Annotated in this window: 49 protein-coding genes, 1 tRNA gene and 1 riboswitch (1 of these 51 cut by a window edge); of the genes, 21 read left to right on the top strand and 29 right to left on the bottom strand. The window is 72.3% G+C overall.

Going from position 1 to position 55783, the window contains the following annotated elements; translation table 11 throughout:
• Nucleotides 1-56 precede the first annotated feature (56 nt).
• The 10 genes from WBG79_RS22050 to WBG79_RS22005 form a co-directional block, all read right to left on the bottom strand.
• Nucleotides 57-1454 (bottom strand): NAD(P)(+) transhydrogenase (Re/Si-specific) subunit beta, encoded by a 1398-nt coding sequence (locus WBG79_RS22050; protein ID WP_337359376.1) that lies wholly within the window; start codon nt 1452-1454, stop codon nt 57-59.
• Nucleotides 1455-1458: 4 nt separating this feature from the next.
• Nucleotides 1459-1929: a proton-translocating transhydrogenase family protein gene (locus WBG79_RS22045; protein WP_337359375.1), complete on the bottom strand. Its 471-nt coding sequence runs from the start codon at nt 1927-1929 to the stop codon at nt 1459-1461.
• A 10-nt stretch (nt 1930-1939) separates the two neighbouring features.
• Nucleotides 1940-3070: a Re/Si-specific NAD(P)(+) transhydrogenase subunit alpha gene (locus WBG79_RS22040; RefSeq protein WP_337359374.1), complete on the bottom strand. Its 1131-nt coding sequence runs from the start codon at nt 3068-3070 to the stop codon at nt 1940-1942.
• Nucleotides 3071-3264: 194 nt separating this feature from the next.
• The gene (locus WBG79_RS22035; RefSeq protein WP_337359373.1) at nt 3265-3393 is read right to left on the bottom strand and encodes an aa3-type cytochrome c oxidase subunit IV; all 129 of its coding nucleotides are present in this window, start codon (nt 3391-3393) and stop codon (nt 3265-3267) included.
• A 212-nt stretch (nt 3394-3605) separates the two neighbouring features.
• Nucleotides 3606-4982, bottom strand: coding sequence for an ABC1 kinase family protein (locus tag WBG79_RS22030; protein ID WP_337359372.1), 1377 nt, complete (start codon nt 4980-4982; stop codon nt 3606-3608).
• A 97-nt stretch (nt 4983-5079) separates the two neighbouring features.
• On the bottom strand, nt 5080-5490 hold the full coding sequence (locus tag WBG79_RS22025; protein WP_337359371.1) for a type II toxin-antitoxin system death-on-curing family toxin: 411 nt from the start codon (nt 5488-5490) through the stop codon (nt 5080-5082).
• Nucleotides 5487-5711, bottom strand: coding sequence for an AbrB/MazE/SpoVT family DNA-binding domain-containing protein (locus WBG79_RS22020; RefSeq protein WP_337359370.1), 225 nt, complete (start codon nt 5709-5711; stop codon nt 5487-5489). Before WBG79_RS22020 ends, WBG79_RS22025 begins: the two co-directional genes overlap by 4 nt.
• Nucleotides 5712-5820: 109 nt before the next feature.
• Nucleotides 5821-6714 (bottom strand): heme-dependent oxidative N-demethylase family protein, encoded by an 894-nt coding sequence (locus WBG79_RS22015; RefSeq protein ID WP_337359369.1) that lies wholly within the window; start codon nt 6712-6714, stop codon nt 5821-5823.
• A 70-nt stretch (nt 6715-6784) separates the two neighbouring features.
• Nucleotides 6785-7267: a hypothetical protein gene (locus WBG79_RS22010; protein ID WP_337359368.1), complete on the bottom strand. Its 483-nt coding sequence runs from the start codon at nt 7265-7267 to the stop codon at nt 6785-6787.
• A 101-nt stretch (nt 7268-7368) separates the two neighbouring features.
• Nucleotides 7369-9213, bottom strand: coding sequence for a M3 family oligoendopeptidase (locus WBG79_RS22005; protein ID WP_337359367.1), 1845 nt, complete (start codon nt 9211-9213; stop codon nt 7369-7371).
• A 236-nt stretch (nt 9214-9449) separates the two neighbouring features.
• Between WBG79_RS22005 and WBG79_RS22000 the strand changes: the two genes are divergently transcribed.
• The 3 genes from WBG79_RS22000 to WBG79_RS21990 all read left to right on the top strand — a co-directional run bounded on the left by WBG79_RS22000 (nt 9450) and on the right by WBG79_RS21990 (nt 15219).
• A complete protein-coding gene (locus WBG79_RS22000) occupies nt 9450-11036 on the top strand; it encodes a sigma-54-dependent transcriptional regulator (protein WP_337359366.1) in 1587 nt (528 codons plus the stop codon).
• A gap of 98 nt (nt 11037-11134) precedes the next feature.
• Nucleotides 11135-13264 (top strand): L,D-transpeptidase family protein, encoded by a 2130-nt coding sequence (locus WBG79_RS21995; protein WP_337359365.1) that lies wholly within the window; start codon nt 11135-11137, stop codon nt 13262-13264.
• Nucleotides 13265-13473: 209 nt separating this feature from the next.
• Nucleotides 13474-15219, top strand: a complete 1746-nt coding sequence (locus WBG79_RS21990; RefSeq protein ID WP_337359364.1) for a DUF882 domain-containing protein — start codon at nt 13474-13476, stop codon at nt 15217-15219.
• Between the two features lie 28 nt (nt 15220-15247).
• Here WBG79_RS21990 and WBG79_RS21985 read toward each other — a convergent pair whose 3' ends face one another.
• From WBG79_RS21985 to purE, 6 genes are all read right to left on the bottom strand, one after another.
• Nucleotides 15248-16222: an NAD-dependent epimerase/dehydratase family protein gene (locus tag WBG79_RS21985; protein WP_337359363.1), complete on the bottom strand. Its 975-nt coding sequence runs from the start codon at nt 16220-16222 to the stop codon at nt 15248-15250.
• Between the two features lie 118 nt (nt 16223-16340).
• Nucleotides 16341-17570 carry a class I SAM-dependent methyltransferase gene (locus tag WBG79_RS21980; RefSeq protein WP_337359362.1) on the bottom strand — a complete coding sequence of 410 codons (1230 nt, stop codon included), beginning with the start codon at nt 17568-17570 and terminating at the stop codon, nt 16341-16343.
• A gap of 241 nt (nt 17571-17811) precedes the next feature.
• Nucleotides 17812-18690, bottom strand: coding sequence for a tetratricopeptide repeat protein (locus tag WBG79_RS21975; protein ID WP_337359361.1), 879 nt, complete (start codon nt 18688-18690; stop codon nt 17812-17814).
• 310 nt (nt 18691-19000) lie between these two features.
• On the bottom strand, nt 19001-19243 hold the full coding sequence (gene rpsU / locus WBG79_RS21970; protein ID WP_337359360.1) for a 30S ribosomal protein S21: 243 nt from the start codon (nt 19241-19243) through the stop codon (nt 19001-19003).
• A 137-nt stretch (nt 19244-19380) separates the two neighbouring features.
• A complete protein-coding gene (locus tag WBG79_RS21965; protein WP_337359359.1) occupies nt 19381-20460 on the bottom strand; it encodes a 5-(carboxyamino)imidazole ribonucleotide synthase in 1080 nt (359 codons plus the stop codon).
• 7 nt (nt 20461-20467) lie between these two features.
• On the bottom strand, nt 20468-20968 hold the full coding sequence (purE, locus tag WBG79_RS21960; RefSeq protein WP_337359358.1) for a 5-(carboxyamino)imidazole ribonucleotide mutase: 501 nt from the start codon (nt 20966-20968) through the stop codon (nt 20468-20470).
• Nucleotides 20969-21133: 165 nt separating this feature from the next.
• Here purE and WBG79_RS21955 point away from each other — a divergent pair, with 165 nt between their 5' ends.
• Entirely contained in the window at nt 21134-21805 is a 672-nt protein-coding gene (locus WBG79_RS21955) for a GGDEF domain-containing protein (protein ID WP_337359357.1), read from the top strand.
• On the opposite strand, the gene WBG79_RS21950 is transcribed toward WBG79_RS21955, so the two are convergent.
• The gene (locus tag WBG79_RS21950; protein WP_337359356.1) at nt 21795-22001 is read right to left on the bottom strand and encodes a YdcH family protein; all 207 of its coding nucleotides are present in this window, start codon (nt 21999-22001) and stop codon (nt 21795-21797) included. The genes WBG79_RS21955 and WBG79_RS21950 overlap by 11 nt on opposite strands.
• Before the next feature lie 265 nt (nt 22002-22266).
• On the opposite strand from WBG79_RS21950, the gene WBG79_RS21945 reads away from it, so the two are divergent.
• From WBG79_RS21945 to WBG79_RS21935, 3 genes are all read left to right on the top strand, one after another.
• Nucleotides 22267-22446, top strand: coding sequence for a YdcH family protein (locus tag WBG79_RS21945; RefSeq protein WP_337359355.1), 180 nt, complete (start codon nt 22267-22269; stop codon nt 22444-22446).
• Nucleotides 22447-22779: 333 nt separating this feature from the next.
• A riboswitch (TPP riboswitch) is annotated at nt 22780-22887 on the top strand.
• A 72-nt stretch (nt 22888-22959) separates the two neighbouring features.
• Complete coding sequence (locus tag WBG79_RS21940) at nt 22960-23835, top strand: ABC transporter permease (RefSeq protein WP_337359354.1); 876 nt, start codon at nt 22960-22962, stop codon at nt 23833-23835.
• Nucleotides 23836-23862: 27 nt separating this feature from the next.
• On the top strand, nt 23863-24798 hold the full coding sequence (locus WBG79_RS21935) for an ABC transporter substrate-binding protein (RefSeq protein ID WP_337359353.1): 936 nt from the start codon (nt 23863-23865) through the stop codon (nt 24796-24798).
• A 16-nt stretch (nt 24799-24814) separates the two neighbouring features.
• Here the strand turns inward: WBG79_RS21935 and lysA are convergent, their stop codons facing one another.
• Complete coding sequence (gene lysA, locus WBG79_RS21930; protein WP_337359352.1) at nt 24815-26134, bottom strand: diaminopimelate decarboxylase; 1320 nt, start codon at nt 26132-26134, stop codon at nt 24815-24817.
• A gap of 196 nt (nt 26135-26330) precedes the next feature.
• Here lysA and WBG79_RS21925 point away from each other — a divergent pair, with 196 nt between their 5' ends.
• The 3 genes from WBG79_RS21925 (at nt 26331) to WBG79_RS21915 (ending at nt 28779) form a co-directional block, all read left to right on the top strand.
• Nucleotides 26331-27494, top strand: coding sequence for a sialidase family protein (locus WBG79_RS21925; RefSeq protein WP_337359351.1), 1164 nt, complete (start codon nt 26331-26333; stop codon nt 27492-27494).
• Entirely contained in the window at nt 27491-28090 is a 600-nt protein-coding gene (locus tag WBG79_RS21920; protein WP_337359350.1) for a hypothetical protein, read from the top strand. Before WBG79_RS21925 ends, WBG79_RS21920 begins: the two co-directional genes overlap by 4 nt.
• Nucleotides 28091-28173: 83 nt before the next feature.
• A complete protein-coding gene (locus WBG79_RS21915) occupies nt 28174-28779 on the top strand; it encodes an EF-hand domain-containing protein (RefSeq protein WP_337359349.1) in 606 nt (201 codons plus the stop codon).
• A gap of 103 nt (nt 28780-28882) precedes the next feature.
• Here the strand turns inward: WBG79_RS21915 and WBG79_RS21910 are convergent, their stop codons facing one another.
• Together WBG79_RS21910 and rpoH are read right to left on the bottom strand one after the other, a co-directional pair.
• On the bottom strand, nt 28883-29332 hold the full coding sequence (locus WBG79_RS21910) for a hypothetical protein (protein WP_337359348.1): 450 nt from the start codon (nt 29330-29332) through the stop codon (nt 28883-28885).
• A 218-nt stretch (nt 29333-29550) separates the two neighbouring features.
• A complete protein-coding gene (rpoH, locus tag WBG79_RS21905) occupies nt 29551-30435 on the bottom strand; it encodes an RNA polymerase sigma factor RpoH (RefSeq protein WP_337359347.1) in 885 nt (294 codons plus the stop codon).
• Between the two features lie 369 nt (nt 30436-30804).
• On the opposite strand from rpoH, the gene WBG79_RS21900 reads away from it, so the two are divergent.
• Complete coding sequence (locus WBG79_RS21900) at nt 30805-31653, top strand: trypsin-like serine peptidase (protein ID WP_337359346.1); 849 nt, start codon at nt 30805-30807, stop codon at nt 31651-31653.
• Here the strand turns inward: WBG79_RS21900 and WBG79_RS21895 are convergent.
• Nucleotides 31631-32758, bottom strand: a complete 1128-nt coding sequence (locus tag WBG79_RS21895) for an RluA family pseudouridine synthase (RefSeq protein ID WP_337359345.1) — start codon at nt 32756-32758, stop codon at nt 31631-31633. The two genes, WBG79_RS21900 and WBG79_RS21895, sit on opposite strands and share 23 nt — an antisense overlap.
• 24 nt (nt 32759-32782) lie before the next feature.
• On the opposite strand from WBG79_RS21895, the gene WBG79_RS21890 reads away from it, so the two are divergent.
• Nucleotides 32783-33151: a hypothetical protein gene (locus WBG79_RS21890; RefSeq protein WP_337359344.1), complete on the top strand. Its 369-nt coding sequence runs from the start codon at nt 32783-32785 to the stop codon at nt 33149-33151.
• Nucleotides 33152-33168: 17 nt separating this feature from the next.
• Here the strand turns inward: WBG79_RS21890 and WBG79_RS21885 are convergent, their stop codons facing one another.
• From WBG79_RS21885 to WBG79_RS21865, 5 genes are all read right to left on the bottom strand, one after another.
• Nucleotides 33169-34899, bottom strand: coding sequence for a hypothetical protein (locus WBG79_RS21885; protein WP_337359343.1), 1731 nt, complete (start codon nt 34897-34899; stop codon nt 33169-33171).
• The gene (locus WBG79_RS21880; protein ID WP_337359342.1) at nt 34896-35456 is read right to left on the bottom strand and encodes a protein-tyrosine phosphatase family protein; all 561 of its coding nucleotides are present in this window, start codon (nt 35454-35456) and stop codon (nt 34896-34898) included. Before WBG79_RS21880 ends, WBG79_RS21885 begins: the two co-directional genes overlap by 4 nt.
• A gap of 14 nt (nt 35457-35470) precedes the next feature.
• On the bottom strand, nt 35471-36499 hold the full coding sequence (locus tag WBG79_RS21875) for a UDP-glucuronic acid decarboxylase family protein (protein WP_337359341.1): 1029 nt from the start codon (nt 36497-36499) through the stop codon (nt 35471-35473).
• 445 nt (nt 36500-36944) lie between these two features.
• Nucleotides 36945-37020: transfer RNA gene (locus WBG79_RS21870), tRNA-Glu, on the bottom strand.
• Between the two features lie 220 nt (nt 37021-37240).
• On the bottom strand, nt 37241-38569 hold the full coding sequence (locus WBG79_RS21865; RefSeq protein ID WP_337359340.1) for an amidase family protein: 1329 nt from the start codon (nt 38567-38569) through the stop codon (nt 37241-37243).
• Between the two features lie 193 nt (nt 38570-38762).
• Here WBG79_RS21865 and pcaD point away from each other — a divergent pair, with 193 nt between their 5' ends.
• Nucleotides 38763-39554 carry a 3-oxoadipate enol-lactonase gene (gene pcaD / locus WBG79_RS21860; RefSeq protein WP_337359339.1) on the top strand — a complete coding sequence of 264 codons (792 nt, stop codon included), beginning with the start codon at nt 38763-38765 and terminating at the stop codon, nt 39552-39554.
• A 16-nt stretch (nt 39555-39570) separates the two neighbouring features.
• On the opposite strand, the gene WBG79_RS21855 is transcribed toward pcaD, so the two are convergent.
• On the bottom strand, nt 39571-43128 hold the full coding sequence (locus tag WBG79_RS21855) for an EAL domain-containing protein (RefSeq protein ID WP_337359338.1): 3558 nt from the start codon (nt 43126-43128) through the stop codon (nt 39571-39573).
• 118 nt (nt 43129-43246) lie between these two features.
• Here WBG79_RS21855 and WBG79_RS21850 point away from each other — a divergent pair, with 118 nt between their 5' ends.
• Entirely contained in the window at nt 43247-44476 is a 1230-nt protein-coding gene (locus WBG79_RS21850) for a hybrid sensor histidine kinase/response regulator (RefSeq protein ID WP_337359337.1), read from the top strand.
• The gene (locus WBG79_RS21845) at nt 44473-45729 is read left to right on the top strand and encodes a TadE/TadG family type IV pilus assembly protein (protein ID WP_337359336.1); all 1257 of its coding nucleotides are present in this window, start codon (nt 44473-44475) and stop codon (nt 45727-45729) included. The genes WBG79_RS21850 and WBG79_RS21845 overlap by 4 nt, the downstream gene beginning before the upstream one ends.
• Nucleotides 45730-46016: 287 nt before the next feature.
• On the opposite strand, the gene WBG79_RS21840 is transcribed toward WBG79_RS21845, so the two are convergent.
• On the bottom strand, nt 46017-46241 hold the full coding sequence (locus WBG79_RS21840; protein ID WP_337359335.1) for a hypothetical protein: 225 nt from the start codon (nt 46239-46241) through the stop codon (nt 46017-46019).
• A gap of 143 nt (nt 46242-46384) precedes the next feature.
• Between WBG79_RS21840 and WBG79_RS21835 the strand changes: the two genes are divergently transcribed.
• Both WBG79_RS21835 and WBG79_RS21830 read left to right on the top strand, forming a co-directional pair.
• Nucleotides 46385-46606 carry a DUF2934 domain-containing protein gene (locus tag WBG79_RS21835; RefSeq protein ID WP_337359334.1) on the top strand — a complete coding sequence of 74 codons (222 nt, stop codon included), beginning with the start codon at nt 46385-46387 and terminating at the stop codon, nt 46604-46606.
• A gap of 115 nt (nt 46607-46721) precedes the next feature.
• Nucleotides 46722-46877, top strand: coding sequence for a hypothetical protein (locus WBG79_RS21830; RefSeq protein ID WP_337359333.1), 156 nt, complete (start codon nt 46722-46724; stop codon nt 46875-46877).
• A gap of 57 nt (nt 46878-46934) precedes the next feature.
• Here WBG79_RS21830 and WBG79_RS21825 read toward each other — a convergent pair whose 3' ends face one another.
• Nucleotides 46935-50219, bottom strand: a complete 3285-nt coding sequence (locus WBG79_RS21825; protein WP_337359332.1) for a TRCF domain-containing protein — start codon at nt 50217-50219, stop codon at nt 46935-46937.
• Nucleotides 50220-50420: 201 nt separating this feature from the next.
• Here WBG79_RS21825 and WBG79_RS21820 point away from each other — a divergent pair, with 201 nt between their 5' ends.
• From WBG79_RS21820 to kduI, 4 genes are all read left to right on the top strand, one after another.
• Nucleotides 50421-51611 (top strand): CaiB/BaiF CoA transferase family protein, encoded by a 1191-nt coding sequence (locus WBG79_RS21820; RefSeq protein ID WP_337359331.1) that lies wholly within the window; start codon nt 50421-50423, stop codon nt 51609-51611.
• 106 nt (nt 51612-51717) lie between these two features.
• On the top strand, nt 51718-54417 hold the full coding sequence (locus WBG79_RS21815; RefSeq protein ID WP_337359330.1) for a cation-translocating P-type ATPase: 2700 nt from the start codon (nt 51718-51720) through the stop codon (nt 54415-54417).
• Nucleotides 54418-54486: 69 nt separating this feature from the next.
• Entirely contained in the window at nt 54487-54933 is a 447-nt protein-coding gene (gene aroQ / locus WBG79_RS21810; RefSeq protein WP_337359329.1) for a type II 3-dehydroquinate dehydratase, read from the top strand.
• Between the two features lie 147 nt (nt 54934-55080).
• A protein-coding gene (gene kduI / locus WBG79_RS21805) for a 5-dehydro-4-deoxy-D-glucuronate isomerase (protein WP_337359328.1) crosses the window boundary here: on the top strand, nt 55081-55783 show its 5' portion. Its footprint extends 128 nt past the window's final position; 703 of the gene's 831 nt are visible here — the first part of the coding sequence; it begins with the start codon at nt 55081-55083; its stop codon lies off the right edge, out of view.

Below are 55783 nucleotides of genomic sequence, written 5' to 3'. Positions count from 1 at the left end.
AAAGGGGCCGTTCCTCGCGGAGCGGCCCCTCGACGTCCGACCGAAGCGGCGGACCGTCAATCGAGGTTCTTGATGATCTCTTCGGTCATCTTCTTGGCGTCGCCGAAGAGCATCATGGTGTTGTCGCGGAAGAACAGCTCGTTCTCGACGCCGGCATAGCCGGAGCCCATGCCGCGCTTGATGAACAGCACCGTCTTGGCCTTCTCGACGTCCAGGATCGGCATGCCGAAGATCGGCGAGGCCGGGTCCGTCTTGGCGGCCGGGTTGGTCACGTCGTTGGCGCCGATCACGTAGGCGACGTCGGCCTGGGCGAAGTCGTTGTTGATGTCCTCGAGCTCGAAGACTTCGTCGTAGGGGACGTTGGCCTCGGCCAGGAGCACGTTCATGTGCCCGGGCATGCGGCCGGCCACCGGGTGGATCGCGTATTTCACCTCGACGCCGGCGTGCTTCAGCTTGTCGGCCATCTCGCGCACCGCATGCTGGGCCTGGGCGACCGCCATGCCGTAGCCCGGCACGACGATGACCTTCTCGGCGTTCTTCATGATGAAGGCGGCGTCGTCGGCGGAGCCCTGCTTGACCGGACGGGCCTCGGCCGGACCGCCGGCGGGGCCCGCGGTCTCGCCGCCGAAGCCGCCGAGGATGACCGAGATGAAGCTCCGGTTCATGCCCTTGCACATGATGTAGGACAGGATCGCGCCCGACGAGCCGACGAGCGCGCCGGTGATGATCAGCGCCGAGTTGCCGAGCGTGAAGCCGATGCCGGCCGCCGCCCAGCCCGAGTAGCTGTTCAGCATCGACACGACGACGGGCATGTCGGCGCCGCCGATCGGGACGATGATGAGGACGCCGAGGATCAGGCTCAGGATCGTGATGACCCAGAAGGCCAGATGGCTCTCGGTGCGCACGAAGACGATCGACAGGATCAGCAGCAGCACCGCCAGTCCGATGTTCACGGCATGGCGCATGGGCAGCATGATCGGCTTGCCCGACATGTTGCCGTTCAGCTTGGCGAAGGCGATGATCGAGCCCGAGAAGGTGATGGCGCCGATGGCGACGCCGAGCACCATCTCCACCAGGCTGCCGCCGTGGATGTGGCCGACCGTGCCGATGCCCATCGCCTGGGGGGCGTAGAGGGCGCCGGCCGCCACGAAGACGGCGGCCATGCCGACGAGGCTGTGGAAGGCCGCGACCAGCTGCGGCATCGCGGTCATTTCGATCTTCTTCGCCGTGTAGGCGCCGATGCCGCCGCCGACGGCGAGACCGAGGAGGATCAGGAAGCCGGAGCCGAAGGAGGGCCGGGCGGCGATGAGCGTCACCACGATGGCGATGCCCATGCCGATCATGCCGTAGAGGTTGCCCTGGCGGGACGTGGCCGGGCTCGAGAGCCCCCGCAGGGACAGGACGAACAGGACGGCGGCGACGAGGTAGAGGGTGGCGGTGATGTTCGCGCTCATGAGCTCACCGCTCCTTCTTCTTGTACATCGCCAGCATGCGCTGGGTGACCAGGAAGCCGCCGAAGATGTTGACGCTGGCCATGACGAGGGCGAGGAAGCCGAAGACCCGGGCGAAGACCGGGCCGGAGTCGTCGGCTACGACCGGGACCGCGACGGCGAGGAGCGCGCCGACCACGATGACGGACGAGATCGCGTTCGTCACCGACATGAGCGGGGTGTGGAGCGCCGGGGTGACCGACCAGACCACGTAGTAGCCGACGAAGATCGCCAGCACGAAGATGGAGAGGCGGAACACGAAGGGGTCGATGGCGCCCCCAGTCGCGGCGTGGGCGGCGGCGCCGGCGGCGGCGGCGAACTGGTCGACCGCGTTCTGGGCCTGGTTGGCATAGGCGGCGGCCTGGTCGGCGGCGCCGCGCGCGGCCCGGGCGGCCGCCTGCGCCTGTTCGAGCGCCTGTTCGGTGGTGAGATTGGCCATGGGTCTCGCCTCAGCTCTTGAGCGCGGAATGGACGATCTGGCCGTCCTTCGTGATGAGGGTCGCCTTGACGAGCTCGTCGTCCCAGTTGACGGCGAGCTTCTTCTCCTTCTTGTCGATCAGCGTCTCGACGAAGGCGTAGAGGTTCTTGGCGTAGAGCAGCGAGGCGCTGGCGGCGACGCGGCCGGCCATGTTGAGGTGGCCGAGGATCTTGACGCCGTCGACGGTGGCGACCTCGCCGGCGACCGAACCCTCGACGTTGCCGCCACGCTCGACCGCGAGGTCCACGATCACCGAGCCGGGCCGCATGGAGCGCACCATCTCGGCCGTGATCAGGCGCGGGGCCGGCCGGCCCGGGATGAGCGCCGTGGTGATGACGATGTCCTGCTTCTTGATGTGCTCGGCGACGAGGGCGGCCTGCTTGGCCTGGTACTCGGCGGACATCGGCTTGGCGTAGCCGGCCGCGGTCTCGGCCTGCTTGAACTCCTCGTCCTCGACGGCGACGAACTTGGCGCCGAGCGAGGCGACCTGCTCCTTGGCGGCAGGGCGCACGTCGGTGGCGGTCACCACGGCGCCGAGGCGGCGGGCGGTGGCGATCGCCTGCAGGCCGGCGACGCCGGCGCCCATGACGAAGACCTTCGCGGCCGAGACGGTGCCGGCGGCGGTCATCATCATCGGGAAGGCGCGGTCGTACTCGGCGGAGGCGTCGATCACGGCGCGGTAGCCGGCCAGGTTCGCCTGCGAGGAGAGAATGTCCATGACCTGCGCGCGGGTGATGCGGGGCATGAACTCCATCGCGAAGGCGGCGTAGCCGGCGTCCGCGAGACCCTGCATGGCCTCCTTCTGGCCATAGGGGTCGAGCGCCCCGATGAGCAGGGCGCCCGGCTTGGCGCCGCGGACGTCGCCCGGGTTCGGCCGCCGCACCGTCAGCACGATGTCGGCATCGGCCAGGACGGCGGCGGGATCGGACGCCAGCGTGGCGCCGGCGGCCTCGTAGTCGGCATCGGGGATGCGGGACTTGAGCCCCGCACCCGCCTCGACCACCACCTCGGCGCCGAGACCCTTGAATTTCTTCACGGTGTCCGGCGTGGCGGCGACGCGGCCCTCCTGCGGGTCGCGTTCCTTCGGAACGGCTATCTTCATGAGAACCCCCTGCACGGCGTCCCCTTCAGCCGAGGAGCGCCGGGAAATCGTGGTAGGCGAGCGGGCGGGCGCCCGCGTGCCGGTCCGGCGCGGCCGGACAGTCCGTGACGTTCAGGAGAGCCCCGGAAGGCGCTCGACCGCTCGGGCCCGCGACGAAGACGCCGCCCGCCGGTCGACCCGGGGGCGGCGCGCGATCATACGAGGAAAATCGCCATCAGGATGAGGAGGACGATGATGGAGATCGTGCCCCACTTCGTCAGCGCCAGGAACATCCTGTAGGTCTTCTCGTGTTCCGCGTAGTCCATGGCGGGATGTTCGGCCATCTCTCGAGCCCCTCGTTCGTCCTTCGAATGTTCCGTCCCGGCAGGCAGCCCCGGGCCCGCGTCTTTATAGGAGAAGCCCGGGGCGCGGGCAACGCACGGATTGCCTCAGCGCGGCCCGTTCCGGCACTTTCCGGCGGACCCGGGGCACCGCCGCGACCTGCGGTGCCGCTCCAGCCTTCGACCAAAACTGGTATACCAGATGCCAGGACGGGTCAAGCCGCCGCTTCGCCGAGCGTGAGCCCGGACCGCGCGAAGGCATCGGCCTGCCGGCGGGCCAGGAGGTCGACGTCGAAGCCGGCGATCTGGTCGTTGAAGAGCCGGTAGAAGTTCAGCTCCGCATCGAGATGCAGGAACACCCCGCCGAGGCCTATGGCGGCGCGGTCCATGAAGACGAACTCGCGCGGCACCGTGACCGGGCCCCTCTCCTTCAGGGCTTGGGCGACCCGCATCGCCTCGCGGCGGCCGTACTCGGTCGGGGAGACGCCGTCGGCGATGCGCCGGACCCGGTCGGTCAGCAGCGGGCCGTAGATGAAGCGCGCCCAGATGTTCAGGATGTCGACCAGCTCGGTGTCGAGACCGCGGAAGCCCCAGCTCTCGTAGGCCGCGACGATGCGGTCCTGGTCGTCCTCCATGAGGCCGCGGTAGAGGTCGATGACGCCCTTCACGAAGCGGGGCGGGAAGAGCCGGATGCAGCCGTAGTCGAGGAGGTTGATGCCGGCCGGCGCGCCGTCCGCCTCGAAGACCGTGTAGTTGCCGAGATGCGGGTCGCCGTGGATCACGCCGTAGTGGCTGAAAGGATACCACCAGGCCTTGAACATGGCCGCGGCGAGCCGGTTGCGATCCTCCTGCGTACCCTCCTTGTGGGCCAGGATGGGCTTGCCCTGCAGCCAGTTCATGGTGAGGAGCCGGCGGGTGGAGAGGGCCGGCACGGGGGTCGGAACCCGGATGTCCGGATCGTCCGCGAAGATGTCCGCGTAGAGCGCCATGTGGCGGGCCTCGCGGGCGTAGTCGAGCTCCTCCCGGATGCGGGCGGCGATCTCCTGGCGGATCTCGGTCGTGTCGATGGCCGGCCGCATGCGCTTGTGGAGCGAGAAGATGATGCCGAGCTGCCTCAGGTCGGCCTCCACGGCCGATTCCATGTCGGGATACTGCAGCTTCACGGCGAGGGGCGCACCCTCGAGCGAGACCGCCCGGTGGACCTGGCCGAGCGAGGCGGCGTGGGCGGGCTGATGCTCGAAGGAGGCGAAGCGCTTTTCCCAGCCGGGCCCCAGCTCCGCGATCATGCGGCGCTTGACGAAGGCCCAGCCCATGGCGGGCGCGTCGGCCTGCAGGCGCATCAGCTCGGCCGCCCATTCGGCGGGGATCGCGTCCGGAATGGTCGCCATCAGCTGGGCGACCTTCATGAGCGGGCCCTTGAGCTGGCCGAGCGCGGCGGCGAGCAGTTCGCCCTCGCGCCTCAGGTCGGGATCGCCGCCGAACAGGCGGGCGCCCGCAATGCGCGCCGCGGCCGACCCGACCCCGGTGCCCACGCGGGCATAGCGGGAGACGCGGCCGGAGAGGCGGTTCTTCTCGTCGTCATTGGGAGCCATCCGGCATTGCCTCGGTGAGTGCGAAATCGGGACCGGCTTGAGATAGGCCGGCCCCCCCGCCGATACGAGCCCGGCGCGGAGCCGGATGCCACGAGACTCAGTCCTCCGGGGATCCGGCCGGGGCGTCCGCGATCCGGTCGCGGATCCAGCGGGCCAGGCCCTCCTCGTCCATGGTCCCCGCCGCGAGGCTCAGGATCACGACCACCGCCTCCGGTTCCGGGACCCTGAAGTCCACGCCGTTGAGGCCCAGGAAGACCACGATGGACAGGAAGGCGGCGCGCTTGTTTCCGTCCACGAAAGGATGGTTCCGGGCGATCCCGTAGGCATAGGCCGCCGCGAGCGCCGCCGGGTCCTCCTCGCCTTCATAGGCGTACCTGTTCATCGGACGTCCGAGTGCGGACTCGAGCAGCCCGATGTCGCGGATGCCCGGCGGACCTCCGAAACGCGCCAGTTGCTCATCGTGGAACGCGACGACGAGGTCCGCGGCGAGCCAGACGATGTCGGTCATTTGGCGAGTTCGCGGAGGGTGTTCTCGTAGGTCTTCATGGCCTTCCGGGCGATCTCCATGCCCTTCTCGAACGTGTCGTCCCGGCGGGAGAGCACGATCTTGCCGTCCGGCTGCCGGGTCAGGGTCAGGACGTCTCCCTGGGCGAGGCCGAGTTCGATGAGCAACTCCTTCGGCAGGATGAGCCCGGCCGAATTGCCGATCTTCTTGATCTCGAGTTTCATCACTTGCTCCGGTCTCGTTGTACGAATGGTATAACGCTGCTCCCCGTTATACGCAACGTACAACGCGTCCGTTCACAGCGATGGGAGGGCCGGGCGCGCCCGGCCGGCCTCATGGCCCCGATAACCCCGCGATCCGGGCCAGTTCCGCGGCGACCAGATCGCGGTGATCCTGCAGGTTCTTGTAGCGGAGCTGGTCGGGGTCGAGGGCGAGGAGCTGGGCGCGCAGGCCGGCGGCGAGCCGGCGGCCGTCGGGGTGGGTCTCGAAGGCCCCGAAGGGATCGACCAGGACACGGATCGTGAACAGGATGTCGCCCGAGGCTGGCATGCGGCGGAGCGTCTGGCGCTCCACGCGGATGAAGGCGCTGCGGTCCATGCCGAACCAGTCGCGCGGGCGCTCCTTCGATTCCGGATGATGCAGCTCGGCGTCCGGGTAGATCGACCAGTTCAGCCGCTCCACGATGATGCCGGGCTTGAGGCCCTCGAAGATCCGCTTCATCCGAACCCCCAGGTGCTCGGCATAGCCGGGCACGTTGCCGTGGAGGCCGTCGAGCGAGGCCCCGAACTTCTCCGCGAGCGACCAGGCGGAGGGAAAGCACAGGGCGGCGGCGACGAGGCGATAGCCCGCGGCGCCGCCCGGGCGCATGAGGACGAGGTCGTCCTGGACGAGGCGGGCGGCCGTCGCCAGGGCGGGCTCGGCGGCAGAGAGCGGCACGGACCGGCTGCCGTCGACGAGGATGTGGTCGCGGTCCCAGCGGTAGCGATCGGGGTGGCGGGCGAGGAGATGGGCCAGGATCGCGTCCAGCACCTCGCGCTGGCTCGCCTCCGTGTCCGGCTCGGCACGGAAGACCACGTCGCGCTTCTCGGCGAGGAGCGCGTCCTTTTCGGCGAGCTCGACCAGGAGGCGTTCGTCCGGCTCCAGCCAGCGCTCTTCCGGGATCGGCGAGAGGCCGATCGAGAAGGGCTTCTTCGAGCCGTCGTAGGGGGTATGGGCGAAGGTCGGCATCGGGGCAGGCTAGACCGGCAGGGAACGGCCGCCAATGCGGGATCGCGCGGGGGCGGGCATGCCGGACGGCTCAGGCTCCGCCCAGGCTGACGACCGGGTTCTTGCGGTCGGTGCAGACCGGGCCCTTGAGGCCGGCGATCGGCGGAAGGCCGGTGAAGCGGACCATGGACAGGTTGCCGAGCGGGTCGACGACCGACAGGGCCCCGTCGTCGGGCCCGAGGGCGCCCGGCTCCTTTTCGCCGTTGAAGAACAGCCGGCCGACCTCGCTCGGGATCTCGACGCTCTCGCCGCGCCGGGCCGCCTCGGTCCGCATGAAGAGGATCGGCTGGGTCCCGCCGCCGAACAGGCAGAGCCAGGACCACTCCCCGTCGTTGATGCCGCTGAAGTCGATGCGGTCCTGGGCGGCGCCGAGGGCCTGCGACACGTAGGCGATGTGCTGGTGGGGGACCGGCGTCGCCCAGCCGGCCCGGTAGTAGAGCAGGCCGGCGTTGATCAGGGTGGCGAGCACGAAGCCGACGATCGCGCCGAGAACCACCTGGAAGAGCCTGCGCATGCGACCTGCCGGAAAGAGCCGAGACGGTGCTTCCGGATAGCATCGATGCCGGCCGCGGTGAAGCCCGGGCCGAGCGGCGCGGGCCGCCCGGGCGCCCCGGATCAGCGGGCCGCGTCCATGGCCTCGAGCTCGCCGATCATGCGCTCGACGACGCCGAGGCCGAGGGACCAGAAGCCCGGGTCGCCGGCGTCCAGGCCGAAGGGGGCGAGCAGCTCCTTGTGGTGGCGGGTTCCGCCGGCCTTGAGGAGCTGGAAGTACTTGTCCTGGAAGCCCTCGGCGGCGTTCTCGTAGACGGCATAGAGGGAGTTCACCAGGCAGTCGCCGAATGCGTAGGCGTAGACGTAGAAGGGCGAGTGGATGAAGTGCGGGATATAGGTCCAGTAGGTCTCGTAACCGGGGCCGAGCCGGATCGCCGGGCCGAGGCTCTCTGCCTGCACCTCCATCCAGATCTCGCACAGGCGTTCGGCGGTCAGCTCGCCCTCGCGGCGCTCGACGTGGACCTTGCGCTCGAAGGTGTAGAAGGCGATTTGGCGCACGACCGTGTTCAGCATGTCCTCGACCTTGGAGGCCAGCATGGCCTGCTTCTCGGCCGGGGAGGCCGCCTTGGAGAGGAGCGCCTTGAAGGTCAGCATCTCGCCGAACACCGAGGCGGTCTCGGCCAGCGTCAGCGGGGTCGGGGCCATGAGCGCGCCGTTGGGCGCGGCCAGCACCTGGTGCACGCCGTGGCCGAGCTCGTGCGCCAGGGTCATCACGTCGCGCGTCTTGCCCTGATAGTTGAGCAGCACGTAGGGGTGCACGGACGGCACGGTCGGGTGCGCGAAGGCGCCCGGGGCCTTGCCGGGGCGCACGGGGGCGTCGATCCAGCCCTTGTCGAAGAAACGCCGGGCGATGTCGGCCATGTCGGGCGAGAAGCGGCCGTAGGCGTCGAGAACGGTGTCGCGGGCCTCTCCCCACGGGATGTCGCGCGTCTCGGCCTTGGGCAGGGGCGCGTTGCGGTCCCAGTGGTCCAGCTTGTCCTTGCCCATCCACTTCGCCTTCAGGGCATAGTAGCGGTGCGAGAGCTGCGGGAAGGCGGCGCGCACGGCGGCCACCAGGGCGTCGACCACCTCGCGCTCGACGCGGTTGGCGAGGTGGCGGGAATCCGCCACGTCCGCGAAGGCGCGCCAGCGGTCGGAGATCTCCTTGTCCTTGGCGAGCACGTTGGTGACCAGCGAGAAGACCCGCATGTTCGCCTTGAAGGTCTCGGCGAGCGCGTCCGCGGCGGCCCGGCGGGTCGCCTCGACGGGCGACTGGAGCAGGTTGAGGGTCGGCTCGATGGCGAGTTCCTTGCCCTCGACGTGGAAGCGGAGCGACGAGATGGTCTCGTCGAAGAGGCGGTTCCAGGCGGACCGGCCGGTCGTCGACTTCTCGTGGAAGAGGCGCTCGAGCTGGTCCTCGAGCTGGTGCGGCTTCTCCTTGCGGATGTCCTCGATCCAGGGCCGGTAGTGGTCGAGCCGAGGCTCCTTCGCCATGAGGCCGGCGACGAGGCCGTCGTCGAGGCGGTTCAGCTCCAGCTCGAAGAAGATGAGGTGGGTCGAGGCCTGGGTGATCTTGTCCTGCAGGTCGGAATAGAACTTGGCGCGCTTCGGATCCGAGGTGTCGCCGGAATAGATCAGGCCCGCGAAGGAGATCAGCCGGCCGAGCAACTCCTGCAGGGCCTCGTACTCGGCGACCAGCTCGGCGATGCGGGTCGCCGCGCCGCCCTCGGCGAGGCCGGCGAGCTTGCCCTTGGCGCTCTCCTCGAAGGACCGGGCCCAGCCGAGCGCCTTGTCGGTGTCGGCCTTCACCTCCGGACCATCCATGGAGGGATAGAGGTCCGCGAGGTTCCATTCGGGCAGGCCTTCCGCCTCGGCGGCGCCGGCGATGGCGGCGGGCGAACGGACGGCGGAGGCGGGCGCGAACGGCATGGAAGCGGTATCCTCGTCGTTGACAGGCGGCCCCCCGGGCGGGGAGGCGGGTTAGATATGGACCGCGGACCCGCCGCAATCAACGCCGCATCGGCCGGGCCGCCGATCGCCCCGGGCGCGCCGGACCGCGCCCGTCCCCGCAATTCCCGGCCGGCGGCCAAAGTCTTAGGAGCCGGTTAAGACTTCGCTTCCAGAGTCGGTCCCGATCTGAAACAGCACCGGACCGCGCCCGCTCCATGGCCGAACGCATCCTCATCGTCGACGACGACCCGATCCAGCGCCGGCTCCTGGAGGAGGCGGTCAAGCGCTTCGGACATCCGGCCAGGGCGGTCGACAGCGGGGCCGAGGCGCTCCGCATCCTGACCGCGCCGGAGGGGCAGGACGTCGGGCTCGTGGTGCTCGACCTCGTGATGCCCGACCTGGACGGCATGGCGGTGCTGACGCGCCTGCGCAAGGCCGGCATCGACAAGCCCGTTATCGTGCAGACGAGCCACGGCGGCATCGACGTGGTCGTCTCGGCCATGCGGGCCGGGGCCTTCGACTTCGTGGTCAAGCCGGTCTCGCCGGAGCGCCTGCAGGTCTCGATCCAGAACGCCCTCAAGGTGGCGTCGCTGGAGACCGAGGTCGGCCGCATCAAGCGGGCGGAGTCCGGCACGCTCGGCTTCTCGGACATCGTCACCAAGAGCCCCGCGATGGCGCGGGTGCTGCGGCTCGGGGAGCGCGCCGCGGCCTCGACCATCCCGATCCTGATCGAGGGCGAGTCGGGGGTCGGCAAGGAGCTGATCGCGCGGGCGATCCAGGGCTCGTCCGATCGCAGGTCCAAGCCCTTCGTCACCGTCAATTGCGGGGCGATCCCGGAAAACCTGGTCGAGTCCATCCTGTTCGGCCACGAGAAGGGCTCGTTCACGGGGGCGCTGGAGCGTCATCTCGGCAAGTTCCAGGAGGCGCACGGGGGGACGCTGTTCCTCGACGAGGTCGGCGAGCTGCCGCCCGACATGCAGGTGAAGCTCCTGCGCGCCATCCAGGAGGGCGAGGTGGAGCCCGTGGGCGGGCGGCGGACCGTGAAGGTCGATTTCCGCCTGATCTCGGCCACCAACCGCAGCCTGCTCGACATGACGCGCGAGGGCCGCTTCCGGGAGGACCTCTACTACCGGCTCAACGTCTTCCCGATCTGGATTCCGCCGCTCAGGGACCGCAAGGAGGACATCCCGGACCTCGTCCGCCACTTCATCGCCCGCTTCGCCGCGGAGGAGAAGAAGCGGCGGCTGGTCGGCATCGACGGGGAGGCGACAGAACTCCTCCAGCGCTACGACTGGCCGGGCAACATCCGGCAGCTCGAGAACGCGGTCTTCCGCGCCGTGGTGCTCGCCGACGACGTGCCCTACCTCGGGGCCGACGAGTTCCCGCAGATCGCCGCCCAGCTCGGGCAGCTGCCGCGGTCCGCGCCGGCCACACTTTCGCGCCATCCGGCTCAATTCGACGTGAGCGTCGCCGCGCCGGCCGCCTCCGCCCCGGAGGCCGCCGCACCGCCGCCGGCGCCTGTCGCGAGCCTGTCGCCGATGTCCGGCTGGTCGCCGGACCCGAACGGGTTCGCGTCGGGAAGCGGGCCGGCGCCCTTCGGTTTCCTGAGGAGCCTGGATGCCAACGGGCACGTCCGGACTCTGACCGGGATCGAAGAGGAGATGATCCGGATCGCCATCGAACACTATGGCGGGCGCATGTCGGAAGTGGCGCGGCGGCTCGGGATCGGCCGATCCACCCTCTACCGAAAGCTGAAGGAATATGGTTTGGATGACACACCTGGCGTCGAAGCGGCCGAATAGAGCCGCAGACCGGTGCGATGGCAGTTGAATCCGCACCGGGCCTGCGCTTCAGCTGGCGTAAGGTCATTCGAAGCCGGTTTTTCATTCGGGAGCTCGGCATGATTCGCCGCTCGTGGTCGTCGTTCGTGGGTGGCACAGCCCTGGCGTTGCTCATGGTGAGCGCCGTCGCGGCCGAGGAGGCGGCGCGGGTGACGGCCCCGGCGGCCGAGCCGTCCGCCGGATCGTCCTCGGGTTCCGAGATCGCCGAACGGGCGGTCGAGACCGCGCCGCACGGCGTCAGCCTCGGGCAGGCGGGCGCGCTGGCCGATCCCGCCCCGAACGCGCTCGCCGGCGAACTTCGTCCCGGCATCGACGCCACCGTGGCGGCCGCGCCCGAGCCCGTCCGGGCCGAGGAGGCGCCGGACCTCACGCTTTCCAACCCGATCGTCCTGCCGACCGAGGCGCCGCCCGTGCCGGCGATCGCCGCCGCGCCCGCGCCGGAGCCGCCGACCGCCGCCGAGATCGCCGCACGCCTGCCGCACCCGCTGACCCTGCCGACCGACGCGCCGGCCATGCCGTCGATCGCGGCCGCGCCCGCGCCGGCCGCGCCCGTCCCCGCGGCGACGCCCGTGCCCGCCGCCCAGCCGGTCCGCACCGGCTCGGTGACGGCGGTGGCGCCGCAGGCGGCGGCGGCCCTTGCGGTTCCCGACGATGCGCTCGCGGCGGCGATCCAGGCCGCCGTGGCCGACTTCGGCCGCGACAAGGCGACCGGCGAGGAGCGCAAGACGCGGGCGGCCATCCAGGCCTTCTACGAGGGACGGGCCTACCAACCGGTGTGGACCGGCGGCAGCGGCCTGACCGAGCGCGCCCGGTCCGCGGCCGACCGGTTCGGTCGCGCCGGGGAGGACGGGCTCGACGCGTCGGACTACGCGGTGCGTCTGCCGGCGCCGGGCGCGAGCGCGGCCGACCTCGCCCAGGTGGAACTCGCCTTCGCCCAGTCGGCGCTGCGCTACGCCTCCCACGCCATGTCGGGGCGGTTCGACCCGACCCGGCTCTCGGCGCTGGTGACGGCCAAGCCGCCGCAGATCGACCCGGCGGCCGTCCTGGCGGAGACCGCTGCGGCGACGGACGTCTCGGCCGCCCTGCAGGCCTACAATCCGCCCCACGAGGGCTACCGCCGGCTGCGCGCCCGGCTCGCCCAGATGGAGAGGCCCGTCTCGGCCGGCGTGGCGACGCCCCTCCAGGCGCGGGTGCCCGACGGGCCGAGCCTCAAGCCCGGCCAGCGGGACGAGCGGGTCGCGGTGCTGCGAGAGCGGCTCGGCGTCGGCACCTCGGTGTCGGACGCGGACAGCTACGATCCGGCGCTCGTGGAGGCCGTGCGCGCCTTCCAGCGCGAGAACGGCATCAAGGCGACCGGCGTGGTCGGGCCGGCGACCCTGGCGGCGCTGAACGGGCCGGCCTCGGCCGGGGCCGCGCCGGCCGGAGCCGGTGAGCCCAAGGTCGCTGACATCATCGCCAACATGGAGCGCTGGCGCTGGCTGCCGCGCGACCTCGGCTCGCTGCACGTCTTCGTCAACATCCCGGACTTCCACCTCGACGTGGTCGCCGGCGGGCGGGCCATCCACCGCACGCGCGTCATCGTCGGCAAGGTGCAGAACCAGACGCCTGTCTTCTCCGAGACGATGACCCACATCATCGTCAACCCCTACTGGAACGTGCCGGTCTCCATCCTCAAGAAGGAGATGCTGGACAAGATCCAGGCGACGTCGGGGGCCTACCTGGACCGCGGCAACTACGAGGTCGTGGTCGGGTCGAAGGTGGTCAGTGCCTCGGCGGTCGACTGGTCGACCGTCAACCCGGCGGCGGTGCGGGTGCGCCAGCGGCCTGGCGGCGGCAATGCCCTGGGCAACATCAAGTTCATGTTCCCGAACCAGCATTCCGTCTACCTGCACGACACCTCGTCGCGCGGCCTGTTCCAGCAGAGCTACCGGGCGCTGTCGCACGGCTGCGTGCGCGTCAACGAGCCCTTCGCCTTCGCGGACGCCGTCCTGTCGGAGGAGCCCAGCGGGCTCGACGGCTCGAAGCTCAAGGCCATGGTGGGGGGCAGCGAGCGCTGGCTGTGGCTGAAGCGCAAGCTGGAGGTCCACCTCGCCTACTTCACGGTCTTCGTTGCGGACGACGGACACGTGGAGTCGCGGGCGGACGTTTATGGACACAACGAGAAGACCAAGCGCCTGCTCGGGCTCTGATGTCCGGCGTTCCCGAAACCCGTCCGGCCGCGCATCGCCACGAGCGCCGTCCAGCCTGGCGCTGACCGCGCGGCGCGCCGTTACGGTGAACGGTTCGTTAACCAGTCGGTCCGAATTTGGGGCGACCGGGAGACCTCCGCCGTTGCATGGCCACGATTCGCTGCATAGCTCCCGGGATGTCCACGGCTGACCCAAGTCGAGCGAGGCGCATGTCCCGTGAAATCCGTCTGAACCGGACGCCCGCCCTCCTCGGCGCTCTCGTCGTGCTCGCCTCCGCGTCGGCCGCGGGGGCCGAGACCCGGGCCCTCTCGCTCCTCAACACGCACACGCAGGAACGGGCCACCATCGTCTTCAAGCGGGACGGCCAGTTCGACCCGAACGGGTTGCGGGAACTGAACCGGATGCTGCGCGACTGGCGCCGCAACGAGTCGACCAAGATGGACCCGCAGCTGTTCGACCTCATCTACGAGGTCTACCGCGAGTCCGGGTCGGCCCAGCCGATCCACATCGTCTCCGGCTACCGCTCGCCTGCGACCAACAATGCGCTCCGGTCCCGCTCGCGCGGCGTCGCCAAGTTCAGCCAGCACATGCTCGGCCGGGCCATGGACTTCTACCTCCCGGACGTGCCGCTCGACCGGCTGCGCGGGATCGGCATGAAGCAGCAGTTCGGCGGGGTCGGCTTCTACCCGACGTCCGGCTCGCCCTTCGTCCACATGGACACGGGCAACGTGCGCGCCTGGCCGCGGATGACCCGCGACCAGCTCGTCCGGCTGTTCCCGGACGGCAAGACCGCCCACCTGCCGGCCGACGGGGCACCGCTGCCGCGCTACGAGGAGGCGCTGGCCGAAGTCGCGGCGCGCAAGGGCCGTGGCGAGACCGCGGTGGCGAGCGCATCGGGCTCCGGCTCGGGCCGCTCCATCTTCGCCGCGATCTTCGGCGGCGGGTCCGCCGCACCACAGGCGGAGGACGACGACGAGGAGGGCGCCGTCCCGCGCGCCGCGCCGCGTCCGCAGGAGCTCCGCCAGGGGCCGCTGCCCGCCGGCTCGCCCGCCAAGGTGGCGCTGGCCGAGGAGGAGGGCGAGAAATTCGTGCCGCCGCCACCTCCCCCGCCCAAGGGACCGGTCGTGGCGTCCGCGACCGCCGTGCCGCCGCCGCCCGCGCCCCCCGCGCCGGGATCGCTCGTCGCCCTGCCGGTGCCGCAGGCCGCGCCGCGCGCCCCGGGGTCCCTGATCGCCGCCGCGCCTCCCGCGGCCACAGGAAACGGGCTCCCGCCCGGCTGGGTGCAGGGCCCGCAGGGCCAGCCCGGTCCGGTCGCCGCCGCGACGCCCGTCGACGTTCCCGTGCCGGCCGCCAAGCCGGGATCCAACACCGTGGTCGCCGCCCTCGACCAGACGGCCGCGGTCCAGCCGCGCGCCAAGCCGGCTTCGACGGGCGTGGCCGACGCGGTCGCGGTCCTGGCTCCGCCGCCCGCGCCGCCGGGACCGGGGCCCCTCGGCTACGCGCCGCCGCCCGCCGCCAAGCCGGATCCGTTCCAGGCCGCCGGCATCGAGCCGCGCGCGGGCACGAGCGTGTCGCGCGCCGCCGGCGCCGGCCTCGTGCTCGCCTCCCTGCCGCCCTCGGCGGCCGTCCAGCCCGGGGCACCCGCGTCCGACGCGACGCGCGCGGCCGCGGCGGCCCGCTCCGCGCCGAAGGGCGACCGGACGGACCCGCTCGCCCGCCTCGTGGGCAGCGGCGCCGCGAGCCCCGAGGCTCGGCTGATGGACTCGACCAGCAACACCCGCATGGCCGGCTTCGGCGTGCTCGTGCACCCGGACCAGGAGCACTTGCCGCAGCTCCTCGCCAAGCCGCCCCACCTCGTCATGTCGGGCTTCGGCGGCGGACCCGGCGGCGACCTGCGGTCCGACCGCTTCTCGGGCCCGGCCGTCATCGCGCTCGTGGTGATGCGGACGGAATGACCAAGGCGGCGCGGCGGCCCGCCGGCGCCTAACGGGTCGCCGGCGCTCGGCTCGGATCCGGCGCGGCGCGTTCCGCCGTGAAGGCGAGCACCGTCGCTTCCAGCCCGCGTGTCAGGCCGATCCCGCAGCGCCAGCCCAGCAGGCGTCGGGCGCGAGCCGGCGAGCCACGCAGGTTCGGCACCGGCGAGGCGGACCCGTCGGCTCCCCACAGGAAGGCCGAGTCCGGCGCGCCCATGATCCGGCGCAGGGTCTCGGCGACCGCCCGCATCGTCGGCGCCACCCCGCTGCACAGGTTGACGAGGACTGGGCCGGGCAGCCCGGCGTCGCCGAGCGCCAGCAGGCCGGCGACCGCGTCGTCGACGTGGATGAGGTCGCGACGGTCCATGGGATGGCGGATGGTGACCGGGATGCGGTCCAGACAGTCCCGGATCATGCGCGGGATCAGGAACTCCGGCGACTGGCCCGGTCCGTACACGAGGGCGAGGCGGGCGGTGGCGACGGGAAAGGGCAGGCGGGGCTGGAGCGCGGCGAGAAGATGGGTCGCCGCCAGCATGCTGGCACCGTAGACCCCGGCCGGCGCCTCGCGCCTGTCTTCCCGGTAGGGCACCGCGACAGGACCGTACTCCGCCAGGGTTCCGGCCCGCACCAGGAAGGCGGGCGGACGCGGCGCCAGGGCGGCGGCGCGGACGAGGCCGAGCAGGGGGAGGACGTCGTCGGCGACGCTCGCGGCGGCGTCCCCCAGGTCCGGGTCCTCCCGGCGCCGGGTGGCACTGGCGAGATGGTAGATGCCGTCCGGCCCTATCGCGGCCAGGCAGCGGACGAGGTCCGGCTCGGCGCCGAGGTCGAGCCGGTGGACGGTGATGCGGTCGAGGATGGGCTCGAGCCGGCCGAGGCCGGTGGAGGCACGCAGCAGGACGTGAACGTCGTCGCCCCGCCGGACGCAGGCGGCGGCGAGATGGGAGCCGACGAAGCCGCCGGCCCCCGTGATCAGGATACGCGCCATCTCGCCTCGTCGCGCCGCATGTCCCGGGCGGCCGCGGCGGGTAGGGCGGCCGGTCCCGGGACGACGTCGTGGTCCCGCGTCCGGCCGGAGGCGGGGCTCCGGCCGGTACGGTCCTGCTCTAGCCGACGATGCGCGGCGTGGGAAGCGGGACCAGGAACTTGCCGCCGCGGGCCAGGAAGGCCTGCTGCTGCTCCTTGATCTCCTCGAAGAAGTTCCAGGCGAGCACGAAGAGGACGTCGGGCTTCTCGGTCTCCAGGGCCTCGACGGGCTTGATCGGGATCCGGGTATTGGGCGAATAGAGCCCGTGCTTCAGCGGGTTCTTGTCGACCAGGAAATCCAGGTACTTCTTGTCGATGCCGAAGTAGGTGATCAGCGTGTTCCCGCGCGCGGAGGCGCCGTAGCCGGCGATCTTCAGGCCGCGCGCCTTCATGTCGTCCAGCATGGCGCGGATCTCGGCGCCCATGGCGTCGACCTTGCGGACGAGCGCCGCATAGCTCTCCGGATCGAGCATGCCGGCCTCGCGCTCCTCGTCCAGCATGGCGCGGACGACCGGCGCTGCGGGCACCCCGGCGCTCTTGCGGGTCAGGAAGACCCGCATGGAGCCGCCGTGGATGTTGGGGAAGTGATGGACGTCGGTCACCTCGAGGTCGAAGAAGGCGCCCAGCTTGACCATCGAGAGCAGGCTGAACTCCGAGACGTGCTCGTGGTAGATGTTCTCGAACTCGTTGTGCTCGAGGAGTTCCTTGGCGCGCGGCACCTCGATGACGAAGACGCCGTCCGGGGCGAGCAGGCGGACGATGCCGCGCATGAAGGTGTGCAGGTCGCCGATGTGGTTGAAGGTGTTCGTCGTGACGATGACCTTCGCGGCGCCGTGCCGGTCGTGGATCTCCTGGGCGGTGTCGGGGTCGAAGTAGCTGACGTGAACCTTCACGCCGCGCCCGCGCGCGATCTCGGCGATGTTCTCGGCCGGATCGATGCCGAGGGTCTTGGCCCCGAGCGCGTTGCAAGCGGCGAGCAGCAGGCCGTCGTTGCAGCCGATGTCCACGATCAGTCCGTCCGGGCCGGCCTTGGCGGCGAGCACGCCGGCAAGCTCACCGAAATGCCGGTGCATGGTCGCGGCCCCGGAGGGAACGTAGAGATAGTGGCGGAAGAAGCCGGCCGGGATCTGGTCGGCGACCTGGATCAACCCGCATTCGAGGCAGACCTGTGCGTTCAGCGGAAAGCTGGGCTGGGGCTTGTCCAGGTCCTCGGGCCTGATCAGCATCTGTGCGGGCGAATGATTGCCCAGGGGCATGAAGAGATGGGGGTCGGCGGCAAGGCAGGCGCGACAGGACGTCAGCCGGTCCATGGGTGGTTCGAGCTCCGGTTTCTATCTCGATGGCGCCCAGGGCGGCTCGTCCTCGAGGCCGCCCTGGGCGCTGCATTTCGCTTGGTCTCTACCCGCCCGCAACAGCCCCGGGCATCAATGGCAGTTACTCGTTCCTCAGCGTGATGATGTCAAAACCGAGGACGTCCGCATATATGCTAAAAGACATACGTCGTTGCGCCCGCGGACGGCAGCGCTTCGCCAACCGGGGCGAGATCGAGGATCAGAGCACGCCGCCCGTTCGCTGGAGGCAGCTGCGCGCGACGGTCGATCCGGGGGCGAGGGCGAGGGCCCGCTGGCAGGCGGCGCGGGCGCCCTCCCGGTCGCCGAGCTGCTCCTGCGTGATGCCGCGGTTCAACCAGGCGTCGGCGTAGTCCTTGTTGATGGTCAGCGCGGCGTTGAAGTCGTCGAGGGCCCCCTTCGCGTCGCCGGTGGCGAGCTTGGAGAGGCCACGCCCGTTGAAGGGCTCGGGGGCGGTCGAATCCCGCTCGATCGCGGCGGAAAAATCCGAAATGGCGGCCTGGTGGTCGCCGCGGAGCTGATGGATCAGGCCGCGGTCGTGATAGGCCCCCGGGTTCTGCGGGTTGATCTGGATGGCTGCGGCGAAGTCCCCGAGGGCGGCGTCGACACGGCCGGTCTGCCGGAAGACGTTCGCGCGGCCGACATAGGCCTGGTCGTAGTCCGGCTTCAGCTCGATCGCCTTGGTGTAGTCCTGCAAGGCGAGGTCGTACTTGCCGAGCCGGCGCAGGACGAGGGCGCGGTTGGCATAGGCCTGGTGCAGCGTCGGGTCGATCGTCAGGGCGGCGGAGAAGTCGGCGAGCGCCTCGTTGTTGGCCCCGGCGCGCGCATAGGCCGTGCCGCGGATGTTCAGGGCGCCGGCATCGCGCGGGTTGGCGCGGACGACTTCGCTCAGGGAGGCGATATTGGCCTGCGACCCGCCGGCCCCGTCCGGATCGGCGAGGTTGCCGGTCGGACCGCCGACGGATCCGAAGTTGGCGCCGCAGCCCGCGAGCCCCGTCGCGAGCGCCAGTGCGAGGCCGGCGGCCAGGAGACGGCCCGGCGCGGCGCGGCGGGACGGCGAGGGATCGGCGGTCGGGGGCACGGCGGTCTCCGGGTCTCGGCGGGCTAGGCAGGCTTCCGGCTCCGAGGCCGGCTCGGCACGGGTCCCCTCGGCTGCCGTCCTGCCGCGGCGCACGGCACCGGACGGCACATCCGGGAGCGGGCCACCGCAGCAGACGATCGTGTCCGAGCCGGGGCGGATGACGGTCTCGTGACACGGACTGCGGAGCGTGTCGCAACGGCGCCACGGTGCGCGACGACGGACCGGGCGCAATGCGAAAACCGTGCGGCCCTCGGGGCGGCACGGTTCAGCGTCGGCGGTGCGGGACGGGCTCCCGGCGAGCCCCCGCGGATCAGCGCTTGGCGCCGGGCGTGGTCGCCGGCTTGCCCGGGATCAGGCCTTCGCGCTGGGCACGCTTGCGGGCCAGCTTGCGGGCGCGGCGGACGGCCTCGGCCTTCTCGCGCGCCTTCTTCTCGGAGGGCTTCTCGTAGTGGCCGCGGAGCTTCATCTCCCGGAAGATGCCCTCGCGCTGCATCTTCTTCTTGAGGGCCTTCAGAGCCTGGTCGACATTGTTGTCGCGAACGAGAACCTGCACGCGTGGATCCCTTGTCTTTGCAGATGGGGTTGAGGCGGGGAAAAGCTCCCCTGCGCCGCCGGAGCGTCGCCAAAGTGGCGCCTAGCTAGCAGAATCGATCGGCCCTGTCCATGGCTCTCGGCCCGATCGCGGCCTTCTCACGCGCGCGGCCGGATGCGGTTCACGTGGCCCATCTTGCGGCCCGGGCGCGTCTCGTGCTTGCCGTAGAGATGCAGGGCGGCGCCGGCCTCGGCGAGGATCGCGGGGGCCCGCGCCGCCTCGTCGCCGATGAGGTTTTCCATCACCACGTCCGAGTGGCGCGCGAGACTGGCGAGCGGCAGGCCCGCCACGCAGCGCAGGTGCGCCTCGAACTGCGAGACCACGCAGGCGGTCTCGGTCCAGTGGCCCGAATTGTGGACGCGCGGCGCGATCTCGTTGGCCACGAGGCGCTCGCCGGTCTCGTCCTCGACGACGAAGAGCTCGACGGCGAGGACGCCGACATAGTCGAGCGCGGTGGCGACCCGCTCGCCGATCGCCCGGGCGGCCTCGGCGGTCGCCGGGCGGATATGGGCGGGGACCCGCGAGAACTTCAGGATGTGGTCGCGGTGCTCGTTCTCCGGCACGTCGAAGGAGGCGAGGCTGCCGTCGAGCGCACGGGCGGTCAGGATCGAGACCTCGCGGGCGAAGGGCACCCAACCCTCCAGGATGGCGGCGTGCCCCTTCATGGCGGCCAGCGCCGTCTCGGCGTCCTCCGGGCGGGCGATCTTCGCCTGGCCCTTGCCGTCGTAGCCGAAGCGGCGGGTCTTCAGGACCGCGGGGTAGCCGAGTTCGGCGAGGGCGAGGCGGAGCTGGGCGAGGTCGTCGACGGCCCGGAACGGGGCGGTCGGGATGCCGAGGCCGTTGAGGAATGTCTTCTCGGACAGGCGGTCCTGGGCGACCTCGAGCGCGCCGAGGCCGGGCCGCACGGGGACGCGGGCGGCCAGGAAGGCGGCCGTGGCGGCGGGGACGTTCTCGAACTCGTAGGTGACGACGTCGACCCCCTCGGCGAAGCGGGCGAGGGCGGCCTCGTCGTCGTAGTCCGCGACGACGTGGTCCCGCGCGACCTCGAAGGCTGGGCTCCTCGGGTCGGGGCAGAGCACGCGGGTGGAGAGGCCGAGCTTGGCGGCGGCGAGGGCCAGCATGCGGCCGAGCTGGCCGCCGCCCAGGATGCCGATGGTTGCGACGCTCGGGGCCGACATGGCGTTCTCACGCGCTCCCGGTGGCGGGGCGCTCGGCGACCGCGGCGGTCTGCGCCGCGCGGAACGCGTCGAGGCGGGCCGCGAGGGCGTCGTCCGACAGGGCCAGGATGGCGGCGGCGAGGAGCGCCGCGTTGATGGCGCCCGGCTTGCCGATGGCGAGCGTTCCGACCGGGATGCCGCCCGGCATCTGGACGATCGAGTGCAGGCTGTCGACGCCACTCAAAGCCTTCGATTCCACGGGAACGCCGAGCACGGGGAGGGGCGTCAGGGCGGCGGTCATGCCGGGCAGGTGGGCGGCGCCGCCGGCGCCGGCGATGATGACCTTGCGGCCGGCCGCGCGGGCGCCCTTGGCGAAGGCGTAGAGGCGATCGGGCGTGCGATGGGCTGAGACGATGAGGACCTCGTGGGCGACGCCGAGCCGGTCGAGCGTGTCGGCGGCGTGGCGCATGCAATCCCAGTCGGACTGGCTGCCCATGATTATCGCGACCGGCGCCGCGCTGTCCGGCATGGTGATGCGCCCCTGATCGACCGGGGGCCATGACCCCCGGAAAGCGCCGGTTTATAGGGGAAGGGCGATGGTTCCACAAGCGCGCCCGTCTCAGATTCCGGCTTTGATTCCAGGGCGGGAGGCGGCTACTGTCGGCACCATCTCCCCTTGCGAAAGCGGCAGTCGATGAAAGATCCGCGGCGTGAAGACGCCCCGTCGGACGAGGGTGGCGGCGAGATCCGCCGGTCGGCCGGCCACGGCGTCGGGACCGGGGGCGAGGACGGGCTCCGGCGCCGCATCCGCGAACTCGAGGTCGAGCTGGCCCGGCGGAGTGCCAGGATCGCCGAACTCGAGACGATGGTCCACGAGGACGACCTCACGGGGCTCCTCAACCGCCGCGGCCTGCTCGCCGAGATCGCCCGCGTCATCGACTTCGGACGCCGCTACGGGGCGGCGGCGGGCCTCGCCTTCGTGGACCTGGACAGCTTCAAGACCGTGAACGACCGGTACGGCCATGCGGTCGGGGACGGGCTCCTGACGGAGGCGGGGCGGCGGATCCGGTCCGTCATCCGCAGCTCCGACGCGGCCGGGCGGATCGGCGGGGACGAGTTCCTGGTCGTGCTTCGGCAGGTGGATCCGGAGGGGCTGAGGCGAAAGGCCGAGAGCCTACGGACGGCGCTGGAGGCGGCGCCGGTCGTGGTGGACGGGGTCCCGGTGGAGATCCGGGCGTCGGTCGGCATCGCCGCCTTCGAGCCGGAGGACACGGCGGAGAGCGCGATCCTCAGGGCGGACCGGGACATGTTCCGCGACAAGCGCGAGCGGCAGGGCGTGCCCGGGGACGATCCGCTCAGGCGATGATGTCGGGGACGAGCCGGTCCTCGAGATGCTGGATCCGGTCCCGGATCGCCAGCTTGCGCTTCTTCAGCCGCTGGATGGTCAGGTGATCGGCCCGGCCGGATTCGACCAGCGCGGCGATGGCGGTGTCGAGGTCGCGGTGCTCCTGGCGCAAGCCGACGAGTTCCTGGCGGATTTCCTGCTCTTCCTGCTCGGTCATGGACTGCGCCGCGTCTTTCCGGTCGTGGGCTCCGGGCCCGACTGCGAAACGGTCCGGCAATCATAAACCGAAGCGCGGCAAAAGGGGACCCCGCCGCCCAAGCTGCCGTAGGGGCGCCGTGGCGCAGGGTAAACCATTCGGTAACCGAAAAAGTGAGCGAGGGGGTGGAAAGCGGATCCGTATTCACCACATCCAAGCTTGCGGGCATGGCGGCTCGCTGTCATGCTCCTGTAGCCAAGTCCTGCGAGAATGGGAGGCTTTCAGCATGTCCATCGAATCGCATCTTGCGGAACTGAATCGTCGCCACGCGGCCCTCGAGGACGAGTTGCGCGACGCCCTTGCCCATCCGAGCATCGATTCCCTCGAGATCGCGGACCTGAAGCGGCGCAAGCTGCTGTTGAAAGATGAGATTTCCCGTCTGAAGTCCGGCGTCACCATCCACTGACGCGCTACCCCGGAGGCGAGGAGCCCCGGCGGGATCGGAGCGGCCCCCGAGTCCAGGCGTCGCGCCGCAGACGATTCCGGTTTCCTGGCCGTCACGCAGACGGCCTCCCCCGGTCCCGGCATGTTCAGCCCGGAGACCGCAGAAGGGTCCGGCCCCGGCGAGTTCTCGCCGGGCCGGAACGGATCAGAAGACCATCGGGAAGGGGTCTTTGTCGACGCGCCGCGGCCTCGCCCGCGGCGTTTTCGCGTCCGGGGCAGCGGCCCGGTGCGACCATCGCCTCGAAACGCATGGGCGCCGCGCCCTTGCATGCCAGGCCGGGGTGGTCCATCTTATCCTTTGTCCGAGGGGTGCTCCGATCCGGAGCTGAGATGGTGCGCGAGCACCGGACCCTTTGAACCTGATCCGGGTCATGCCGGCGAAGGGACGGGATCTTCCGCGTTTCCGACAGCCAGAGTCCCCGGATCTCCACCCGACGCCGCCCTCGCGGGCGTCGCCGTTCCGGAGCGGAGATCCATGACGATCGCACACGAGATCGGCCGGCGCCTGCCGGTTGCGCGGGGCGGGACCCGCGGGACGGAACCGGCCGGCGCGGAGCCCGGCCGCGGCGCCGTGCGGCCGCTCGACGGGGCGCGGTCGCCGACCCTGTCGTTCGTGGCCGAACTCGCCGGGGTGGCGGCGGGCCTGATCGCGCTCTGGTGGGCGGCCGTGCTGATCTTCGCGCCGCCGCCCTACCTGCTGCCGGGACCGGACCGCGTGGCGGCGGCCTTCGTCACCCGCTTCGACGACCTGGCGGCGAACACGCTGGTGACCGGCGGGGAAATCGTGCTCGGGCTCCTGCTCGGCACCGCCGTCGGCCTCGCGACCGCGCTCGGCATGGCCTACTGGCCGGCGACGCGCCGGCTGGTGCTGCCCGTCGTCGTGGTGCTGCAGTCGCTGCCGGTCTTCGCCATCGCGCCGGTGCTGGTGCTCTGGTTCGGCTTCGGCCTCGCCTCCAAGGTGGTGATGGCGAGCCTGATCATCTTCTTCCCGGTCGCCTCGGCGTTCCACGACGGACTGAGCCGCACCGACCCGGGCCTCCTCGACCTCGCCGTCCTCTATCGCGCCCGGCGCTGGCAGACCCTGTCCATGATCCGGATCCCGGCGGCGCTGCCGGCGCTCGTCTCGGGCCTCAGGATGGCGGCCGCCGTCGCGCCGATCGGGGCGGTGGTCGGCGAGTGGGTCGGGTCCTCCTCGGGCCTCGGCCTCCTGATGATGCACGCCAACGCGCGGCTGCAGACCGACACCATGTTCGCCGCGCTGGTCATCGTGGCGGCCCTGGCGGTCGCGCTCCGGCTGGCCGTCGACCTCCTCACGCGCCGCCTCGTGCCCTGGCTGCCCGAGACGGCCTGACCCAACCCCCACAACAGGAGCCGATCCATGCGACGCCTCATCGCCGCCGCCGCCCTGAGCCTGATCCTGGCGTCCCCGGCGGGCGCCGCCGACAAGCTGTCGGTCGCGCTCGACTGGTTCGTCAATCCCGACCACGCGCCGCTCGTGGTCGCCCGGGAGAAGGGCTTCTTCGCGGCCGAAGGGCTCGACGTCGAACTGATCGCCCCGGCCGACCCCTCGGCGCCGCCGCGGCTGCTGGCGGCCGGGCAGGTCGACGTCGCGATCTCGTACCAGCCGAGCCTGCACCTCGCGGTCAAGGAGGGGCTGCCGGTCGCCCGCTTCGGCACGCTGGTCGAGACGCCGCTCAACACCGTCATCGTGCTCGCGGACGGGCCGGTGAAGACGGTCAAGGACCTCAAGGGCAAGAAGGTCGGCTACTCGGTGTCCGGCTTCGAGGACGCGGTGCTGCTGCAGATGCTGGAGGGCGCCGGCCTGACGGCCAAGGACGTGGAACTCGTCAACGTCAACTTCGCCCTGACGGGAGCGCTCCTGTCAGGGCAGGTGGACGCGGTCGTGGGCGGCTACCGGAACTTCGAACTCACCGAACTGGAGCTCGCCGGCAAGAAGGGGCGGGCTTTCTTTCCCGAGGAGCTGGGCATCCCGGCCTATGACGAGCTGATCTATCTGGCCCGCCGGGACCGGACCGGGGATCCGCGGCTGCCGCGTTTCCTGGCGGCGGTCGAGAAGGCGACGCTGTGGCTGACCAACAACCCGGCCGAGGCCTGGGCGCTGTTCAAGGCGTCCGACAAGAAGCTCGACGACGAGCTGAACCGCCGGGCCTTCTTCGATACGCTGCCGCGTTTCGCCAAGCGGCCCGCCGCGCTCGACGTCGGCCGCACCGAGCGCTTCGCGGCGTTCCTGAAGGCCAAGGGGCTGATCGACACGGTGCCGCCGGTCGAGACCTACGCGGTGGCGCCGAAGTGAGACGGTCGAGCGGCGGCTACTCGGCCGCCCGCTGCCCCGGCTTCGCCGGGCCGATCCAGTCGGGGACCTGGTCCCAGCCGATCTGCTCGGCCACCTCGACCCGGCGACGGACCGTCGCCCAGCGGGTGCCGTCGACCAGCACCTCGGGGGCGAGCGGGCGGGCGTTGTAGGTCGACGACATGGTCGCCCCATAGGCGCCGGCGGTCGCGATGGCGACGAGGTCGCCGGCGGCGAGCGCGGGCAGGCGGCGGCGTTTGGCGAAGGTGTCGGAACTCTCGCAGATCGGCCCGACGATGTCGTACTCGACCGTCGGCGCGGCCGGCGCGGGGATGCGGACCGGCACGATGTCGTGGTGGGCCTCGTACATGGCGGGGCGGACGAGGTCGTTCATGGCCGCGTCGAGCACGAGGAAATGCATGCCGCCCGCATCCTTCACGAAGATCGTGCGTGCGAGCAGGATGCCGGCGTCGGCGACCAGCGAGCGGCCGGGCTCGATGGAGAGGTCGAAACCCCGGCCGTGGACGGTCGCCCGGATCGCGTCGGCGAGGTCGGCGAAGGAGAACTCCAGCTCGTTCTCGTAGGGGATGCCGAAGCCGCCGCCGAGATCGAGGCGGGTCAGCGGGTAGCCCTTGCGGCGCAGTTCCTCGGCGAGCGCCGCCACCCGGCCGTAGGCGGTCAGGAAGGGCGCGGGGGTCATGATCTGCGAGCCGATGTGCATGGCGAGACCGACCACCCGGACGTGGGGCAGGGCCTTCACCTCGTTGTCCAGGCGGCCGAGCGTGCTGGCGTCGATGCCGAACTTGTTGTCCTTCTTGCCGGTGGTGATCTTGGCGTGGGTCTCGGCGTCGACGTCCGGGTTGACGCGCAGCGCCACATCGGCGACCCGGCCCTTGGCGCCCGCGATCTCGTCGACCAGGCGGAGTTCCTCGAAGGACTCGACATTGATCTGATGCAGGCCCGCGTCGAGCGCGGCGGCGATCTCGGCCGCGGTCTTGCCGACGCCGGAGAAGACGACGTGACGCGGCGCCATGCCGGCCGCCAGCGCCCGGGCCATCTCGCCGCCCGAGACGATGTCGGCGCCGATGCCCTCGGCGGCCATGAGGGCGAGGACCGCCTGGTTGGCGTTGGACTTCATGGCGAAGTGGACGGCGACCCCGAGCGGCCCGACGGCGGCCTTCAGGGCGCGCACGCGCTCGCGCAACCGTGCGGCCGAGTAGACGTAGACGGGCGTGCCGACCGCGGCCGCGATCGCCGACAGGGGGACGCCCTCGGCATGGAGCTCGCCCGCCCTCGGGGCGAAGCCGGTCGGCGGGAGGCGGCGGTAGAGGTCGTCCATGGCACTCGCTCGGGTGGGTCCGTCGGCCGGGTTGCTAGCACGAAACACGAGGGCGGGTAAGCGGCTCCGGCAACGGGGCGCCCCGCCCGTTGACGACGCGGGGGCGGGGGCCTAACTGGGAAGCGCGGGCGGCCGGACCGGGCGGCCCTGCCGGAGGAGATCCGCCCTGCCGTCCGTCCGAAACACGATCCTGGGCGTGGCGGCCGTGGCCTGGCTCGGCCTGTCGGCGGTGGCGCTGACGCGGGCGCCGGCGCCGCTCGGCTGGGGCTTCGCGCTGGAGCCCGAGGAACTCGCCGCAAGCGCGCGCGCGTTGCCGCCGCTGTTCGAGGATCTGCTCGACTATGTGAAGCCCGCCGGGCACGCCCATTCGCCGAGCCTCTTCGAGGCCGAGGACGGCACGCTCTCGGCCCTCTGGTTCGACGGCAGCCGCGAGGGGGCGACCGACGTGGTCATCGGCCGCATGGTTGTGCGCGGGCCCGGCGGACCACGGATCGGGCCGGCGCCGGAGTCTCTCGTGTCGGCACCCCAGGTGCAGGCGGCGGTCCGGCCGGAGCAGGCGCTCCGCAAGCTCGGCAACAGCGTGGTCGCGCAGGCGCCCGGCGGGCCGCCGCTCCTCTTCGCCACGACGGTGTCGTTCGGCGGCTGGGCCATGTCGAAGATCGCCGTGATGCCGCTCGGGGCCGGCCTCGCCCCAGGACCGGCGGCTCGCCACCTGCCGCTATCGCCGGTGATGAACCGGTCGGCGCTGGTGCGCGCCAACCCGATCCTGTTCGCCGACGGGACCATCGGGCTGCCCACCTACCACGAGCAGATCGGCCGCTACGGCGAGCTGCTGCGGCTTTCCCCCGACGGGAGACTTCTCGCGCAGGTCAGGATGAGCCACGGGATGGGCGGGATCCAGCCGGTGGTGGTGCCGCTCGACCGGCTCCGGGCCGTCGCGTACCTGCGCAACTTCTCGGGCGACCGGACCTTCCTGCTCAGGACCCGGACGGCGGACGGGGGGCGGACCTGGAGCCCGCTGGAACGCACGGCCCTGGCCAGCCTGAACTCGCCGGCCGCCGCCGCGCGGCTGTCGAGCGGGGCGGTGGTGGTCGTCTACAACGACGGGCCAGAGCGGCGCGACCGGCTGGTGCTGGCCGTGTCGACCGACCAGGGCGAGACCTTCCGCACCATCCACGTTCTGGAGGACGGCGTCGCCCGGCCCGGCGACGCCCGCTACCCGACGCTGATCCGGCTCCGCGACGGCTCCTTCGCGCTCGCCTTCTCGACCCGCAGCCGGGGCGGGATCCGAGTGGTGCGTTTCACCGAGGCCTGGGTGGCGCAGGAACTCGCCCGGGCGGGCGGGGAGGCGCGGCCATGACGGGGATCGCGGCCGGGACGGCGGCGGAGATCTACGCGCAGGGCTGCGCGCTCCTGGTGCTGGCGCTCGTCGCCGCGGGCCTGCTGCGGCTGGCGCGGCTCGGGCCTCGGCCGGCGCGGGTCGCCGGGCTGGCGGTCGCGGCCGTCATGACGCTGCCGGGCCTCCACGCTTTCGGCGCGGGCGCGGTGGCTAGCCTCTTCGCGCCCTTCGCGCCCGGCGCGGCGGTGGTGGCGGGACTGGTGCTGGCGCGACCCTGGCTGCCACCGCTCCGGCCGCCGTCACGGCTGGAGAGCGTGGCCGGCGGGGCGGGGCTCGCGGCCTTCTACGCGGCGAGCCTCGGGGCGACGGCGATCGACCCCTACGCGCTGATCCTGGAGACGGGGCCGGCGATCGGGCTGTCGTCGATCCTGCTCGCCGCCGGCGTGGCGACCGGTCGGCCGATCCTGGCCCTCCTCGGGCCGCTCGGGCTCGCCGCCTGGCTCACCGGGATCACCGGCTCGGAGAACGCCGCCGATGCGCTCCTACATCCGGTGATGGCGCTGGCGCTCGTGCCCCGCGTCCTGGCGGGCAAGGGCCGTCCGTCCGCGGCCCCGTGATCTGGCACGGACCCTGCTAGGGATCGTCATGACGAGACGCGGGCCCTCGGCCCCGTCGGCATCGGACGAGAGCGAGGCAGGACATGGTGAACCAGGTCGGATCCGGGTCGGTCCGCAAACTCTTGGGGCAGCTGCTCCCGCGCAAGCAGGCCGGCGGCGCCGGCCCCGACGACCCCTCGACGCTGGGCGGCACGCAGGGCACCGGGCAGGATCTGCCGGGCGGCAACAACGGCCGGGCAATCGGCAAGGTGATGAACCGCGCCGCCGCTTCGGCCTCGATGGCGCGGGCGGACCTTCGGACGCTGATCGACGCGCAGCTCCAGGCCGCGTCCAAGGAGGACGGCGGGCTCGAGAAGCTGTTCAAGGCGGTGGACACGGACGGCGACGGGAAGATCGGCGCGGACGAGCTGAAGGGCTTCATCGACTCCGTGCTGGCCGATGCCGGCGCCACATCGACGACCGGGCAGGACGACGGGACCAAGCCCCTCGGCGCGGCCGACACCGCCACCAGCACCGCCGAGACCGTGACGCGGCGCGTGGCCGACACCATGATCGCGGCGATCGAGGATCGGCTCGGCGTGGGCGGGGCCGTGGCCGGCAACGCGCTCGCGCTGTTCGGCCTCCTCGGGGCCGCCAGCGCCTACAAGCCGAACCGGGCCGCGACGGCGACGACCTCGGTCAGCGCCTGAGAGGGGCCCTTCCCATGAGAAAGGGGCCCGGGCGGTCTCCCGTCCGCCCGAGCCCCATCCGGCCGGCAGCCCCGAACCCCCCGGCCGGAACCGGTCGGCCGGGTTACTGGACCCGGGTCGAGGTGTGTTCCTTCAGCAGGAAGACGCCGTCGCGGTTCTCATAGACCTTGCGGTAGTCGGCGGTCACCGTCTCGTTGCCGACGCGGTAGACAAGGCGTCCCTGGTCGGTGGCGGTGTTGCAGCCGAGGGTGATCTTGCGGTCCTTGAGTTCGACCTTCACGCCCTTGATCATGGCGCCTTCGTAAAAGGCCCGGAGTGCCTTCTGGTCGGCGGCGGGCTTGTCTTTCAGGGCGAGATGGACCTTGGCGTCGGGGGTATACCAGAGCGTCACGGCATCGGCGCTGCCGCTCGCCAGCGAGGCGTTCCAGCGGTCGAAGCGCTCCTTGACCTCGGCTTCCGTGAAAGACTTGCAGGACTGGCCCGTGGCGGCCGCGGCAGGGGTGATGGCGAGCGGGGCCAGGGCAACGACAGCGGCTGCGAGCTTCCAAGTCATGAGTTTCCTCCCAGTTTCGGCCGGCTCCTCGCCGTCCGCTAGGGAAGGTATGGGCTGACAGCAAGCTGACAAGAACCTTACGAAAAATTAATCCGGGGCCGGTGCGTGGCGCCCGACCGCCAGGGCCAACGGGTTGGCCGCGGCGGACGCGACATGAAAATCCCCGCGGTCCCGGTGGGGAAACCGCGGGGAGTCCATAGTGCGTCGGTCGGAGAAGATCAGGACGCCATCAGCTCGGCGGCGCCGGCCTTGACGGCCTCCTGGACCTTCTCGAAGGCGCGGACCTCGATCTGGCGGACGCGCTCGCGGCTGACGCCGAACTCGACGGAGAGGTCCTCGAGCGTGATCGGTTCCTCGGCCAGGCGGCGGGCCTCGAAGATGCGGCGCTCGCGCTCGTTGAGGACGCCGAGGGCGTTCTGCAGGAGCTTGCGCCGGCTGTCCAGTTCCTGGCTCTCGGCAAGGCGGGTCTCGGCGCTCTCGCTCTCGTCGACGAGCCAGTCCTGCCACTCGGAGGTGTCCTCGTCGGAGCGCAGCGGCGCGTTCAGCGAGGCGTCGCCGCCGAGGCGACGATTCATGGAGATGACCTCCTCCTCGGAGACGCCCAGCTTGGTGGCGATCTGCTTGACCTGGTCGGGCTTCAGGTCGCCCTCGTCGAGCGCCTGGATCTGGCCCTTGATCTTGCGCAGGTTGAAGAACAGCCGCTTCTGGTTCGCGGTCGTGCCCATCTTCACGAGCGACCACGAACGCAGGATGTACTCTTGAATAGACGCCTTGATCCACCACATGGCGTAGGTGGCCAGGCGGAAGCCCTTCTCGGGCTCGAAACGCTTCACGGCCTGCATCAGGCCGACGTTGCCCTCGGAGATCACCTCGGAAATCGGGAGGCCGTAGCCTCGGTACCCCATAGCGATCTTGGCGACGAGGCGGAGGTGGGACGTCACCAGGCGGCGCGCGGCCTCCGGGTCGGCGTGCTCGCGGTAGCGCTTGGCGAGCATGTACTCCTCCTGCGGCTCCAGCATGGGGAACCGCCGGATCTCGTCGAGATAACGGCTGAGGCCGCCCTCGAGGGCGGCGAGCGGGGCAAGAGACTGCGTGCGGGCCATGGAGCGCCCTTTCCTCCGTTGGTGCCGGTCCGGTTCGGGGTCGTGGGCGTAACACCCGAATTCCCTGTCCGTTCCGGCGTCGGTTCTCCCGACATGAACACCGGCCCCCGACCATCGGCAGGCGCGGCGGACGCCCTTTCCGGCGCGTCCATGGTGACTATACGAGCCTTTGCGGCGAGATGGCGACTCCCACGGGCTCGTGATCGGTCACATTGTTTTGAATTATTGAACTAAGCGTGACAGGGCCCGAATTCAAGAGAGCCGTGGCGGCAGATTGCGGCCGGGCGTCGCCGGGCGCAAGCTGGCGGTACAGCGGACTGTAATTTTACGCCGGTTGCGTCATCATGGGTCAGCAATCGGGAGATCGGTATGCCGACGAACAGCCCAAGGTCCCTGCGGCGCGCACCGGGCGGAACTCGGCGCAATGCCCGGAGGGCAGCGGTCGTCGTATCCGCCGTCCTGGCGATCCTGGCCGGCGCGGCCTCGCCCCGGGAGGCCGCCGCACAGACGAACCCGTCGGGCGTGCTCGGCTCCGACGACCGCGAGCCGATGGATGTCTCGGCCTGGCCCTGGCAGGCGGTCGGACAGGTAAACTATGCCGGCTACAGGTATCGCGGGTCTTGCAGCGGCGCCCTGATCGGCCCGCGCCTGGTCCTGACCGCGGCCCACTGCCTGATCGCGCCCTGGGACAAGAAGCCCCTGCCGCCGCACGACATGCATTTCCTCGCCGGCGTCGACAAGGCCCGCTACGCGGCCCACTCGGTGGCCCTGTGCTACCGCTTCCCGCCGGGAGCCGAAAAATCCGGGCCGGATCGCTACCTCCCCGACATGCACGTTCAGCGTTCGTCGGTCGAGAACTCGGCGAACGATATCGCGCTCATCGTCCTGAAGGACCCGATCCCGCTGAAGCCGATCCCGGTGGCGGCGGACGCGGTCTACGAGGACCGGCGGCCGCTCGTCCACGCGGCCTATCCGGCTGACCGGCGCCAGCGCCTGATGGCCGACCGCACCTGCATGGCGACGTCGCAGACGGGCGGGCTGTGGGTTACCTCCTGCGACACCTATCCGGCCAGTTCGGGCGGGCCCGTCCTGATCGAGCGGGACGGCTCGCTCGCGGTCGCGGGCGTGATGGTCCTCTACGTCCCCGAGGTCGCCACGCTGGCGGTTCCGGTGAGCGGCTGGAAGGACTTCTCCCTCACCGCCGAGTGTCCGAAGTAGCCGGTCCTTGCCCGGCCGCCCGGAGGGCCTCGATCAGCCTCGCCATGTCGGGAGGCGGCGGGCTCTCGAAGCGGAGGGTGCGGCCGGTCTTCGGGTGCGCGAAGGCGAGGAGGCCGGCATGCAAGGCCTGGCGGCCGAGCGCCTCCAGCGCGTCGACGGCGGCCTGCGAGACGCGGCGCAGCTTGTCGGTCTTGGTCCTGAAACCCGTGCCGTAGACCGGGTCGCCCAGGAGCGGGTGGCCGAGGTGGGTCATGTGGACCCGGATCTGGTGGGTCCGGCCGGTTTCGAGCCGGCAGGCGACGAGGCTCGCGACCGGCTCGGCGCCGGGCGGCCCGAAGCTCTCCAGCACCTCGTAGTGGGTGATCGCCTCGCGGCCCGCGCCGGAGCGGACGACCGCCATCTCGTCGCGCCGCTGCGGGTGGCGGCCGACCGGCAGGTCGACCGTGCCGGACCGGTTGCGCGGCACGCCCCAGACGAGCGCCAGGTAGGCGCGCTCGAGCGGGCCCGTGCGGCCGTGGTCGGCGAATTGGGCGGCGAGCGCCTGGTGGGCGCGGTCGGTCTTGGCGACGACCATCAGGCCGGAGGTGTCCTTGTCGAGCCGGTGCACGATGCCGGGCCGCAGGACGCCCCCGATCCCCGACAGCGAGGCGCCGCAGTGGTGCAGGAGGGCGTTGACGAGCGTGCCCATTGCGTGGCCGGCCGCGGGATGGACGACGAGGCCGGCCGGCTTGTCGATCACGACCAGCTCGACGTCCTCGTGGACGACCGCGAGCGGGATCGGCTCGGGCACCGGGGTGGCCGCGGCGGGCGCGGGCAGGTCGAGGCTCACCCGGGCGGCGGCCGCGTTGATCTTGGCGGACGGGTCGTCTACGGTCGCGCCGTCGACGGCGACCCGACCCTCCAGGATCAGCGCCTTCAGGCGGCTGCGCGAGAGCGCGCCGTCCGGCAGGTCGGCGAACCGGCGCGCCAGCAGAGCGTCGAGGCGCTCCCGGCCGCCGCCCGGCTCCGGGTCGAGGTCGATCCGCCGCGCCGCGCCCGCCGGGCCGTCGAGGTCGTCGTCGTCCCGGTCCGTCGCCGGTTCCGCCCCTGTCCCTTCCGTCGTCATCAACGCCCGAGCGCTCCCCCGACCATGTCCCACCCGATCCTCGACGACGACGACAAGGAGCCGCCGCTCGACCCCGTCCAGCTGCGGCTGCAGGCCAAGTTCCGCAAGCTCCTCATGGTGGGCTACGCGACGCTCGGCCTCGGCATCCTGGCGGTCTTCGCCGCCGTGCTCTACCGCACCTCCTACAAGAACCCGGACCCGGCGTCGACCGCCCTCGAGAAGCCGCTGGCGGGCTCGCTCGCGCTCCCGGTGGGCGGCAAGGTGGTCGGCTCCAGCCTGGAGGGCGGGCGCCTGCTTGTCACCGTCGAGACGCCGGCGGGCGCCACGCTGCTCGTCGTCGACCTCGCGACCTTGCGGGAGCTGCGACGCCTGGACCTGGCCCGGCCGCAGTAACTACTGCCCGCCGCGGCTCACGACGCCCGCACGACCTGCCGGATCGCCTCGGCATAGCGGTCGGCGGCGCGCCGGAGACGACCCGCTTCGTCTCTGCCCGCCGAGGCGGCCGCCATCGTGGCGGCGCCGAGCCGGAAGGCGAGATAGCAGGGACGCAGGAGCGCGACCAGATCCGGGTCGACCGCGCGGCCGGCTTTCCGGCCGGCGGCGCGCGCGAGGTCCTCCGAGTCCGTCCGCGACAGACCGAATTCCGCCATGGCCCCGGCCACGTCCCAGGCCATGTCCTGGCAGCCGACGAGATCGTGGGCGCCGCTGTGGTCGAGGCCGTCCGTCTTGACCAGCCGGCCGCCGTCCACCAGCCATTCGTGGACGTCCAGCTTGCCGTCCACGTCCACCCGCCGCACGCGCGGCTCGAGCGCGGCGGCGCCCTCGAGGATCCGGTCGAGGCTGCGCGCGGCGTCGGCGCCGAGGGCCTCGCCGGTGTTGTGGCGCGCCATGGCGGCGAGGTCCGCGAGGGATGCGCCGCCCCGCCGGGCCGGTAGTTCGCGGGCGCGGAAGCCGATGTAGTCCCCGAGCCGCAGGACGAGCCGCGCCCGGGGGAAGGCCGCGCGGTCGAGGCCGGGCGCGCCGATCCATCGCTCCACCAGGAAGCCGTGGCAGAGCCCCGCGGGCTCCGGGGCCCAGCCGGCACCGTGCAGGAGGCGGGCGGCGTCGAGCTTGCGCTCGCCCTCGCCGCCGAGCCCGGCGAACCGGACCAGCCAGTCCCCCCGCCGGGTCCTGGCGAGGTATTTCAGGCGCTCCCGGCCGGGATCGGCGGCGGGCCAGTCGGCCTCGCGGGCGTAGCGGTGCGCGCGCCAGTTGCCTCCCGACAGGGTCTCAAGCGGGCCGTCGAGCGGTCCGACCAGATCCTCCACCCAGCGGGCGAGCCCGCCGGGCGCCGACGGGCCGAGCAGATCCTCGAAGGCGACCACATGGCGCGGGGCCAGGCTCCAGAACGCCCTGATCTCGGGGGATGCGGCCTGTCCGGGCAAGCCGGCATGGCTGGGGAAGACGTGGATCCGATCGCGGCCGACGCCGTTCCGGACGAGCCAGTCGGCGACGGACGCCACCGAGCTGCCCGAGAGGCCGGGGCCCTCGTCCACCACCGCGACGGGACGGGCCGGGTCGGCCGCGAGGTCGCGGGCGAGGGCCGGGCCGATGCGGAGTTCGCGCCGGAACGGATGGCCGACCGGGCGCAGCGAGACCGGCGGTGCGGCGCCGAGCGCCGCGGCGACCAGGGCGGCGAGGCCGAGCCCGATGCTGCGGATGCCGATCACCCTGGTGTCCGGGCCGAGACCGGACCGCCGCGCGGCTTCGAGATAGGCCTCGGGGTAGAGCGCGTAGAAGGCGTAGCCCTCGGCCGTCTTCAGGCGGAGCGGGCGGTTGGGATCGCCGAGGTCGGGCAGGGCGGGCAGGGGGATGCAGCCGGCGAAGCCGTCGCGGACGGAGCGGTCCAGCGCGCGGGCGAGGTCGACCAGGAAGGCCGTGCCGGCCTCGGCGTCCGGCGAGCGCTCGTCGCAGCCGCGGGCCTCGAACTCCGCGTCGGCGAGGGCTTGCACGAGCTCGGCGGCGGCGACGAAGGCGGAGACCAGCGCGGCGTGGCGGGGGAGGCCCGGCGGCCGGCGCGCGGGCTCGGCCAAGGCACGGCGGACCGCCCCGAGCGCGTCGCCGGCGGCCTCCAGGCGAACCGCGTCGCCGTAGACGATCATCCAGGTGCGTCCCGGAGGTGCCGGTAGGCGATCGCCGCGAAGGTGTCGAAGTCCGGCAGGGGCCAATCTGCGCCCGCCCGGCCGCGCCAGCGCCGGAGCCATGCGATCCAATCCTCGTACTGGGCCGGGCTCGGGGAGACCAGCGGACGCCGGCTCTTGGCGAGTTCCAGGGCGTCGAGCGGGGCCGCGCCGCGGCTGACCAGGACGCAGAGCGCCAGGGTGGCGGAGCGGCCGATGCCGTGCTCGCAATGGACGAGGACGCGCCCGCCGCGGTCCAGATGGTCGTTGGCGAAGCGCACGCCCTCGTCCAGGCCGGCCTGGCCGACGGCGGCGTGGTCCTCGGTGGGGAGGTGCAGGAAGGCGAGTCCGTGGCCGGCAAGGACGGCTGCGTCGTCGCAGGCCTCCAGGCGGAGGTCGACCAGGGCGCGCAGGCCGTGGTGCCGGGCGAGGTCGCCGGCGCGCTCCATGGGAAAGCGCCCCCCGACGGCGAGGCGCGGCGTGATCCAGGTGAGGTTCGGCACCCAGTCTGCCGCGACCGTCCGCGCCGCGTCCGGCATGGCCCGCCCGCCCTTCAGACCGGCACCGCGCCGTCGAAGGCGGCGACGGCGGCACGGCCCGGGCCCTTGGCGCTCCGCCGCTCCTCGGCGAACCAGGCGACCGTCGCCTTCAGGCCGGCGTCGAGGGGGGTGCGCGGCGTCCAGCCGAGCAGCGTGGAGGCCCGTGTGATGTCCGGACGGCGCCGGCGCGGGTCGTCGACCGGAAGGGGACGGTGCACGATGCGGGAGCGCGAGCCCGTGAGGGCCTGCACGCGCGTCACCAGGTCGGAGACGGTCAGTTCCACGGGATTGCCGAGGTTGACGGCGCCGGGCAGTTGCCCCTCGTGGGCCATCAGGCGCATGAGGCCGTCGATCAGGTCGGAGACGTAGCAGAAAGACCGTGTCTGGCTGCCGTCGCCGTAGACCGTGATGTCCTCGCCGGCCAGGGCCTGCCAGATCACGTTCGAGACGACCCGGCCGTCGTCGGCGCGCATGCGGGGGCCATAGGTGTTGAAGATGCGGGCGACCCGGGCGTCGAGCCGCCCGGCGCGGGCGAAGTCGAAGGTCAGGGTCTCGGCGGCGCGCTTGCCCTCGTCGTAGCAGGCGCGCGGACCGGTCGGGTTGACGTGGCCCCAGTAGGTCTCCGACTGCGGGTGCGTCTCCGGGTCGCCGTAGATCTCGCTCGTGGAGGCGAGCAGGAAGCGGGCGCGCTTCCTCTCGGCGAAGGTCAGCAGGCCGTGGGTGCCGATCACGCTCGTCAGCATGGTGTGCTCGGGATCGGCCTGGTAGTGCGGGGGCGAGGCGGCGCAGGCGAGGTTGAAGACCGCGTCGACCGCGAGGCGGCTCGACAGCAGGCGCCGGGGCAGGGGACGGATCACGTCCGCCTCGACGAAGTCGAAGCGCGGCTCGCGTTCGAGATGCAGCAGGTTCTGTCGTCGGCCGGTCTGAAGATTGTCGAGCGCGACCACGGACGCGCCGTCGCGGATCAGCGCGTCGCAGAGGTGCGAGCCGAGAAATCCGGCGCCCCCCGCGACCACCACGAGCCTGCCTTTCCCACTCCTCATGAGAGCCTTGCCTCCGTCATCGCTGGACTGGCAGAGCCAGAAAGCTTTGTACCCCAACTCGGAGGCTTGGCTTTGGTTCGCCGGCCGCGGTGCGGAGCCACGACGGCAGGTGCAGGGCGCCGCCGGGAAGGCCCTCGTCTCCGGTCCTCGTGAAGCACCTCATCGCCCCCGTCGACCGCCACGGGCCGCCGGGCCGCTGCTGTCCGCCAGCAGCGCAAGTGTTGGGGAGCGCGAAGGCATCCCGGACGGTCCGAGGTCCTGGTCGCCGGTCGCCCCACGAGGCTCCGGCAAGGCAGCGAGGATCGGGCTCCCCGGCGCTCGGGACATCGGCCGGGCCCGCCCGGAGACGTCACGCGCAGCCCCAGGCCCGCCGAGGACGTCTCATCGCGCGCGCAGAGATCCGGACGGGATCATCCGGATCGAGACCAGCCGCTATCGGAGAAAATGGCGCTCCCAAGGGGACTCGAACCCCTGTTTTCGCCGTGAGAGGGCGACGTCCTGGGCCGCTAGACGATGGGAGCAGCGGGCGGCGAACCGCCTGGACAGGGGTGGATATAGACAGGGGCGGCGTTGCTTGCAAGCGGAATAGTCGGCTGCTCCCCTGCGCGGGCGGCCGGGCGGCCGGGCGGCCGGGCGGTCGGGTGGCCGGCGCTTCGGCGGAAGCGGGAGGCGGGGCCGGCTCGTCCGACCCGTCCCGCTCGGGCGCGCCCCGACCGCGGTCCGGACCCGGCGGGGCGGTCCTCAGGCGGCGGCGGCCGGGCGGGCCAGGACGGCTTCGACCGTCTCGGCGACGGCCCAGAGCGTCTCGTCGGTGCCGGAGGCGCCCATGAGCATCAGGCCGGCCGGAAGGCTGCCGGCCGGCATGGGCAGGGGGACGGACGCGGAGGGCAGGTCGAGGATGTTGGCCGGGATCGTGTTCCTCAGGAGGAGGAGGTTGGCGCGGGCGAAGGCGGCGGGGTCGGCGAGGTCGGCGATCCGCGGGGCACGGATCGGGACCGTGGGCAGGATCAGCGCGTCGAGGTCGCGGAAGCGGGGGCGGACGGCCTCGAGCAGCGCGGCGCGGCGGCGCTGCATCAGGACGTAGTCGAGCGCCGGCACGGCCAGCATGCGCTCCAGCCGTGCGACGATGAGCGGATCCATGAGCGCGGCGCGCGCCGGGAACTCGCCCTTCAGGGTCGCGGCGAGCTCGATCCCCGGGAAGGTGCCGAGTTCGTTCAGGCCGGCGATCCCGTCGAGCAGGTCCTCCATGCCGACCTCCTCGATCGCGGCGCCGGCGGCGGAAAGGCGGCCGCAGGCGCCAACGAAGGCGGCGAGGATCTCGGGCTCGGTTTCGGCGAGCAGGCGCGGGCTGCGGACGAGCCCGAGACGGAGGCGGGCGGGGTCCGGCGCGCCGGGCGGGGCGCCGGCGCCGTCGGCCAGGACCGAGAAGGCCGCGCGCGCCAGGCCGACGGAGCCGGCCAGCAGGCCGACCGTGTCGAGGGTCGTCGAGAGCGGGAAGGCGCCGCGGATCGGGATCCGGCCGGTGGAGGGCTTCAGGCCGACATGGCCGCAGAGTGCGGGCGGGATCCGGCTCGACCCGCCCGTGTCGCTGCCGATGGCGAGGTCGGCGTAGCCCGCCCCGATCGTCGCCGCGGCGCCGGACGAGGAGCCGCCGGGGATCCGGTCCGGGTCGGCCGGATTGCCCGGGGTGCCGAAATGCGGATTGATCCCCACCCCCGAGAAGGCGAACTCGCTCATGGCGGTCCGGCCGACCAGGATCGCGCCCGCGGCCCGCAGCCGGCGGACCACTTCGGCGTCCTCGGCGGCGGGCGGCGCCCCGAGGCGGAGCCGGGACCCGGCCGTCGTCGTCTCTCCGGCGATGTCGAAGAGCTCCTTGACCGAGACGAGGCAGCCGTCGAGCGGTCCGAGCCTCGACCCGGCCGCGGCGCGGGCGTCGGCGGCGTCCGCGGCCGCGCGGGCCTCCGCGGCATGCACCTTGCGGAACGCGCGCCCCCCGTCGCCGCCGGCCGCCTCGATGGCGGCGAGGATGGACTCGAGGCGGGCGCGGACGGTCGGTTCGGGGCGAGCCATGGCGGTCTCCTGGTCGGAGCCTCCGTATCGGCCGGCGCGCAAGCCGGTGCAAGCGGGCAAGTCGGCGCGGGACGCAGGGTCCGGCCGATCCCCCCGGCGGCGGAGGGTCGCGGCCGCGGCGCAATCCTCCGGTCTCGGCTTCCACGCCGCCCCCGGCCCGGCCATACTCGGCGGGCGGCGGAGGAGGATACCCATGCGCATGGTCAGGGCGAACGGCATCGAGGTCCATATCGCGCTCGAGGGGCCGGAGGGGGGCATGCCGGTCGTGTTCGCGAACTCGCTCGGGACGGACTTGCGGGTCTGGGACGCGGTCGTGCCGCTCCTGCCGAAGGGCCTGCGCATGCTGCGCTACGACAAGCGCGGCCACGGGCTGACGGGGGCGACGCGCGAGCCCTACACGATCGACCTCCATGTCGCCGACCTGACGGGCGTGCTCGATGCACTCGGCATCCGGGGCGCGGTGGTGGTCGGGTTGTCGATCGGCGGGCTGATCGCGCAGGGGCTGGCGGCTGCGCGGCCGGACCTGGTGCGCGCGCTCGTGCTCATGGACACGGCCCATCGGATCGGCACGGCCGAGACCTGGAACCAGCGCATCGAGGCGATCCGCGCGGGCGGGCTGGATTCGATCGGCGACGCGGTGATGGAACGCTGGTTCTCGGCCGGCTACCGGGCGGCCTATCCGGAGGAGGTCGCGGGCTGGCGCAACATGCTGGTGCGCACCACGGTGGACGGCTACCTCGGATCCTGCGCGGCGATCCGGGACGCGGACCTCGAGCGGGAGGCGCGATCGATCATGGTGCCCACGCTCCTCCTGTGCGGCTCGGCCGACCTCTCGACCCCGCCGGACCTGGTGCGCGGCACGGCGGAGATCATTCCCGGTGCCCGCTTCGAGGTGATCGACGGCGCCGGCCATCTGCCTTGCGTCGAAGCGCCGGAGCGGACGGCGGACCTGATCTCGGGCTTCGTGGGCGCCCTTCTGCAGTGACGCGTCCGGGCCGGCCTCAGCCGGCGGCGAGGCGTGGGCCGGAAGGGACGAGCCTGCCCAGGTCGGCGGCCGGCATGGGGCGGCCCGTAAGGTAGCCCTGCAGGAGGTGCACGCCCGCGGCCTGCAGGAACTTCTGCTGCTCGACGGTCTCGACGCCCTCGGCGATCACCTTCATGCCGAGCGAGCGGCCGATGCCGACGACCGCATGGACGATGGTCGCCGCGTCGACGGCAGCCGTCACCCCGGCCACGAAGTCGCGGTCGATCTTGATCCGGTCGAACGGATAGCGCCGGAGATGCATCAGGCTCGAATAGCCGGTGCCGAAGTCGTCCAGCGCGAAGGTGACGCCCGCCGCCTTCAGGCGCCGGATGGCGTCGAGCGTGGCAGCCTCGTCGTGGATGATGGCCGTCTCGGTGATCTCGATCTCGAGACGGCGGGGATCGAAGCCTTCGCGGGCGAGGATGCCGAGGGTGGCGTCGACGAAGTCCGGGCGGCAGATCTCGACGGCGGAGACGTTGACGGCGAGGCGGACGCCCGACCAGGCCGAGGCCTCCCGGCAGGCGCGCGCCAGGACCCAGGCGCCGAGCGCGGCGATCTGGCCGGTCCGTTCGGCAAGGGGCACGAACCGGAAGGGCGGGATCGAGACGCCGTCCAGGGTCCAGCGGACGAGGGCCTCGACGGTCTGGATCGCGCCGCTCCGGTCGACCTGGGGCTGGTAGACGAGCGACAGGCGATCGGCTGCGATGGCCTCGGCGAGCGGGGCCGCGAGGGCGAGATCCGGGTCGGCCGGCGGGGCGGGCAGGGGTTCGGCAGCCGGCGCGTCCCGATCCGGCGCGAGGCGGGCCTCCACGGCCGCGAGCGCGGCGGCGAGCCGGCGGGCGAGCGGGGCCACGTCGTCTGGCCCGGGGGGCTCCGCGCCGCGGGCGTGCTGTTCCAGCGCCGCGGCGGCGGCGGCGACCCGGAGGGCGCCGATGTTGTGGCTCATGGACTTCAGCGCATGGGCGGCGCGCGCCAGGGCTTCGCCGTCGCCCGTGGCGGCGGCGGCTTCGGCCGCGGCCAGGGACTGCGGGGCATGCTCGCGGTACAGGCCGAAGACGCGCGCGGCGAAATCCGGGCGGCCCGAGCGGGCCAGGGCGTCGAGCTCGGCGAGCTTGGCGGGATCGAGGTCCACGGCGGGGTCCTCGCCGCCGGCCGGCTCGGCGCGCGCGGCCTCCGGGACCGGACCGGCCGGCGCCGGCAGCACGGGCGCCGGTTCGGCGACATCGGCCGTGGAGGTCTGGGCGGCGGGGGCGAAGGCCGCGAGGGTCTCGGCGAGGGCGCGCAACGTGAAGGGCTTGTGCAGGACGCCGTCCATGCCGGCCTCCCGCCAGGCCTGCGAAGCGGCGCCGAGCACGTGGGCGGTGAGCGCCACCACCGGCAGCCGGGGCAGGCCTGCCTGGGCTTCCCGGGCGCGCAGGCGCCGGGTCGCCTCGAAGCCGTCGAGGACGGGCATGCTGCCGTCCATCAGCACGAGGTCGTAGCGCCGGCGGGCCAGGGCCTCGAGGGCGGCTGCCCCGTCGTCGACGAAGTCGGGCCGGACGCCGAGCAGGCCGAGCGCCTCGGCGAGCACCTCGCGATTGACGGCCCCGTCCTCGGCGGCGAGTACCTTCAGGCCCTCGAAGCGCGGCAGGACCGGTCCGCCGACCGCCGGCCGACCCTGCTGCTCGACACGGCCGGCCGCCAGGTCGGCGAGCAACGTTTCCACCTCGCGGCGGGAAACCGGCGCGCCCAGGCTGCGCAGCGCGCGGCCGGCGGCCAGGGCGGCGTCGGACCGGTCGTCGCCAAGCGGGGCGAGGGCGACGACGGGACCGCCGCCGGCCCGGGGTCCGGCATCCGCCAGGGCCGACGCGTCCGCGACGAGGAGGCACGCCTCCGGCGGGACACCGGCCGGCGTCGACACCTCCAGCACGCGGGCGCCGGCGGCCTCCGCGTAGAGGCGCAGGGCCCCGCGGGCCGGTTCGGACGCGACCGCCAGGGCCACCAGGGGCGCGCGGCCGTCGGCGGCGTCCGCCAGCCTGGGCCAGGGGGCCGGGCGTGCCTCCCCGGCCGGCAGCACGAGACGGAAGACGGACCCGCGGCCGGGCTCGCTCTCGACCTCGATGGCGGCGCCCATGGCGTCGGCGAGGCGGCGGCAGATGGCGAGCCCGAGGCCCGTCCCGCCGAAACGGCGGGTGGTCGACTGCTCGGCCTGGGTGAAGGCGGAGAAGAGATGCGGCAGGCGCCCCGGCGCGATGCCGATGCCCGTATCACGGACCGCGAACTCGATCGCGCCGGGCCGGGTGGCCGAGCGGCCGGCCGTCACCGTGACGGTGCCCCGCTCGGTGAACTTGATGGCGTTGTTGACGAGGTTGGCCAGGATCTGGTGCAGCCGGGTCGGGTCGCCTTCGATCCGCGCCGGGAGATCCAGGGCGGCGACGGCGGCGAGGTCCAGGCCGGAGTCGCGCGCCTTGCCGGCGAAGAGGCCCATGACGTCGTCGACCAGCGCCACCGGGTCCACGGGAAGGCGCTCGAGTTCGAGCTTGCCGGACTCGATCTTGGAGAAATCGAGCACGTCGTTGATGATCGCCAGCAGGCCCTTGCCCGAATGGGCAATGATCTCGGCGTAGCGGCGCTGGCGGTCGGGAAGGGGGGCACCGGCGAGAAGTTCGGCCATGACCAGGATCCCGTTCATCGGGGTCCGGATCTCGTGGCTCATCGTGGCGAGGAAGTCGGACTTGGCCCTGTTGGCGGCCTCCGCGGAATCCCGGGCGACGGCGAGGTCCTGGGTGCGGGCCAGCACCTCCGCCTCGAGGCCCTGGCGGTGCGCCTCCAGGCGCTCGTCGCGGGCGCGGATCTCGCCCAGCATGGCGTTGAAGCCGTCGACGAGCAGGCCGACCTCGTCGTCGCTGCGGGCTTCGACCCGGACGGCGTAATCGTGGTCGCGGCCGATCCGGGCGATGGCGGCGGTCAGGTGGTGGATCGGCGCGGTAATTCGCCGCTGGAGTCGTCCGGCGATCGCGAAGCCGAGGGCCGCCGCGGCCGCCGCGGCCGCCACGATGGCGAGGAGCGCGTTCTGCAGGACCTGCGGCAGGCCCGAGGTATCGGCGACGAGAACCAGGCGCGCGACCGGCGTCCCGGAGGCGTAGATCGGCGCAGAGACCTGGATCGTGCGGCTGGTGAGCACCTCCCAGACGGAATCCTGCCGGGCGCCCTCGCCGAGCAGCGGGTCGCTGTCGAGGCGGGTGGCCTGGCCGAGCGCCGCGAAGACGCGGCCTTCGGGTGTCTCCACCCGCCCGTGCAGCAGGCCGGGAATGCGCCCGATGGCGCGGAGTGCCTGGAGCGTCGCGGTCCGGTCGCCGCCGGCGACGGCGGTCGAGGACACGGAGGCGAAGACCGCGGCGGTGCCGAGCAGGGCGTCGCGGCGCATCTCCACGTAGCGGCGGGTCTCGGTCCAGGCGGAGAAACCCGCGAAGGCGAGGACCGCCGTCGCCAGCGAGGCCGTGACCAGGAGCGCGAGCTTGCGGGCGATGGGGCGGGCGGGGCGCTGTCTGATCACGATGGGCTCGTTGGTCGGTCGGCGATCAAAATAGGCTGTATTCTTCACGAATGCGTTAAGGATCTCCCGAAGAGAATTCTTAATGAGGCAAGCCTTAGATCTCGGAGCAGGAGATCACATGTCGGACCTGCCCGCCTCGCATCATGCCTGGTCCTATGTGCTCGACGAACAGATACGGATCCTGTTCGTCGACGACGACATGATTCTGGCTGAATTCGCAAAAGTGCATTTGTCGACACCTACGGCACTTGTAGAATCTTGCAAGGACGGGGTCGAGGCCTGGGAGCGGCTGACGGCCGAAGACTTCGACATCGCCCTCGTCGACATCGAGATGCCGCAGATGGACGGGCTGGAGCTGGTCGGCCGCATCCGGGCCGATCAGAGGCTTCGTCACCTGCCGGTGATCATGGTCACAGGGCGGGAGGACGTGGTCTCGATCGACCGTTCGTTCGAAATGGGCGCCACCGCCTTCGCGACCAAGCCGGTGAACTGGCGGCAGCTCAGCCACCAGATCCGCTACGTGATGCGCAACAGCCGGATGGACCGGGATGTGCGCGAGGCGCGCGACCGGGCCGAGCAGCTGTCGGCACTGAAGACCAACCTCCTCGCCGCCATGCGGCACGAGTTCCGGACTCCGCTCAGCACGATCATCGGCTTCACGGACCTGATGCGCGGGCAGCTCGGGGCGGGAGCCAGCGTCACGGAACTGGTCGGCTATCTCGACTTCATCAACGCAGCCGGCAAGCGGCTCCTGTCCACGTTCTCGGACATGCTGCAATACGCGCAGATGATGTCGAACGATCGGGCCTTGGAGGCCGCCGAATACCGTCTCGACCGGCTCGTGGAGGCGGCGGTCGGGGGCGTCGGGGCGTCGCCCGGCACGTCCCCTGCGGCGATCGCGGTCGAGATCGCGGAACCTGGATTGGAGATCACCTGCGACCGCGAGCTGGTCACCAACGCACTCCGGCACCTGCTGGAGAACGCCGTGTCGCATGGCCGCGGGATCGACTGCCGCATCGCAGCCGGGCGCGACGGGGCGGGCGACCTGGTGTTCACCGTCGAGGACGGCGGGCCGGGCATCGACCCCGCCCGCGTGGAGGCCTGCCTCGAGGCCTTCACCCAGTCCGACATGTCGACGACCCGCCAGACCGGCGGCCTGGGGCTCGGGCTCGCGATCGCGCGCGGTGCCGCCGACCTGCATGGCGGCCGGCTGCAGGTCGCGGCGCGCAGTCCGGAGCCCGGGACGGCGGTGCGTCTCGTGCTCCCGCGGCGTTGCATCTTCGAAGCGGCCGAGGACGACGCCCCCGTCGCGCCGGCCGCCTCCGCCTCTTCCAGGAGCGCCGCATGAGCGGCTGCCGCTCCCTCGCGACCGCGTGGCGCGGGCTGGTCCGCGCGCGCGGCGGCGGCGCCGCCACGACGCTGGGGCTGACGCTGCCGGTGATCCTCGGCTGCGCGGGGGCGGCGATCAACTACGGGATCATAGCCAACGACCGTTCCATGCTGCAGGGCGTCGCGGACGCGGCCGCGACGAGCGCGGCGCGCGAGTTGACCTTCGCCAGGGCCGATGCGGCCTTCGTGGAAGCGGTGGCGACCGGGTATGCGCAGAGCCTGCTCGCCGGCCGGACCGGCGTGGAGGTCACGGCCCGAGTCGGACAGGACCTCGGGTCCGTGCAGGTCGACATCACGGCCCGCTCGCACATGCCCCTGCCGATCCCGATGGTGGGATCGGACTACTCCGTCGGGGTGTCGGCGGTCGCACGCGCGACCGCCGGGCCGCCGATCTGCGTCATCGCGCTCGACGAGGCGGCCGAGGGCACCATCCTGATGGACAACGAGTCCCGGCTGACCGGAGACGGCTGCGCGGTCTACTCCAATTCGCGCAGCGACCGCGGCATCACCGGCAAGAAGACGTCGGTGCTGAAGGCGGAACTGATCTGCTCGGCCGGCGGGTTCCTCGGCGCCTCGACCAATTTCGTCCCCAACGTGCTCTCCGATTGCCCGCCGCTGCCGGACCCGCTGACGGACCGCGCGCCGCCGGCGGAAAGACCCTGCAAGGCGACGGCGCTGACCATCGACAAGGGGTCCTCGACGCTTTCGCCGGGCACCTATTGCGGCGGGCTCACGATCACGGGCGGGGCGATCGTGAAGCTCACGCCCGGCATCTACGTGATCAAGGACGGCCCCCTCAAGGTCGAGAACGGGAGCCTCTCGGGGCAGAACGTGTCGTTGCACTTCAAGGGGCGCGAGGCCGTTGTCCGCTTCATGGCGCGGTCGACGATCGATCTCACGGCTCCCAAGGACGGGCCGCTCGCCGGATTCCTGATCTTCGAGGATCGGTCGGTGAGAGAGCTCCAGGAGCACCGGATCCTGAGCGAGAACGCCCGCAACCTGCTCGGCACCATCTATCTGCCGCGGGGGCGGCTCCTGGTCGACGCGCCCCAGAAGGTCGCGGACCTCTCGGCCTACACGATCATCGTGGCCAAGCGGCTGGAGCTGCGCTCCGGGCCGAACCTCGTCCTCAACACCGGCTATTCCTCGACCGACATCCCGGTCCCGCACGGGGTCGGACCGATCGGCGGAACCGTGTCGCTCGCCAGGTAGCGTCGCCGGGAACGGGGCGCGGGCCTGCGGTGTTCGGGCCGGACGCCTCCGTCACGAGGACAGCACGATGCAGGACGAGAACGGCCCGAAACCCGGGGATGCGCCGCGCCCCCCAGGTCGCACCGAGGCAACGCCGGCTGCGGGACCGCATGCCCGGCCGGGCCTGACGAACCCGATCGCCACGCCCGGGGCCGGCGCCCTGCCGGGCGGTCCCGGCGAGAGAGACCCGGACGAGGCGGACCCCGGCACCGGCTGACCCTGCGCCGCACCCGGCGGGGTGTTGGACGTCAGAGGGGCTGGACCGATTCGTTGCCGAGGGTGGTGCCGTCGGGGCGCGCACCCGGGACGGTGATGACGATCTCGTGGCCCTCGCGCAACGCGTTCATGGCCGAGCCGACGGCCGCCTCGAAGGCGGCTTCCTTGGTCAGGTAGTCCAGGCCGGGCGGTCCGGAGGTGCCGCTGACGGTCCAGGATCCCTCGCCGCCCCTGATCTCGTAGCTCATCCGTGCCATGCCGGTCTCCCTTCGCGGTTCGCACGGGCAACCCGCGCCGGGCGAGCTGGTTCCGGGAGGCGGAGGCTTCACAGGATCACCACTTTCAAGCCCTAGTATTCCTGACAAGGGTCGGTTCGACCGACCGACGGATGGAGTGCCGCATGTCGACGACTCGCGAGGATCGCATCCGCGCCCGCGCCCGCCTGATCTGGGAAATCGAGGGCCGGCCGAACGGCCGCGACCTCGAGCATTGGCTGCTGGCGGAACATCTGGTGGAACTGGAGGAAGGCCGGCTCGGCAGCGCGCGGGCGCTCGCCGACTTCGCCAGTGAGCTCGCGCACGAGCGTGAGAAGTCCCAGGAGGCCGATGCTCAGCAAGGATAGGCGGGAGCGGAGCCGTAATAAATTATTAGCCATGGAGCAATTGTTCCACTGCCAAGTTCGAACCACTCCGTCGCATGTGAATTTCATTTTAGACAAATGCGGCGGAGGGTGAGGCATGCATACGCAGGAACACTACAGAGATCTCAAGCTTTACAATAAGATCCGTCATTACTACGAGGTCAGCGAGAAGCTCCCCAGCGAGATGGCGCGCCTGCTTCGTCAACTCGAGCGGCGCGAGCGGCAGGACGAGGCCCCGCGCCAGCAGAACTGAGCGGCAGGACGGGCCCCGCGCCCGCAGACCCGAGCGGCAGGCGCCGGAGGCCCGGCGTCACGCCCGCCCCGCCCGATCGTCCCGCAGGGTCCTGGCGATCCGGGCGACCATCTTCACGACCGCCGCCGTGCGGCCGGAGTCGTCGGTCTCCGTCCGCGCCAGGAGGCGATCTGAACTCCACGCGAATCCCTCCTCGGCCAGCTGCGCGGCCTTTTCCGGCGGGATGGCGCGGAACGTGGCGGCAATCGCCCGTGGTCCTGCGTCGATTCGGGCGATGCCCAGGCGGCGGCAGGCGGCGCGGACGCGCGCGGCGGCCACGAGGTCGCGGGCGGGCGCGGGAAGGGGGCCGAAGCGGTCGTCCAACTCGTCCTCGAAGGCCGCGACGGCGCGCTGGGTGTCGAGCCGCTCGAGCCGGAAGTAGAGATCGAGGCGCACTTCGGGTTCGGGCACGTAGTCGGCCGGGATCGCGGCCGGCACTCCGAGGTTCAGCACGGGCGCCCAGTCCTCGGCCTCTCCCTTGCCCCGGGCGGCCGCGAGGGCGCGGCCGAGCAGGTGCTGGTAGAGGGCGAGCCCGATCACCTTCACGTGTCCAGCCTGCTCCTCACCGACGAGATCGCCGGCGCCGCGCAGGTCGAGGTCCCGGGCCGAAATAGCGAAGCCGGCGCCGAGGCGGTCGAGGGCCGCCAGGGTCTTCAGGCGCTTCATCGAGGCGTCGGACGGCGGGTGCGCCGGGTCGGTCAGGAGCCAGGCGACGGCCCGCCGCGCGGCGCGCCCGACGCGGCCCCGGAGCTGGTGCAACTGGGCGAGGCCGAAGCGCTCCGGGCGGTGCACCAGGATCGTGTTGGCGTTGGGGACATCGAGGCCGCTCTCGATGATGGCGGTCGCCAGCAGGACGTCGCCGTCTCCGTCCGCGAAGCGGAGCATGACGTCGTCGATCCTGCCCGCCTCCATGCGGCCGTGGGCGGCCAGGATCTCGGCCCCCGGCAGCAGGCCCGCGAGGCGCGCGCGCATCGGCTCGATGTCCTCGATGCGCGGGCAGACGACGAAGCTCTGGCCGCCGCGGCGACGCTCCCGCTCGATCGCGGAGGCGATCAGGCCGTCGTCCTCGGGCGCCACCACGGTGCGGATCGGCTGGCGCAGGACCGGGGCGGTGGCGATCACCGAGAGGTCCTTGAGGCCGACGAGTGCGACCTGCAGGGTCCGCGGGATCGGGGTCGCGGTCAGGGTCAGGACGTGGACGTCCGCCGCGAGCGCGCGCAGCCGCTCCTTGTGGCGGACGCCGAAGCGCTGCTCCTCGTCGATCACCACGAGGCCGAGGTCGTGGAAGGCGACGCCCTTCTGGGCGAGGGCGTGGGTGCCGACGGCGAGCCGGATCTCGCCGGAGGCGAGGCCGGCGCGGACCCGGCGGGCCTCGGCAGGCTCGACCAGGCGGGAGAGTTCGGCGATCTCGAAGCCGAGGCCGGCGAAGCGGCGGCGAAGGGTCGCGGCGTGCTGGCGGGCGAGCACCGTGGTGGGCGCGGCGAGCACGGCCTGGCGTCCGGCCAGCACGCAGGCCGCGATGGCGCGGACGGCGACCTCCGTCTTGCCGAAGCCGACGTCGCCGCAGACCAGCCGGTCCATCGGGCGGCCCGACGCGAGGTCCGCCAGGGTGGCGGCGATGGCGGCGCGCTGGTCGCGGGTCGGGGCATAGGGGAAGCGGCCGACGATGCGTTCGTAGGGCGCGCGCGGCGGCTCCAGCACGGGCGCGGTCCGCTCGGCGCGGGCCCGGGCGAGGTCGGCCATGCGAGCGGCGGTTGCGGCGATCTCGGCCTCGACCTCCGCCTTCCGGTCGGTCCAGGCGGTGCCGCCGAGCCGCGACAGCGACACGGCCTCGGCCTCCGAGCCGTAGCGCCAGAGGCGGTTCACCTCGTCGAGGGGGACGACCAGCCGGGCGTCGTCGGCAAAGCGCAGGCGCACGCCCTCGGTCCCGTCGCCGATGGGATCGAGGCCTTCCAGCGCCGCGATGCCGTGATCGAGATGGACCACCGCATCGCCGATGCGGACCGTCATGTCGACCGGAAAGGCGGTGGGGCCGGCGTCCCCGGGCCGGTCGCCGCGCGAGCCGGCGAGGTCCTGGGCGGTGACGACCAGCGTGCCGTCCGGCAGGCGGAACCCCTCGTCGAGCGGCAGGATCATGGCCAGCACCGAGCCCTCCGGGGCGGCCACGACCTCGGCCCAGCATCCGGCGCGGATCGGCTCGGCGCCCGCCTCGTCGGCGACCCGGCGGGCGAGGCGCGCGAGCCGGCGCTCGCCGGTCGCGGCGAGGACGACCCGGCCGCCCGCTCCCGTGACGGCACGGACGTCGTCCTGCAGCGCGCGCAAGGGCCACTCCGTCTCGGCATAGCGGGGGACGGCCGCGTCGGGATCGTCGCCGGCGCGGCTCTCGGCGACGAGACGGGCGGCGACCTCGCGCTCCCAGGTCTCGGCGTCCAGGTAGAGGCCGGTGTCGCTGCCGCGCCCGGCGGCGCCGGCGGCGGGCAGGGGCGGCTCGGCGATCCAGTCCCGGAAGGTGGCGGCGGCCGCGCGCGCCTCGGTCTCCAGGGAAAGCCGGGCGTCGGGGACGAGGTCGAAGACGCTCTCCAGCGCGGGATAGACGGCGGCCAGGCGGTGCTCCGCCGGCACCGGGGCGAAGCGGGCGCGCTCCTCGGGAGGCAGGATCGCCTCCGAGGCGGCGTCGATGACCAGGAGGTCCGTCTCGACCTCGCTGCGCTGGGAGAGGGGATCGTAGGAGCGGATGGAGACGATCCGGCCGTCCCGGTGCTCGATGCGGCAGGGCAGGGGAGCGGCGGCCGGGTAGAGGTCGACCACCAGGCCGCGGATCGCGAACTCGCCGGGCTCGTCGACGCGCTCGTCCTCGAAATAGCCGATCTCGAGCAGCCGCGCCCGCAGGGCCTCGTCGTCCAGGGCCTCGCCGGTCCCGACCTCGACGCGGGCGTCCCTCAGGATCGCGCGGGGCGGGATGCGCTGGATCAGGGCCGGGGCGGTGGTGACGACGATGTCCGGCCGCCCGTCCGGGTCGCCGAGCCAGCGGAGCGCCCCGACGCGGCGGCCCATCACGGCTCTCGAGGGGGCGATGCGGTCGTGGGGCAGGCAATCCCACGGGGGCAGGACCGCGACCCGCCGCTCCGGCGCGAGCGCGGCGAGGAGCGCCCCCAAGGCATCCGCCCGCTCGGCCGTGCCCGCCACGTGGACCAGGGGCCCCGTCCCGGCACCCGCCAGCCGGACGAGCCCGACCGCGAGGGCTCCGATCGGCGCGGCGGCGCCGAGATCGAGGGGGGTCTCCTGGACTTCGGCGACGGACATCGGATCTCCTCGGGGCGGGGGCGGGCGAGCGACAACGCGCGAGAGCCGGCTCCCGTGCCCGCGTCGAGCGTACCGTCCGCGGGCGGGTGCGAGGATGTCGCCCCCGGCCGGCCCGCGTCTATAGTGGGGGCCGGAGCGGAGGGCAGCCATGGGCGAGATCGAGGGCGCATGCGGGACGAGGGCCAGGCGGGAGGCCGCCCGATGATCGCCGGCGACCTGCCGCTCGCGGGGCTCCGGGTGGTCGAGTTCTCCCACATGGTCATGGGACCGAGCGCGGGCATGATCCTCGGCGACCTCGGGGCGGACGTGATCAAGGTCGAGCCCTGGCCGGGCGGCGACAAGACGCGCCAGTTGCCGGGGGCGGGCGCGGGCTTCTTCCCCGTCTTCAACCGCAACAAGCGCAGCCTGGCGGTCGACCTGAAGTCGCCGGGCGGGATCGCGCTCGTCCGGCGCCTGCTGGCGACGGCGGACGTGCTCACCGAGAACTTCCGGACCGGGGCGCTCGACGACCTCGGTCTCGGCCACGCGGCGCTCTCGGTCGACAATCCGGGCCTGATCTACTGCTCGCTCAAGGGCTTCCTGGCCGGCCCCTACGAGACCCGCACGGCGCTCGACGAGGTGGTGCAGATGATGGGCGGGCTCGCCTACATGACGGGGCCGCCCGGCCGGCCGCTCAGGGCCGGGTCCTCGGTCAACGACATCATGGGCGGCATGTTCGCGGTGATCGGCATCCTGGCGGCGCTCGCCGAGCGGGCGCGCAGCGGACGGGGCCGGCACGTGCGCAGCGCCCTCTTCGAGAACAACCTGCTGCTCGTCGCCCAGCACATGGCGCAGTCGGTGATCACCGGCCGGCCCGCTCCGCCGATGCCGGTGCGCGTCTCGGCCTGGGGGGTCTACGACGTGTTCGACAGCGCGGACGGCGGGCAGGTCTTCGTCGGCATCGTCAGCGACGGCCAATGGCAGACCTTCTGCCGGCGCTTCGGCCGGCCGGACCTCGCCGCCGACCCCGACCTCGCCACCAACCCCGGACGGGTCGCGGGCCGGGCGCGCATGATGCCGGCGCTGAAGGCGCTGTTCGGCGCCATGACGCGGGCCGAGATCCTCGCGGCCTGCGAGGCGGCCGGCCTGCCCTTCGCGCCGATCAACAGGCCCGAGGACCTCTACGACGACCCGCAGGTGCGGGCGCCGGGGGCGCTCGTCGAGGTGACCCTGCCGGATGGGCGCCCGCTCGGGGTGCCCGCGCTGCCGCTCGAGATGGACGGCGAGCGGCTGGGACTCCGGCTCGACGTGCCGAAGGTCGGGGAGCACAGCCGCGCCATCGCGCGGGAGGCCGGGTATTCGGACGCGGAGATCGAGGCGCTGGTGCGGAACGGCGCGATCGGGCCGGCCTAGGCGCTGCCGGCCCGATCCGCGCCATTACGGATTGCGGGGCGGGTGCGGCTGGGGCTTGGTGCCCGTCAGTTTTTCGTCAGGTCTCGAGATGGCAGACGACGGCAGAGTGGCGGCAGAGGGCGGAACGGCGTGGCATGCCCTCGAGGCCGCCGACGTCTTCGCGCGCCTGTCGACGACCGCGGGCGGCCTCGGCGCCGAAGAGGCGGAGGAGCGGCTGGCGCGCCACGGACCCAACCGCCTGCCGTCGCCGCCGCGCCCGGGGGCGATCCGGCGGCTCGTCGCGCAGGTGCGCAATCCGCTCGTGCTGGTCCTGGTCGGCGCGGCGGCGGTCTCGGCCGCCATCGGGCATCCGACCGACGCCCTGGTGACGCTCGGCGTGGTGGTCGTCAACGCGCTGATCGGGTTCCTGCAGGAGGGGCGGGCCGAACGCGCGCTCGACGCGATCCGCGCCATGATCGCGCCCTCCGCCACCGTGTTGCGCGGCGGCGAGCGGCTGCGCGTGCCGGCCGAGGCGGTCGTGCCCGGGGACATCGTGCTGATCGAGGCGGGCGACCGGGTGCCGGCCGACCTCAGGCTCGTCGAGGCGCGCGGGCTCAGGATCGACGAGGCTGCGCTGACGGGGGAATCGGTTCCGGTCGACAAGGGATCGGAGGCGACGGCGTCGGACGTGCCGCTCGGGGACCGGACCTCGATGGCCTTCTCGGGCACGATCGTGGCGGCCGGCCGGGGCACCGGGGTGGCGGTCGCGACCGGGGCGGCGAGCGAGATCGGCCGCATCTCCGCGCTGGTCGACTCGGTCGGCCGGATGGCCACGCCGCTCGTCCGGCAGATGGACGAGTTCGCGCGCCGCATCACGGCGGCGGTCCTCGCCGGCTCCGCGCTCGTCCTCGCGGTGGCGGTCCTGGTCCGGGGCGAGGCGCCGGGCGACGCCTTCATGATCGTGGTCGGGATCGCGGTGGCGGCGATTCCCGAGGGCCTGCCGGCGGTGATGACGATCGCGCTGGCGGTCGGGGTCGAGCGGATGGCGGCGCGGCGGGCGATCGTGCGCCGGCTGCCGGCCGTGGAGACGCTCGGGTCGGTCTCGGTGGTCTGCTCGGACAAGACCGGCACCCTGACCCGCAACGAGATGACGGTCACGGCGGTCGTCCTGGCGGGACGCCGCCTCGCCGTGGAGGGGCTCGGATACGCCCCCGCGGGCGGCTTCCGGATGGGCGGCGAAGCCGTCGACCCGGGCACGGACCCGGACCTCTGCGACCTGGCGCGCGCCGCCCTCCTGTGCAACGACGCCGATATCCGCCATGTCGAGACTGGATGGCATGCGGCCGGCGACCCCATGGAGGCCGCGCTCGTCGCCTTCGCGGCCAAGGCTGGACAGGACCCGGCGCTCGTCCGCGGCGCCTACCGCAGGCTCGACGAGGTGCCGTTCGACGCGCGGCACCGGACGATGACGACCCTCAACGCGACGCCGGAGGGCGGCCGGCTCGTCGTCGTCAAGGGGGCGCCGGAGGTGCTGATCGCCGCCTGCGGGGCGCAGGCAGGACCGGGCGGCCCCGTGCCGCTCGACGGGGCGGGCTGGCAGGCGGCCGTGCAGGCGCTGGCTGAGGACGGGCAGCGGGTGATCGCCTTCGCGAGCGCCGAGGCACCGGCCGGGACGCGGACGCTGGAAGAGGCGAGCCCGCAAGGCCGGCTCGTGCTGCTCGGCCTCGTCGGCCTCATGGATCCGCCGCGGGCCGAGGTGCCGGCGGCGGTGGCGGAGTGCCGGGCCGCCGGCATCGCGGTCAAGATGATCACAGGCGACCATGCCGCGACGGCGCTCGCCATCGCCCGGCACCTGAAGCTGGCCGACGAACCGGTGGTGGTGGTGGATGGGCAGGCGCTCGACCGCCTGGACGCGGCGGGTCTTCGCCGGGTCGCGCGGGAGGCGACCGTCTTCGCGCGCACCAGCCCGGAGCACAAGCTGCGCCTGATCGAGGCACTGCAGGCGGACGGGTCCGTGGTCGCGATGACGGGAGACGGGGTCAACGACGCGCCGGCGCTCAGGCGGGCGGACATCGCCGTCGCCATGGGGGCGAAGGGCACGGAGGCCGCCAAGGAGGCGAGCGACATCGTGCTCGCCGACGACAGTTTCGCGTCGATCGTGGCCGCCGTGCGCGAGGGGCGGACGGTCTACGACAACATCGTCAAGGTGATCGCCTGGACGCTGCCGACCGACGGCGGCGAGGCGCTGGCGATCGTCGCCGCCGTCTTCCTCGGCCTTCCGCTGCCGGTGACGCCCTTGCAGATCCTGTGGATCAACATGGTGACGGCCGTCGCGCTCGGCCTCGTCCTCGCCTTCGAGCCGACCGAGCCGGGCGCCATGCGGCGCGGCCCCCGGCCCGCGGGGACGCCTCTGCTGGACCGGCGGGCGCTCGCGCGCATCCTCTTCGTGTCCGTGCTGATGGTCGCCGGAATCTTCGGGGTCTACGGGGTGGCGGTCTGGCGCGGGCACGACGTCGCGACGGCGCGGACGCTGGTGGTCGACGCCGTGGTGGCCATGGAGATCGCCTACCTGTTTTCCGTCCGCTACGTGCACGGACCGTCCCTCACCTGGCGGGGCGCGGCCGGGACGCCCGCGGTGCTCCTCGGGATCGGACTTGTAGCGGCGGCGCAGGGCGCGTTCACCTACTGGCCGCCGCTGCAGCAGCTCTTCGGCACCCGGCCGCTCGGGCTCTGGGACGGGATGGCGGCGATCGGGGTCGGGGTGGCGCTGTTCCTCGTGGTCGAGGCCGAGAAGCGGCTCACCGGAGGCATCGCGCGGCCGCGCTGACGCGCCGGACGGGCTGGCGCGGCGGGTCGGTTCCGGCTATCGACGGGGAGGTCCCGTCCGGAGCATGCCATGAGCCGTCTCGTCTTCGTCCTCAACGGTCCGAACCTGAACCTGCTCGGCAAGCGGCAGCCGCACATCTACGGCCACGAGACGCTCGCCGACGTGGAGGCCGACTGCCGGCGGACGGCCGGCGAGCTCGGGCTGGAGATCCGCTTCCACCAGTCCAACGCCGAGCACCAGATCATCGACTGGATCCACGAGGCGCGCGAGAGCGCCGCGGGGATCGTGATCAACCCGGCCGCCTTCACGCATACGTCCGTCGCCATCCTGGACGCGCTCAACACCTGCGACTTCCCCGTGATCGAGGTGCACATCTCCAACGTCCACAAGCGCGAGGCCTTCCGGCACCACTCCTACGTCTCCCTGGTCGCCTCCGGCGTCATCGCCGGTTTCGGCACCCAGGGCTACACGCTGGCCCTGCAGCGCCTCGCCCGCCTGATCGGCGAGACGGCGTAGTCTGCGGCGCAGGCGGGAGGCAGGCTGCCGGGCGGGTGTCCTCGCATGGCGAGGCCGGGCGTCCGGCCTCCAAAGTTGTCTTGTCATCATACAAATTTGGGTCTACTGATAGCCCGGACCGGCAACCTTCCTGGGCATGAGACCGAGATGGACATCCGCTATTCGACGCATGCGGGCGACTACCCGTCCTACGACACGGCCACGCTCCGCGCGCGCTACCTGGTGGAGGGAATGTTCCAGCCCGACCAGATCCGGATGACCTACTGCCACGACGACCGCATGGTGCTCGCCGGGCTCTGCCCCGTGTCCCGGCCGCTCGTGCCGGAAGGCGGCAAGATGTTCGGCGGGCTCGGCTTCTTTGACCGGCGGGAGGCGGGCGTGTTCGCCATCGAGGGGCGCGGCACGGTGACGGCCGGCGGCAGGGTGTACGAACTCGCGCCCGGGGACTGCGTCTATCTCGGCATGGGGTCGGGGGAGGTCTCCTTCGCGAGCCTCGATCCCGCCTCGCCGGCCAAGTTCTACCTCGTCAGCGTGCCGGCGCACCGGGCGTTGCCGTCGCGCCTGATCCGGCGGGCGGACGCCCGGCTCCTGGAACTCGGGAGCGTGAAGGACGCCAACCGCCGCCAGCTCCGCCAGTATCTTCATCCCGACGTCATCGAGACCTGCCAGCTCTGCATGGGGCTGACCGAGTTGCAGGAGGGCAGCGTCTGGAACACCTACCCGTGCCACACGCACGAGCGGCGCATGGAGGCCTATCTCTATTTCGGCCTCGGCGCGGACGGGCGGGTCTTCCACTGCATGGGCCGGCCCGACGAGACGCGGCACCTGGTGGTGGCCAACGAGCAGGCGG

Source organism: Prosthecomicrobium sp. N25, assembly GCF_037203705.1.
GTDB lineage: Bacteria > Pseudomonadota > Alphaproteobacteria > Rhizobiales > Ancalomicrobiaceae > Prosthecodimorpha.
The sequence above is the reverse complement of the archived record's forward strand: the minus strand, read 5'-3'. Positions and strand labels throughout refer to the sequence as shown.

What these genes read in the sequence shown, in the direction of transcription:
- WBG79_RS22050 (WP_337359376.1), bottom strand. Translation starts at nt 1,454, where the DNA reads ATGAGCGCGAACATCACCGCCACCCTCTACCTCGTCGCCGCCGTCCTG.
- WBG79_RS22045 (WP_337359375.1), bottom strand. Translation starts at nt 1,929, where the DNA reads ATGGCCAATCTCACCACCGAACAGGCGCTCGAACAGGCGCAGGCGGCC.
- WBG79_RS22040 (WP_337359374.1), bottom strand. Translation starts at nt 3,070, where the DNA reads ATGAAGATAGCCGTTCCGAAGGAACGCGACCCGCAGGAGGGCCGCGTC.
- WBG79_RS22035 (WP_337359373.1), bottom strand. Translation starts at nt 3,393, where the DNA reads ATGGCCGAACATCCCGCCATGGACTACGCGGAACACGAGAAGACCTAC.
- WBG79_RS22030 (WP_337359372.1), bottom strand. Translation starts at nt 4,982, where the DNA reads ATGGCTCCCAATGACGACGAGAAGAACCGCCTCTCCGGCCGCGTCTCC.
- WBG79_RS22025 (WP_337359371.1), bottom strand. Translation starts at nt 5,490, where the DNA reads ATGACCGACATCGTCTGGCTCGCCGCGGACCTCGTCGTCGCGTTCCAC.
- WBG79_RS22020 (WP_337359370.1), bottom strand. Translation starts at nt 5,711, where the DNA reads ATGAAACTCGAGATCAAGAAGATCGGCAATTCGGCCGGGCTCATCCTG.
- WBG79_RS22015 (WP_337359369.1), bottom strand. Translation starts at nt 6,714, where the DNA reads ATGCCGACCTTCGCCCATACCCCCTACGACGGCTCGAAGAAGCCCTTC.
- WBG79_RS22010 (WP_337359368.1), bottom strand. Translation starts at nt 7,267, where the DNA reads ATGCGCAGGCTCTTCCAGGTGGTTCTCGGCGCGATCGTCGGCTTCGTG.
- WBG79_RS22005 (WP_337359367.1), bottom strand. Translation starts at nt 9,213, where the DNA reads ATGCCGTTCGCGCCCGCCTCCGCCGTCCGTTCGCCCGCCGCCATCGCC.
- WBG79_RS22000 (WP_337359366.1), top strand. Translation starts at nt 9,450, where the DNA reads ATGGCCGAACGCATCCTCATCGTCGACGACGACCCGATCCAGCGCCGG.
- WBG79_RS21995 (WP_337359365.1), top strand. Translation starts at nt 11,135, where the DNA reads ATGATTCGCCGCTCGTGGTCGTCGTTCGTGGGTGGCACAGCCCTGGCG.
- WBG79_RS21990 (WP_337359364.1), top strand. Translation starts at nt 13,474, where the DNA reads ATGTCCCGTGAAATCCGTCTGAACCGGACGCCCGCCCTCCTCGGCGCT.
- WBG79_RS21985 (WP_337359363.1), bottom strand. Translation starts at nt 16,222, where the DNA reads ATGGCGCGTATCCTGATCACGGGGGCCGGCGGCTTCGTCGGCTCCCAT.
- WBG79_RS21980 (WP_337359362.1), bottom strand. Translation starts at nt 17,570, where the DNA reads ATGGACCGGCTGACGTCCTGTCGCGCCTGCCTTGCCGCCGACCCCCAT.
- WBG79_RS21965 (WP_337359359.1), bottom strand. Translation starts at nt 20,460, where the DNA reads ATGTCGGCCCCGAGCGTCGCAACCATCGGCATCCTGGGCGGCGGCCAG.
- purE (WP_337359358.1), bottom strand. Translation starts at nt 20,968, where the DNA reads ATGCCGGACAGCGCGGCGCCGGTCGCGATAATCATGGGCAGCCAGTCC.
- WBG79_RS21955 (WP_337359357.1), top strand. Translation starts at nt 21,134, where the DNA reads ATGAAAGATCCGCGGCGTGAAGACGCCCCGTCGGACGAGGGTGGCGGC.
- WBG79_RS21950 (WP_337359356.1), bottom strand. Translation starts at nt 22,001, where the DNA reads ATGACCGAGCAGGAAGAGCAGGAAATCCGCCAGGAACTCGTCGGCTTG.
- WBG79_RS21945 (WP_337359355.1), top strand. Translation starts at nt 22,267, where the DNA reads ATGTCCATCGAATCGCATCTTGCGGAACTGAATCGTCGCCACGCGGCC.
- WBG79_RS21940 (WP_337359354.1), top strand. Translation starts at nt 22,960, where the DNA reads ATGACGATCGCACACGAGATCGGCCGGCGCCTGCCGGTTGCGCGGGGC.
- WBG79_RS21935 (WP_337359353.1), top strand. Translation starts at nt 23,863, where the DNA reads ATGCGACGCCTCATCGCCGCCGCCGCCCTGAGCCTGATCCTGGCGTCC.
- lysA (WP_337359352.1), bottom strand. Translation starts at nt 26,134, where the DNA reads ATGGACGACCTCTACCGCCGCCTCCCGCCGACCGGCTTCGCCCCGAGG.
- WBG79_RS21920 (WP_337359350.1), top strand. Translation starts at nt 27,491, where the DNA reads ATGACGGGGATCGCGGCCGGGACGGCGGCGGAGATCTACGCGCAGGGC.
- WBG79_RS21915 (WP_337359349.1), top strand. Translation starts at nt 28,174, where the DNA reads ATGGTGAACCAGGTCGGATCCGGGTCGGTCCGCAAACTCTTGGGGCAG.
- WBG79_RS21910 (WP_337359348.1), bottom strand. Translation starts at nt 29,332, where the DNA reads ATGACTTGGAAGCTCGCAGCCGCTGTCGTTGCCCTGGCCCCGCTCGCC.
- rpoH (WP_337359347.1), bottom strand. Translation starts at nt 30,435, where the DNA reads ATGGCCCGCACGCAGTCTCTTGCCCCGCTCGCCGCCCTCGAGGGCGGC.
- WBG79_RS21900 (WP_337359346.1), top strand. Translation starts at nt 30,805, where the DNA reads ATGCCGACGAACAGCCCAAGGTCCCTGCGGCGCGCACCGGGCGGAACT.
- WBG79_RS21895 (WP_337359345.1), bottom strand. Translation starts at nt 32,758, where the DNA reads ATGACGACGGAAGGGACAGGGGCGGAACCGGCGACGGACCGGGACGAC.
- WBG79_RS21890 (WP_337359344.1), top strand. Translation starts at nt 32,783, where the DNA reads ATGTCCCACCCGATCCTCGACGACGACGACAAGGAGCCGCCGCTCGAC.
- WBG79_RS21885 (WP_337359343.1), bottom strand. Translation starts at nt 34,899, where the DNA reads ATGATCGTCTACGGCGACGCGGTTCGCCTGGAGGCCGCCGGCGACGCG.
- WBG79_RS21880 (WP_337359342.1), bottom strand. Translation starts at nt 35,456, where the DNA reads ATGCCGGACGCGGCGCGGACGGTCGCGGCAGACTGGGTGCCGAACCTC.
- WBG79_RS21875 (WP_337359341.1), bottom strand. Translation starts at nt 36,499, where the DNA reads ATGAGGAGTGGGAAAGGCAGGCTCGTGGTGGTCGCGGGGGGCGCCGGA.
- WBG79_RS21865 (WP_337359340.1), bottom strand. Translation starts at nt 38,569, where the DNA reads ATGGCTCGCCCCGAACCGACCGTCCGCGCCCGCCTCGAGTCCATCCTC.
- pcaD (WP_337359339.1), top strand. Translation starts at nt 38,763, where the DNA reads ATGCGCATGGTCAGGGCGAACGGCATCGAGGTCCATATCGCGCTCGAG.
- WBG79_RS21850 (WP_337359337.1), top strand. Translation starts at nt 43,247, where the DNA reads ATGTCGGACCTGCCCGCCTCGCATCATGCCTGGTCCTATGTGCTCGAC.
- WBG79_RS21845 (WP_337359336.1), top strand. Translation starts at nt 44,473, where the DNA reads ATGAGCGGCTGCCGCTCCCTCGCGACCGCGTGGCGCGGGCTGGTCCGC.
- WBG79_RS21840 (WP_337359335.1), bottom strand. Translation starts at nt 46,241, where the DNA reads ATGGCACGGATGAGCTACGAGATCAGGGGCGGCGAGGGATCCTGGACC.
- WBG79_RS21835 (WP_337359334.1), top strand. Translation starts at nt 46,385, where the DNA reads ATGTCGACGACTCGCGAGGATCGCATCCGCGCCCGCGCCCGCCTGATC.
- WBG79_RS21830 (WP_337359333.1), top strand. Translation starts at nt 46,722, where the DNA reads ATGCATACGCAGGAACACTACAGAGATCTCAAGCTTTACAATAAGATC.
- WBG79_RS21825 (WP_337359332.1), bottom strand. Translation starts at nt 50,219, where the DNA reads ATGTCCGTCGCCGAAGTCCAGGAGACCCCCCTCGATCTCGGCGCCGCC.
- WBG79_RS21820 (WP_337359331.1), top strand. Translation starts at nt 50,421, where the DNA reads ATGATCGCCGGCGACCTGCCGCTCGCGGGGCTCCGGGTGGTCGAGTTC.
- aroQ (WP_337359329.1), top strand. Translation starts at nt 54,487, where the DNA reads ATGAGCCGTCTCGTCTTCGTCCTCAACGGTCCGAACCTGAACCTGCTC.